The organism is Butyrivibrio sp. TB (assembly GCF_900110805.1).
Classification (GTDB): domain Bacteria; phylum Bacillota; class Clostridia; order Lachnospirales; family Lachnospiraceae; genus Butyrivibrio; species Butyrivibrio fibrisolvens_C.
This window is the reverse complement of sequence record NZ_FOER01000022.1, coordinates 1-57,179: the sequence shown is the minus strand read 5'-3', so window position 1 is coordinate 57,179 and position 57,179 is coordinate 1. Positions and strand designations below refer to the sequence as shown.

General features: G+C 41.4%; 64 protein-coding genes, 5 tRNA genes, 1 rRNA gene, 1 pseudogene and 1 other annotated feature (1 of these 72 running past the window's edge). Of the genes and pseudogenes, 2 read left to right on the top strand and 69 right to left on the bottom strand.

The genetic code is table 11. The features are described 5' to 3' along the window. The 11 genes from BMX21_RS14350 to BMX21_RS14300 all read right to left on the bottom strand — a co-directional run. On the bottom strand, positions 1-40 hold the 5' portion of the coding sequence (locus BMX21_RS14350; RefSeq protein WP_022754341.1) for a hypothetical protein. The gene continues 140 nt to the left of window position 1, outside the view; only the first 40 of its 180 coding nucleotides appear in the window; its start codon is at positions 38-40; its stop codon lies beyond the left edge, outside the window. A 396-nt stretch (positions 41-436) separates the two neighbouring features. Continuing rightward, on the bottom strand, positions 437-880 hold the full coding sequence (locus tag BMX21_RS14345; protein WP_242952932.1) for a GNAT family N-acetyltransferase: 444 nt from the start codon (positions 878-880) through the stop codon (positions 437-439). 15 nt (positions 881-895) lie between these two features. Beyond that, positions 896-1,300, bottom strand: coding sequence for a GNAT family N-acetyltransferase (locus BMX21_RS14340; RefSeq protein ID WP_092045423.1), 405 nt, complete (start codon positions 1,298-1,300; stop codon positions 896-898). A gap of 54 nt (positions 1,301-1,354) precedes the next feature. Continuing rightward, positions 1,355-1,606 (bottom strand): histidine phosphatase family protein, encoded by a 252-nt coding sequence (locus BMX21_RS14335; protein WP_092045421.1) that lies wholly within the window; start codon positions 1,604-1,606, stop codon positions 1,355-1,357. 10 nt (positions 1,607-1,616) lie between these two features. Then, complete coding sequence (locus BMX21_RS14330; RefSeq protein WP_177174052.1) at positions 1,617-2,987, bottom strand: ATP-binding protein; 1,371 nt, start codon at positions 2,985-2,987, stop codon at positions 1,617-1,619. 205 nt (positions 2,988-3,192) lie between these two features. Continuing rightward, entirely contained in the window at positions 3,193-3,591 is a 399-nt protein-coding gene (gene rpsI, locus BMX21_RS14325; RefSeq protein WP_022754345.1) for a 30S ribosomal protein S9, read from the bottom strand. Between the two features lie 28 nt (positions 3,592-3,619). Beyond that, positions 3,620-4,048, bottom strand: coding sequence for a 50S ribosomal protein L13 (gene rplM, locus BMX21_RS14320; protein ID WP_022754346.1), 429 nt, complete (start codon positions 4,046-4,048; stop codon positions 3,620-3,622). A 439-nt stretch (positions 4,049-4,487) separates the two neighbouring features. After that, positions 4,488-5,243 (bottom strand): tRNA pseudouridine(38-40) synthase TruA, encoded by a 756-nt coding sequence (gene truA, locus BMX21_RS14315; protein WP_022754347.1) that lies wholly within the window; start codon positions 5,241-5,243, stop codon positions 4,488-4,490. Positions 5,244-5,384: 141 nt separating this feature from the next. After that, positions 5,385-6,194: an energy-coupling factor transporter transmembrane component T family protein gene (locus BMX21_RS14310; RefSeq protein ID WP_022754348.1), complete on the bottom strand. Its 810-nt coding sequence runs from the start codon at positions 6,192-6,194 to the stop codon at positions 5,385-5,387. 150 nt (positions 6,195-6,344) lie between these two features. Beyond that, the gene (locus tag BMX21_RS14305; protein WP_022754349.1) at positions 6,345-7,190 is read right to left on the bottom strand and encodes an energy-coupling factor transporter ATPase; all 846 of its coding nucleotides are present in this window, start codon (positions 7,188-7,190) and stop codon (positions 6,345-6,347) included. A 179-nt stretch (positions 7,191-7,369) separates the two neighbouring features. After that, complete coding sequence (locus tag BMX21_RS14300) at positions 7,370-8,263, bottom strand: energy-coupling factor transporter ATPase (RefSeq protein ID WP_330367175.1); 894 nt, start codon at positions 8,261-8,263, stop codon at positions 7,370-7,372. 208 nt (positions 8,264-8,471) lie between these two features. Here BMX21_RS14300 and BMX21_RS19425 point away from each other — a divergent pair, with 208 nt between their 5' ends. Beyond that, positions 8,472-8,642 (top strand): hypothetical protein, encoded by a 171-nt coding sequence (locus BMX21_RS19425; protein WP_022754351.1) that lies wholly within the window; start codon positions 8,472-8,474, stop codon positions 8,640-8,642. A gap of 101 nt (positions 8,643-8,743) precedes the next feature. Here BMX21_RS19425 and BMX21_RS14295 read toward each other — a convergent pair whose 3' ends face one another. From BMX21_RS14295 to rpsJ, 31 genes are all read right to left on the bottom strand, one after another. Continuing rightward, positions 8,744-9,301 (bottom strand): bL17 family ribosomal protein, encoded by a 558-nt coding sequence (locus BMX21_RS14295; protein ID WP_022754352.1) that lies wholly within the window; start codon positions 9,299-9,301, stop codon positions 8,744-8,746. Between the two features lie 143 nt (positions 9,302-9,444). Further along, a complete protein-coding gene (locus tag BMX21_RS14290) occupies positions 9,445-10,416 on the bottom strand; it encodes a DNA-directed RNA polymerase subunit alpha (RefSeq protein WP_022754353.1) in 972 nt (323 codons plus the stop codon). A 67-nt stretch (positions 10,417-10,483) separates the two neighbouring features. Beyond that, complete coding sequence (gene rpsD, locus BMX21_RS14285) at positions 10,484-11,077, bottom strand: 30S ribosomal protein S4 (protein ID WP_022754354.1); 594 nt, start codon at positions 11,075-11,077, stop codon at positions 10,484-10,486. A gap of 289 nt (positions 11,078-11,366) precedes the next feature. Next, on the bottom strand, positions 11,367-11,759 hold the full coding sequence (gene rpsK, locus BMX21_RS14280) for a 30S ribosomal protein S11 (protein WP_022754355.1): 393 nt from the start codon (positions 11,757-11,759) through the stop codon (positions 11,367-11,369). Positions 11,760-11,853: 94 nt separating this feature from the next. Beyond that, complete coding sequence (gene rpsM, locus BMX21_RS14275; protein ID WP_022754356.1) at positions 11,854-12,222, bottom strand: 30S ribosomal protein S13; 369 nt, start codon at positions 12,220-12,222, stop codon at positions 11,854-11,856. Between the two features lie 285 nt (positions 12,223-12,507). Further along, on the bottom strand, positions 12,508-12,621 hold the full coding sequence (rpmJ, locus tag BMX21_RS14270) for a 50S ribosomal protein L36 (RefSeq protein ID WP_022754357.1): 114 nt from the start codon (positions 12,619-12,621) through the stop codon (positions 12,508-12,510). 169 nt (positions 12,622-12,790) lie between these two features. After that, the gene (infA, locus tag BMX21_RS14265) at positions 12,791-13,009 is read right to left on the bottom strand and encodes a translation initiation factor IF-1 (protein ID WP_022754358.1); all 219 of its coding nucleotides are present in this window, start codon (positions 13,007-13,009) and stop codon (positions 12,791-12,793) included. Between the two features lie 26 nt (positions 13,010-13,035). Continuing rightward, on the bottom strand, positions 13,036-13,800 hold the full coding sequence (map, locus tag BMX21_RS14260; protein ID WP_022756761.1) for a type I methionyl aminopeptidase: 765 nt from the start codon (positions 13,798-13,800) through the stop codon (positions 13,036-13,038). Positions 13,801-13,813: 13 nt separating this feature from the next. Next, positions 13,814-14,455 carry an adenylate kinase gene (locus BMX21_RS14255; RefSeq protein ID WP_022754360.1) on the bottom strand — a complete coding sequence of 214 codons (642 nt, stop codon included), beginning with the start codon at positions 14,453-14,455 and terminating at the stop codon, positions 13,814-13,816. A 95-nt stretch (positions 14,456-14,550) separates the two neighbouring features. Beyond that, positions 14,551-15,870: a preprotein translocase subunit SecY gene (gene secY / locus BMX21_RS14250; RefSeq protein WP_022754361.1), complete on the bottom strand. Its 1,320-nt coding sequence runs from the start codon at positions 15,868-15,870 to the stop codon at positions 14,551-14,553. After that, positions 15,870-16,310: a 50S ribosomal protein L15 gene (gene rplO, locus BMX21_RS14245; RefSeq protein ID WP_022754362.1), complete on the bottom strand. Its 441-nt coding sequence runs from the start codon at positions 16,308-16,310 to the stop codon at positions 15,870-15,872. The genes secY and rplO overlap by 1 nt, the downstream gene beginning before the upstream one ends. A gap of 153 nt (positions 16,311-16,463) precedes the next feature. Continuing rightward, positions 16,464-16,652 (bottom strand): 50S ribosomal protein L30, encoded by a 189-nt coding sequence (gene rpmD, locus BMX21_RS14235; protein ID WP_022754364.1) that lies wholly within the window; start codon positions 16,650-16,652, stop codon positions 16,464-16,466. 29 nt (positions 16,653-16,681) lie between these two features. Further along, positions 16,682-17,191 (bottom strand): 30S ribosomal protein S5, encoded by a 510-nt coding sequence (gene rpsE / locus BMX21_RS14230; RefSeq protein ID WP_022754365.1) that lies wholly within the window; start codon positions 17,189-17,191, stop codon positions 16,682-16,684. 19 nt (positions 17,192-17,210) lie between these two features. After that, entirely contained in the window at positions 17,211-17,579 is a 369-nt protein-coding gene (rplR, locus tag BMX21_RS14225; RefSeq protein ID WP_022754366.1) for a 50S ribosomal protein L18, read from the bottom strand. Positions 17,580-17,598: 19 nt separating this feature from the next. Then, positions 17,599-18,138: a 50S ribosomal protein L6 gene (gene rplF / locus BMX21_RS14220; protein ID WP_022756763.1), complete on the bottom strand. Its 540-nt coding sequence runs from the start codon at positions 18,136-18,138 to the stop codon at positions 17,599-17,601. A gap of 15 nt (positions 18,139-18,153) precedes the next feature. Continuing rightward, complete coding sequence (gene rpsH / locus BMX21_RS14215) at positions 18,154-18,555, bottom strand: 30S ribosomal protein S8 (RefSeq protein ID WP_022754368.1); 402 nt, start codon at positions 18,553-18,555, stop codon at positions 18,154-18,156. 112 nt (positions 18,556-18,667) lie between these two features. After that, positions 18,668-18,853: a type Z 30S ribosomal protein S14 gene (locus BMX21_RS14210; protein ID WP_022754369.1), complete on the bottom strand. Its 186-nt coding sequence runs from the start codon at positions 18,851-18,853 to the stop codon at positions 18,668-18,670. 21 nt (positions 18,854-18,874) lie between these two features. Then, positions 18,875-19,414 carry a 50S ribosomal protein L5 gene (rplE, locus tag BMX21_RS14205; protein ID WP_022754370.1) on the bottom strand — a complete coding sequence of 180 codons (540 nt, stop codon included), beginning with the start codon at positions 19,412-19,414 and terminating at the stop codon, positions 18,875-18,877. A gap of 20 nt (positions 19,415-19,434) precedes the next feature. After that, complete coding sequence (gene rplX / locus BMX21_RS14200) at positions 19,435-19,797, bottom strand: 50S ribosomal protein L24 (RefSeq protein ID WP_022754371.1); 363 nt, start codon at positions 19,795-19,797, stop codon at positions 19,435-19,437. A gap of 15 nt (positions 19,798-19,812) precedes the next feature. After that, on the bottom strand, positions 19,813-20,181 hold the full coding sequence (gene rplN / locus BMX21_RS14195; RefSeq protein ID WP_022754372.1) for a 50S ribosomal protein L14: 369 nt from the start codon (positions 20,179-20,181) through the stop codon (positions 19,813-19,815). A gap of 64 nt (positions 20,182-20,245) precedes the next feature. Then, positions 20,246-20,500 carry a 30S ribosomal protein S17 gene (gene rpsQ, locus BMX21_RS14190; protein ID WP_022754373.1) on the bottom strand — a complete coding sequence of 85 codons (255 nt, stop codon included), beginning with the start codon at positions 20,498-20,500 and terminating at the stop codon, positions 20,246-20,248. A 33-nt stretch (positions 20,501-20,533) separates the two neighbouring features. Continuing rightward, positions 20,534-20,743, bottom strand: a complete 210-nt coding sequence (gene rpmC, locus BMX21_RS14185) for a 50S ribosomal protein L29 (protein ID WP_022754374.1) — start codon at positions 20,741-20,743, stop codon at positions 20,534-20,536. Next, positions 20,733-21,170, bottom strand: coding sequence for a 50S ribosomal protein L16 (gene rplP, locus BMX21_RS14180; RefSeq protein WP_022754375.1), 438 nt, complete (start codon positions 21,168-21,170; stop codon positions 20,733-20,735). The genes rpmC and rplP overlap by 11 nt, the downstream gene beginning before the upstream one ends. After that, positions 21,170-21,844, bottom strand: a complete 675-nt coding sequence (rpsC, locus tag BMX21_RS14175; protein ID WP_022754376.1) for a 30S ribosomal protein S3 — start codon at positions 21,842-21,844, stop codon at positions 21,170-21,172. Before rpsC ends, rplP begins: the two co-directional genes overlap by 1 nt. Positions 21,845-21,864: 20 nt before the next feature. Then, positions 21,865-22,263, bottom strand: a complete 399-nt coding sequence (rplV, locus tag BMX21_RS14170; protein ID WP_022754377.1) for a 50S ribosomal protein L22 — start codon at positions 22,261-22,263, stop codon at positions 21,865-21,867. A 23-nt stretch (positions 22,264-22,286) separates the two neighbouring features. Next, positions 22,287-22,568, bottom strand: a complete 282-nt coding sequence (rpsS, locus tag BMX21_RS14165; RefSeq protein WP_022754378.1) for a 30S ribosomal protein S19 — start codon at positions 22,566-22,568, stop codon at positions 22,287-22,289. A gap of 16 nt (positions 22,569-22,584) precedes the next feature. Continuing rightward, entirely contained in the window at positions 22,585-23,427 is an 843-nt protein-coding gene (gene rplB, locus BMX21_RS14160; RefSeq protein ID WP_022754379.1) for a 50S ribosomal protein L2, read from the bottom strand. 97 nt (positions 23,428-23,524) lie between these two features. Next, on the bottom strand, positions 23,525-23,824 hold the full coding sequence (gene rplW, locus BMX21_RS14155) for a 50S ribosomal protein L23 (RefSeq protein WP_022754380.1): 300 nt from the start codon (positions 23,822-23,824) through the stop codon (positions 23,525-23,527). Next, positions 23,824-24,447 (bottom strand): 50S ribosomal protein L4, encoded by a 624-nt coding sequence (gene rplD, locus BMX21_RS14150; protein ID WP_022754381.1) that lies wholly within the window; start codon positions 24,445-24,447, stop codon positions 23,824-23,826. The genes rplW and rplD overlap by 1 nt, the downstream gene beginning before the upstream one ends. Before the next feature lie 23 nt (positions 24,448-24,470). Continuing rightward, complete coding sequence (rplC, locus tag BMX21_RS14145) at positions 24,471-25,139, bottom strand: 50S ribosomal protein L3 (protein ID WP_022754382.1); 669 nt, start codon at positions 25,137-25,139, stop codon at positions 24,471-24,473. 145 nt (positions 25,140-25,284) lie between these two features. Then, positions 25,285-25,596: a 30S ribosomal protein S10 gene (rpsJ, locus tag BMX21_RS14140; protein WP_022754383.1), complete on the bottom strand. Its 312-nt coding sequence runs from the start codon at positions 25,594-25,596 to the stop codon at positions 25,285-25,287. A gap of 724 nt (positions 25,597-26,320) precedes the next feature. On the opposite strand from rpsJ, the gene BMX21_RS14135 reads away from it, so the two are divergent. Beyond that, complete coding sequence (locus BMX21_RS14135) at positions 26,321-27,184, top strand: class I SAM-dependent methyltransferase (RefSeq protein ID WP_092045417.1); 864 nt, start codon at positions 26,321-26,323, stop codon at positions 27,182-27,184. 537 nt (positions 27,185-27,721) lie between these two features. Here BMX21_RS14135 and BMX21_RS20210 read toward each other — a convergent pair. From BMX21_RS20210 to BMX21_RS14000, 27 genes and pseudogenes are all read right to left on the bottom strand, one after another. Further along, positions 27,722-28,393 (bottom strand): annotated as a pseudogene (locus tag BMX21_RS20210) (GTP pyrophosphokinase); the annotation flags it as partial. A 404-nt stretch (positions 28,394-28,797) separates the two neighbouring features. After that, complete coding sequence (gene tuf, locus BMX21_RS14125; RefSeq protein ID WP_027218201.1) at positions 28,798-29,988, bottom strand: elongation factor Tu; 1,191 nt, start codon at positions 29,986-29,988, stop codon at positions 28,798-28,800. Between the two features lie 123 nt (positions 29,989-30,111). Further along, on the bottom strand, positions 30,112-32,232 hold the full coding sequence (fusA, locus tag BMX21_RS14120) for an elongation factor G (RefSeq protein WP_022754387.1): 2,121 nt from the start codon (positions 32,230-32,232) through the stop codon (positions 30,112-30,114). A 52-nt stretch (positions 32,233-32,284) separates the two neighbouring features. After that, a complete protein-coding gene (rpsG, locus tag BMX21_RS14115) occupies positions 32,285-32,755 on the bottom strand; it encodes a 30S ribosomal protein S7 (protein WP_022754388.1) in 471 nt (156 codons plus the stop codon). A 260-nt stretch (positions 32,756-33,015) separates the two neighbouring features. Next, positions 33,016-33,435 (bottom strand): 30S ribosomal protein S12, encoded by a 420-nt coding sequence (rpsL, locus tag BMX21_RS14110; RefSeq protein ID WP_022754389.1) that lies wholly within the window; start codon positions 33,433-33,435, stop codon positions 33,016-33,018. A 132-nt stretch (positions 33,436-33,567) separates the two neighbouring features. Beyond that, complete coding sequence (gene rpoC / locus BMX21_RS14105; protein ID WP_051211764.1) at positions 33,568-37,281, bottom strand: DNA-directed RNA polymerase subunit beta'; 3,714 nt, start codon at positions 37,279-37,281, stop codon at positions 33,568-33,570. A gap of 90 nt (positions 37,282-37,371) precedes the next feature. Continuing rightward, positions 37,372-41,241, bottom strand: coding sequence for a DNA-directed RNA polymerase subunit beta (gene rpoB / locus BMX21_RS14100; RefSeq protein ID WP_022754391.1), 3,870 nt, complete (start codon positions 41,239-41,241; stop codon positions 37,372-37,374). 486 nt (positions 41,242-41,727) lie between these two features. Next, positions 41,728-42,102, bottom strand: coding sequence for a 50S ribosomal protein L7/L12 (gene rplL / locus BMX21_RS14095; RefSeq protein ID WP_022754392.1), 375 nt, complete (start codon positions 42,100-42,102; stop codon positions 41,728-41,730). Between the two features lie 121 nt (positions 42,103-42,223). Beyond that, complete coding sequence (rplJ, locus tag BMX21_RS14090) at positions 42,224-42,769, bottom strand: 50S ribosomal protein L10 (RefSeq protein WP_022754393.1); 546 nt, start codon at positions 42,767-42,769, stop codon at positions 42,224-42,226. A 21-nt stretch (positions 42,770-42,790) separates the two neighbouring features. Then, positions 42,791-42,928, bottom strand: a sequence feature (ribosomal protein L10 leader region). A gap of 188 nt (positions 42,929-43,116) precedes the next feature. Beyond that, positions 43,117-44,532, bottom strand: coding sequence for a CapA family protein (locus tag BMX21_RS14085; RefSeq protein WP_092045414.1), 1,416 nt, complete (start codon positions 44,530-44,532; stop codon positions 43,117-43,119). Between the two features lie 388 nt (positions 44,533-44,920). After that, on the bottom strand, positions 44,921-45,610 hold the full coding sequence (rplA, locus tag BMX21_RS14080) for a 50S ribosomal protein L1 (protein ID WP_022754395.1): 690 nt from the start codon (positions 45,608-45,610) through the stop codon (positions 44,921-44,923). A 15-nt stretch (positions 45,611-45,625) separates the two neighbouring features. After that, positions 45,626-46,051, bottom strand: a complete 426-nt coding sequence (gene rplK / locus BMX21_RS14075; RefSeq protein WP_022754396.1) for a 50S ribosomal protein L11 — start codon at positions 46,049-46,051, stop codon at positions 45,626-45,628. 253 nt (positions 46,052-46,304) lie between these two features. Beyond that, the gene (gene nusG, locus BMX21_RS14070) at positions 46,305-46,925 is read right to left on the bottom strand and encodes a transcription termination/antitermination protein NusG (RefSeq protein WP_177174051.1); all 621 of its coding nucleotides are present in this window, start codon (positions 46,923-46,925) and stop codon (positions 46,305-46,307) included. A 54-nt stretch (positions 46,926-46,979) separates the two neighbouring features. Next, a complete protein-coding gene (gene secE, locus BMX21_RS14065) occupies positions 46,980-47,219 on the bottom strand; it encodes a preprotein translocase subunit SecE (RefSeq protein ID WP_022754398.1) in 240 nt (79 codons plus the stop codon). A gap of 27 nt (positions 47,220-47,246) precedes the next feature. Next, positions 47,247-47,396 (bottom strand): 50S ribosomal protein L33, encoded by a 150-nt coding sequence (gene rpmG / locus BMX21_RS14060; protein WP_022754399.1) that lies wholly within the window; start codon positions 47,394-47,396, stop codon positions 47,247-47,249. A gap of 319 nt (positions 47,397-47,715) precedes the next feature. Beyond that, on the bottom strand, positions 47,716-48,915 hold the full coding sequence (locus BMX21_RS14055) for an AAA family ATPase (RefSeq protein WP_092045412.1): 1,200 nt from the start codon (positions 48,913-48,915) through the stop codon (positions 47,716-47,718). A gap of 308 nt (positions 48,916-49,223) precedes the next feature. After that, positions 49,224-50,366 carry a peptide chain release factor 2 gene (gene prfB / locus BMX21_RS14050; protein WP_022754401.1) on the bottom strand — a complete coding sequence of 381 codons (1,143 nt, stop codon included), beginning with the start codon at positions 50,364-50,366 and terminating at the stop codon, positions 49,224-49,226. Positions 50,367-50,382: 16 nt separating this feature from the next. Next, complete coding sequence (gene secA, locus BMX21_RS14045; RefSeq protein ID WP_022754402.1) at positions 50,383-52,959, bottom strand: preprotein translocase subunit SecA; 2,577 nt, start codon at positions 52,957-52,959, stop codon at positions 50,383-50,385. A gap of 294 nt (positions 52,960-53,253) precedes the next feature. Next, a complete protein-coding gene (gene buk / locus BMX21_RS14040; protein ID WP_022754403.1) occupies positions 53,254-54,321 on the bottom strand; it encodes a butyrate kinase in 1,068 nt (355 codons plus the stop codon). A 131-nt stretch (positions 54,322-54,452) separates the two neighbouring features. Beyond that, positions 54,453-55,379, bottom strand: a complete 927-nt coding sequence (ptb, locus tag BMX21_RS14035) for a phosphate butyryltransferase (protein ID WP_022756774.1) — start codon at positions 55,377-55,379, stop codon at positions 54,453-54,455. Between the two features lie 143 nt (positions 55,380-55,522). Then, entirely contained in the window at positions 55,523-56,026 is a 504-nt protein-coding gene (locus tag BMX21_RS14030) for an acyl-CoA thioesterase (protein ID WP_022754405.1), read from the bottom strand. Positions 56,027-56,345: 319 nt separating this feature from the next. Then, positions 56,346-56,431 (bottom strand) — tRNA-Leu (locus BMX21_RS14025). Between the two features lie 25 nt (positions 56,432-56,456). Beyond that, positions 56,457-56,529 (bottom strand) — tRNA-Val (locus tag BMX21_RS14020). A 25-nt stretch (positions 56,530-56,554) separates the two neighbouring features. Further along, positions 56,555-56,628: transfer RNA gene (locus BMX21_RS14015), tRNA-Ile, on the bottom strand. A 38-nt stretch (positions 56,629-56,666) separates the two neighbouring features. After that, positions 56,667-56,738, bottom strand: a tRNA-Glu gene (locus tag BMX21_RS14010). A 55-nt stretch (positions 56,739-56,793) separates the two neighbouring features. Further along, a tRNA-Asn gene (locus tag BMX21_RS14005) sits at positions 56,794-56,866 on the bottom strand. Between the two features lie 58 nt (positions 56,867-56,924). After that, positions 56,925-57,179: ribosomal RNA gene (locus tag BMX21_RS14000) — 23S ribosomal RNA — on the bottom strand; the annotation flags it as partial.

The following is a 57,179-nucleotide window of genomic DNA, read 5'->3' as shown; positions in this document are numbered from 1 at the left end:
TTTCTTTATAGATATCACTATATTTTTTTACATCACACATAGACGTACCTCGTAAATCAATACAATAATTTTAAAAAAGAGAGTTCACGCATGAACTCTCCGGGCTATGGGTATCTCAAGATTCCATAGCGCATCCACTACATAAATCGCTCATTTATAAGGCTGTGCATCACCTATATATGATAGAATAGCCAAGCTCCACGCTCGGCTAGGTCCCAAGTGATATTCACACCTGGCAACTCTGTTATTGATATAATAGCATATTTATAGGCTTTTTCAAGTTATAGCTCCCGCTTTCATAATCAACAGAATTGTAGAATTCTACATTTTTAGCGATTACAAGTTGCTGTTTACCTACTGCGTACGCAAGAAAGCTCAGGGCTACTGTATGCTGCTGGTGGCAACTTTGTTATTTCTTTCAAAAATAATCCTAGTTTCAGTCTCGCTCTAGCATCACGATATATTCAGGTGTGCCTTCTTCTAATTGTCTTTTTCCGTTGAGATTAAAACCATGTGTCTCGTAAAAATGAATGGCTTCTTTGTTCTTCTCCAGAGTCCATAGAAATCTGCAATCATATTTTTCTTTTGCGAACTCTAACAATTGGGCTCCTATGCCTTGGTTCCAAAAGAAGTAATCTACATATAATTCCGAAATTTCTTTTCCCTCCAGATGCATCATTCCCTTAACTATGCCATCATCATATACCCAAACTTTATTGAGAAGTTCAGGATCCTTGAATTCATTGGCGACCTTTACTACCTGCAATTCGTTAAAAGAGTAATCATCATTGTGAAATATTGCTCTGTACTTCATTCTTTTTGTAAACACTAGGATTTCGGCAATTCTAGATATATCTTTTAATTCTGCTTTTCTTATCACGTTTCTGTATCCACCTTAAATCTCAATCATTTTCCTAATGCCATTAGGAATCACTTCGAAGCCAAGTTTCTTGTAAAAGCCCTCTTTACCATTGGCGGAGACTCCCCCAATGGTGGTAAACTTGCCTGTTGATGAATTCTTTACAGCATAGTCAACAAGATGATTAACAATCATGGTTCCTATGCCTTGTCGCTGATACTTAGGAAGAACTACTATTTCCTGAAGATACCAATACATTGCTCCATCACCAACAAGTCTTCCCATTCCTATAAGTTCACCATCTTTAATGGCTGAGACATTTATAAGTCCGTTTTGTAGTGCCTTTCTTGCATGTTCTAAAGGAATATCCGCAAAGCCTGTAGCAGTTCTTAGTCTTACAAAGTCTTCAGGGGTTAGGATATTATCAACCAGCTCTATCATTCTGTTTTTTCTCCATAATCTATTTTTGAGTTTTATCTATGTGACCTACCTCATTTATCTCAATAGCTTTTTTCCTTCAAAAACTATTTCAACAATATTCGGCATCCAATCCATCATTCTAATGAACTCATCATAGCCATATGCGAGAGATAAGTAATCCAATATTGTACTGAATGCTGTACCATGAGTACCTAGAACAATGTTGTGACCATTATACTTATCTAAGACGTCCATGAGAGCTTCAATATTGTGTTTTTTAACATCCCGGATAAATTCTCCCCAGTCATTTATCCTGAACTTATACATTTTAATCCATCTACTTCACCATCCAAGATCCAACTTTTTTGGATCCAACCCTTTCAACAACACCTTCTTCAATGAGTTCTTTCATTATCATCTGAATTGACCTACGTGATTTCCCCATTATCTCTGATAATTCATTCTGTGTAACAGAAGGATTCTCTCTCAATAAAAGCAAAATATACTCTCTATCCGATAAAGCACCTCTTTGCGCTTTAACTTGCGCTTTATTTTGCGCTTTATCATAAGCATAATTCAAATTCCATAACGTAAGAAAGAAATTGTAACCATCAGTATAAAACTCAGGTTTTAAACTATCTGTATATCTTTCTTCAGATTCATAGGCATCAAGTATCTTCTTAAATCCACTTCCTCTTCTCTCCATCAAACGTAAGCGTCCAAAAACATCGGCCAGTATCGGATTTCTAAGCTTAGAAGGGACATGTCTCAAATCTAGTAATTGAACCTCAGAACCATCATACATTCCTCCTGGATTAGTAATAACCATTCGATCATCATAAATATCAATCTGGCTATGAGCTCCTGTCTGCAAATAACTTCTATGAATTAGTGCATTAACTAATCCTTCTTCTACTGCACGTTCTGGATAGTCCGGTAATTCTACTCTTTTATCTTTGTCTTTTCTCCATCCTTTTTTTGAGTTTTTTCTAACAAAATCCATTGCATTATCAAAGAGTGATAATAAACTACCAGTGATTTCCAGATCATCCAGAGCATCTTGAACAGACCCCGCTTTATCTAAGCCATTCCATCTTGTACAAAACATTCTTGAATGATGAATATTCCATTGGTCAGCAAACAAAACACCTGCGTTTGTCATTTGTCCGTCTTCTTGCATTAATCTAAAGCTAATAAGATCTTCTTCAAAATCGTGATTACCAGACAGTACATCAAGATATCTTTTTTTGAACGCTTCAAACGTCAGCTTATCACGAGTTATGTCAGAAACCATAGCATCATATGACGTTCCTGTGCTTTTTATAATGAATTCAGTTAGCTCAAATCCTGTAATCTCCTTCTTTACACTTCCTGTACGATAATAATATCTTCCATGGAGATTTAAAGGTAATCGCGATTTTTTTACCTCAACCTGAATATACTTCTTTTTATCTTTTGACTTGAGATTCACATCACAAGTTATCCCAAATGCTGCAGTAATTTTATTTGGAATATCCTCTAATAGCTTCTTTTGTACCTTTGAATCTAATCCAATAACGTTGCCATTATCATCAACTCCTATGTAGAGAGTCCCACCCTGGGCATTGGCATAGCCACATATCCACTCTAGATACTTATCCTGCCATGACTCTTTCCATTCAACCACCTGATTTTCGTCTTCTTCAATTATTTTGTCTATATCTCGCATAGCCTCGTCCTTAGTTTTTTTATTTAACAATATCATTGTTGCGCTTTAATTTCAACCCTAAAGCGCAAACTATAATATCATTATTGCGCTTTACTAGCCAACTACTTAACAACATGAGGACATAACAAAAACACCCCAAGACAGTTGTCCTGAGGTGTAATAAGTCGTATTTGATTGTCCAAAGACGTAATACGTTGTGAAACGATTATCTCTTTGAGAACTGAGGAGCACGACGTGCCTTCTTGAGACCGGGCTTCTTTCTTTCCTTCATACGAGGATCTCTTGTAAGGAATCCAGCCTTCTTAAGTGTAGGTCTGTACTCATCTGAGTCAGCCTGAAGAAGTGCACGAGAAATGCCGTGACGAATAGCACCAGCCTGACCTGTTGTGCCGCCGCCTCTTACAGTTACAACTACGTCGAACTTCTCAACTGTATCTGTAGCTACGAGTGGCTGACGAACGATAGTCTTAAGTGTCTCAAGACCGAAATACTCGTCAATGTTTCTCTTATTGATTGTGATATTTCCCTTTCCAGGGAGAAGGTATACACGTGCAACAGAACTCTTTCTTCTGCCGGTACCATAATATGTTGCTGCTTTAGCCATTTTGAATTCTCCTTTCAATTACCTGTAATTAAAAATCCAGTACTTCAGGCTTCTGAGCAGCGTGATTGTGCTCTGGTCCTGCGTATACATGAAGCTTTGTGTACATTTCTCTTCCAAGAGAACCCTTAGGGAGCATGCCCTTAACTGCGTGCTCGATAACTCTTTCAGGGTGAGTATTAAGCATCTCACGAAGTGTTGCGCTCTTCTGACCACCAACGTAGTCTGTGTGGTGCCAGTAAATCTTCTGATCAAGCTTCTTACCTGTAACTTTGATCTTCTCAGCGTTTACTACGATTACGAAATCGCCTGTATCAATGTTAGGTGTGTAGATAGCTTTGTTCTTTCCTCTAAGGACGTTAGCTACTTCTGTAGCAAGACGACCAAGTGTCTTATCTGTTGCATCAACAACGTACCATTTCTTCTCTACGTTAGTTGCGCTTGGCATGAATGTTTTCATCGTATTACCTCCATAGTTACTCTGTACTATATATACTATGAAAAGAACTGCCGCCAGCCTTTTCACGTTACAGAAACCCTTCACCTGATTTCTGCCATGATATATACGAAGCTCTAAAGCCCGTGGATAGACTTCTCTGTTTGTGAGGCAGACGCTTCGCGGTGCATATGCACCTATGAAAACTGTACCATGAAGGAACGTTTTCACTGTATCATCGGAAGCTTACCGGGTCTTCCGAATGATATTAACAAATTTAATGTGTGAACAAAATTAATCACACAGCAATATATTTTAGTCTTATTTTAGTAGATTTGTCAAGCGTTTTATTGTGAATCAGGGCATTTTTTAACCTCATGTCGCGAGTGAAACAAGCGACTGCAGTTTCAAACTGATGTTGCAAGCTTCATCAGTTTGAACTTAAAAATGGAACATTTTAAGCTTAAATCACTACTTCTTTGTCCGGAAACTCATATTTCATAAGGCATAATCCATTAGCAGGAGCTGTAGGTCCGGCTGCTGATCTATTTCTTGCTTCTATCATGGCCTGTATGTCCTCAGGGCTTCCTTTGCCTCTACCTATCATAGCCAGTGTCCCTGCCATGATTCTGACCATGTTGTACAGAAAGCCCTTGCCTTTGACTTCTATCACGACTTCCTTGCCTTCTCTAAATACGTTAACACTTATTACAGTTCTCACATGATCCGGTGTCTGTGTTGCTGTATTACAAAAAGAAGTAAAGTCATGGGTGCCTACAAGATATTCTGCCGCTTGCTGCATTTTCTCTATATCAAGATTGAAACTGCAATGCCATGCATAGTATCTTTTTACAGGGAGCATCACATCGTCGTTCCAGATTCTATACTGGTAGGTCTTAACGCTATTACAGTGCCTTGGGTGAAAAGAAGGATCTACTTCCATTGACTTCATGATCCTTATATCATCAGGTAGCATGCTGTTAAGGGCGTAGGAGAATTTATCGGGTGGTATACTTGCTTGCGTATCAAAAACAAACAAATTGCCACAAGCATGAACTCCTGCGTCAGTACGGCTTGCACCTATAAGCTCAGGCTCATGTCCTGTAAGGCCTTTTATGGCTTTTTTTAATACGCCTTCTATTGTGACAGCTTCAGGCTGATATGCTGATCCGTTATAGCCTGTGCCATCATATGCTGTTATCAGCAGTACTCTTGGCATCGTATCTCCATTTCTTTTGTCAAAAAATAATATCGTAAGATAATACTTGCGCTATAGATAATAATACAATCGGTAGATTGCTTGTACCTTTAGTTTTAAGCTGGTGTTAAAGTTCTAAGAAAAACGTATTATCATCGATGCTTAGATCAGTATATCTATTCTGCCAAGTACTACCATAGAAATCATAAATACTGCAACTACAAGATATGCTACAAAATCGTTTTTTTTGTAGATAAGCGGTTTCATTCTGGTTCTTCCGTCTCCGCCGTGATAACATCTGGCTTCCATTGCCATTGCAAGGTCATTGGCTCGTCTGAAAGCGGAGATAAAAAGCGGTACGAGTATTGGCACCAGGCTTTTAGCCTTTTGGATGATTCCGCCTGATTCAAAATCAGCTCCTCTTGCCATCTGTGCTTTCATGATCTTATCGGTCTCTTCCATGAGGATTGGGATGAATCTAAGTGCTATCGCCATCATCATGGCAATCTCATGAACTGGTACGCGAACTTTTTTTAGCGGATTAAGAAGAACTTCAAGACCGTCCGTAAGCTGGTTGGGAGTTGTTGTAAGTGTGAGGATTGAAGATCCTGTTATAAGGAATATAAGCCTTATAGCCATCCTTCCTGCCATAATAAGGCCTTCTTTGGTTATCTTCAGTATCCAGAATGTAAATATCGTCTCTCCCGGTGTCAGAAAAATATTAAATAAAACCGTGATCATAAGCAGCATAAATATTGCTTTCATGCCTCTAAAGATAAATGAAGGCGGCACATGGGAAAGATATATGGTCGTTGCAAGATAAGCTGCTGCAATAATATATCCTGTCATGTTGTTCACAAGAAACAGGAATATGATGAACGCAAGCGTTGCAACTATCTTAACTCTTGGATCAAGGTCATGGACCTTAGATTTAGTTTGATAATACTGACCTATCGTTATGTCTCTAAGCATTGAATTATGTCCTTGTTTATTGTATTTCTAAGTCCGCTGTTACAGGATGTAACTGGGACTTGTCCAGAAATACAGGGATGTATTTCTAAGTCCGCTGTTACAGGACGTAACTTGGACTTGTCCAGAAATACAGGGATGTATTTCTAAGTCCTAAGATAAAGCTCTCATTATCTCATCAGTTGCTTCTTCAATGGTTGTGATATTACCATCAACATCAAAGCCTTTTTCTTTAAGATCATTCATGATATATGTTACTTGAGGCGCTGCAAGTCCCATTTTCTCAAGTTCCTTGTAACTTGCAAAAACTTTCCTTGGTTCGTCATCAAATTGAACCTGCCCGTGATCCATTACAATGATCCTCTCGACATAATTGGCAACATCTTCCATGCTATGTGATACAAGGATTACTGTGATACCTCTTTCTTCATGAAGCTTCTTGAGGAGATCAAGTATCTCCGTCTTTCCTTTTGGGTCAAGCCCGGCTGTGGGTTCATCTAATACCAGTATTTCAGGATTCATGGCAAGGACGCCTGCTATAGCAACGCGCCTTTTCTGTCCACCTGAAAGGTCAAATGGAGACTGCTTATAATATTCATCAGGAAGACCTACCATTCTAAGAGCATCATAAGCTCTTTTTTCAATCTCAGATTTAGAGAGGCCGAGATTTTTGGGGCCAAAGCATACATCTGCAAATACATCTGTTTCAAATAGCTGATGCTCCGGATATTGAAATACAAGTCCGACTTTAGATCTTAGCTTTTTTCTATCATAATCTTTTGCATTTATGTCTTCGCCGTTGTATAGTACTTGGCCGGATGTAGGCTTTACAAGACCGTTTAAATGAGTTACAAGTGTCGATTTACCGGAACCTGTGTGTCCTATAAGTCCGATAAATTGACCATCTTTTATTTCAATTGTCACATCGTTTAGAGCAGTATGAGCCATCTCGGTGTCTGCATCGTATATATAATTTACATGATCTAGTTTTAATGCCATGTTAATCCTCTATCATTTTAGATATCATCAATAATACATGTAGTACACATGTTCATGAACATACTTTTGAAGTAGTCATAAGTTTTATAGTTATTCACTTTTTGGTTATATAATTTTGCAATTATACATTTTAGTACTTATTAGATGTACCAAAATTATGTATTATATCGTGCTTATATTTAATCTTTTGACCGTTTCTTTATTGTGACCAAAGCATCTGTAAGTTCATCTCTGGTAAGAATTCCCTTTGGTATATCAAGTCCTTTTTTTCTAAGGCTATCAGCAAGTAATGTAACCTGAGGTACATCCAGACGCAGCTCTTTGAGTTTATCTACCTGACTAAAGATTTCTCGCGGAGTTCCTGACATCACAACCCTTCCTTTGTCCATTACAAATATTCTGTCAGCGTGTACAACTTCTTCCATGTAGTGAGTTATAAGAATTACAGTGATGCCTTCTACGTCATTTAAAGCTCTTGCGGCTCTTATAACTTCTCTGCGCCCTGAAGGATCCAACATAGCTGTAGGCTCATCCATGATTATGCATTCCGGATGCATAGCTATAACACCAGCAATGGATACGCGCTGCTTCTGACCTCCTGAAAGATGATTAGGAGATGCTTTCCGGTATTCATACATTCCAACTGTCTTTAAGCTTTCATTAACACGTTCCCATATCTCTTCTGTAGGCACTCCCATGTTCTCAGGACCGAATCCCACATCTTCCTCGACTATCTGACCGATTATCTGATTATCAGGGTTCTGAAAGACCATGCCAGCCTTCTGGCGTATATCCCATATTCTGTTATCATCACAGGTGTCCATACCGTCTACCAGAACTGAACCTTTAGTAGGATATAAGAGGGCATTAAAATGTTTGGCAAGAGTAGACTTACCTGAACCATTATGGCCCAGGATAGCAATAAACTCGCCTTTATTTATAGTCATATCTACACCATCTACTGCAGTTACAGTTCCTATCGGGTTGCCTTCTTCGTCATGTTTTGTGTATTCAAAACTAACTCCACCGGCTTGGATCATTGGTTTATTATCTTTTCGTGTATAATCATTCATTTTTTTATATGTGTAATCCTGCGATCATTATTATATTTTAATCTTTTAGATAGGTTTCAAAAGGTCCTTTTAACCTATATTTCATATTATGAGGAATATATGGATTTTATAAATAGAATTAGCCACATTTTTCCTGTATCTTCACGATTATACAAAATTAGCATAAAAGCGTCAATTAGAGTAAACTATACGTATAGGGGAGGTGCGTATGAGAATTAGCAATCTTAGTCTATCCAAAAAGATATTCATATTGATAATCTGTATCGTAATATGCGCAATCGGAGCGAGAATTTTAAACTCAGGAGAAACTCTGTCAGAATATGCAGCAAATCATCCAGAGGAAGCATATGCTTCAACAGCAGAAAGCACTGGTAATTGAGTTCTTTTTGTAAAAAGCTTATATATAATATAATCCTGTTCAAAAAAATCCGCATATACATTTAGTATATGCGGATAATTTTTATGTTATCTTAAACTGAATTAAACGAGCTCAAGAACAACCATCATAGCTGCGTCACCCTTACGCTGACCAATCTTGATGATACGTGTGTAGCCACCCTTACGGCCAGCATACTTCTCAGCGTACTCATCGAAGATCTTGTCTGTAAGATCAACAACCTTTGTGTTCTGCTTACGAAGCTTTCCTTCTGTAGGAACTTCAGTAACCTTGTAGATCTCTTTGTACATCTGACGTCTAGCGTGAAGACGTGAAGGCTTGTCCTTTGTTACTTCCTTCTTCTCGATATCATAATCGTAAACCTTAAGAGTCTTCTTAAGCTTTTCGTTATACTTCTTCTCGAGAACGATGCGCTTTCCGTTTTCGTCCTTCTTGCAGTGCTTAACTTCTACAGTAACAGTCTCAACGTTATCTTTCTCTCTGATTCCAAGTGCGATAAGGTGCTCAGCGATCTGACGTACCTCTTTTGCACGAGCCTCAGTTGTAACGATCTTACCGTTGTAAAGAAGTTCAGTTACCTGGTTTCTAAGAAGAGCCTTTCTAGGCTTGCTTGCTTTGCTAAGCTTTCTGTACATTGCCATGATATAATATTTCCTTTCTCATTACAGAGTTCCCTCTGCGTTGGTGCATTTTACAGCGCTCATTGGTCTTACCCGTAAAATGTTATGTTTACCATGAGATTCGCATCAGTACACTTTGGTTTTACCTTCTGCGAATTAACTCTTTAGTTAAGTTCCTCAGTTATCTCACCTTTTCTAAGCTGCAGACCGAGCTCTTCGAGCTTGGCAAGAACTTCTTCAAGTGACTTACGTCCGAGGTTACGTACCTTCATCATATCATCAGGAGTCTTGTTGCAGAGTTCCTGAACTGTATTGATTCCGGCTCTCTTGAGACAGTTGAATGAACGAACAGAAAGTTCAAGCTCTTCAATTGACATCTCAAGGACTTTACCCTTAACATTGTCTTCTTTATCTGTAATAACATCAGCAGTCTGAGCTACTTCAGAAAGATCAATGAAAAGAGACAGATGCTCTGAAAGTACCTTCGCAGCAAGGCTTACAGCCTCATCAGGCTCAAGTGTACCATTAGTGTGAACATCTAAAGTCAGTTTATCAAAGTCAGTTACCTGACCGACACGAGTGTTCTCAACTGTAACATTTACACGCTCAACAGGAGTGTAAATAGAGTCAATAGCAAGAACTCCGATCGGAAGGTCTCCAGACTTGTTCTTATCTGAGCTGACATATCCTCTGCCGCGTGTGATTGTAAGCTCCATATAAAGCTTAGCATCAGCACCGCAAAGTGTAGCAATAGTCTGATCGGGATTCATGATCTCGATATCCTGATCAACCTGAATATCTGAAGCCTTAACAACGCCATCACCTGTATATTCGATGTAAGCGATCTTAGGCTCATTTGTTTCAGATTTATTCTTGATAGCAAGATTTTTGATGTTCATTATGATTTCAGTAACATCCTCTTTAACTCCAGGGATAGAACTGAATTCATGAAGAACGCCTTCGATCTTGACCTGACTTACTGCAGCACCAGGTAAAGAAGAAAGCATAATCCTTCTGAGGGAATTACCAAGTGTAATACCATAACCTCTCTCAAGAGGTTCTACAACGAATTTACCATACTTCTTGTCATCTGAGATTTCTGCTACTTCAATATTTGGTCTCTCAAAATCAAACACTGATATTTCCTCCTTTTATGCTTAGTCAACAGTTGCATTCTTTATATAATAATTAACTATTTACAAATTACTTGGAATACAGCTCGACGATAAGCATTTCGTCAACAGGAACATCAATCATGTCTCTTGCTGGAAGCTGTGAAATAGTACCCTTCCAATTCTCCTTGTCAGCATCGATCCATGAAGGAACGAGTCTAGCACCAGCGATTTCAGCGATATCCTTGAATCTCTGCATATTCTTAGCAGACTCTTTGATTTCAACTGTATCACCAGCCTTGATCTGGTAAGAAGGAACATTTACAACCTTACCATTAACAAGTACGAACTTATGAAGAACTACCTGACGTGCTTCTCTTCTTGTTCTAGCGAAACCAAGACGGAAGATTACGTTGTCGAGTCTTCTCTCCAGAAGAACCATAAGGTTCTCACCGGACTGTCCTCTCATCTGCTCAGCCTTCTCATAGTAATTTCTGAAAGGCTTCTCAAGTACTCCATAAATGAATTTTGCTTTCTGTTTCTCACGGAGCTGAAGACCATATTCTGAAATCTTACGGCCTGATCTCTGTGGGTTTCTCTTTGACTTCTTGTCATATCCAAGGAATGTAGGATCAAGGTCAAGAGATCTGCATCTTTTAAGTATCGGTGTTCTGTTTACTGCCATTTTGTGTGGCTCCTTTCTTCAGGATAATTGTCCTGCTGTTGTTTACAATCAATATGTGTCCGAAATGGACATGACCTTCTTCCAACTAACTAAATTGCTATTTGTAACTATATATTCTTCCAAACAGAAGAATTGAATTGATCATAATGCAGCTATTACAGCTGCATCACAATCAATATATATCATCTCATAAATGTATCTATATATTTATGACATATATAGAGTCTTTCACGAAGTGACAACAGGCTATAAATACAACCTGCATAACCCAGCTATTACAAACTGAGTCTTATACTCTACGTCTCTTAGGTGGACGGCATCCGTTGTGAGGAACTGGAGTTACATCTGTGATGCTTGTAACTGTGAGTCCATTAGCTGCGAGTGCTCTGATAGCAGCTTCTCTTCCTGAACCCGGTCCCTTTACGAACACATCAACTGTCTTAAGACCATGTATAAGAGCAGCCTTTGTAGCTGTTTCAGCAGCTACCTGTGCAGCATAAGGAGTAGATTTCCTTGAACCCTTAAATCCAAGTCCGCCTGCACTTGCCCAGCTAAGAGCGTTTCCAGCTGCATCTGTCAGTGTAACGATAGTGTTGTTGAAAGATGCCTGGATGTGTGCCTGACCGTGTTCAACGTTTTTCTTAACACGCTTCTTTGAAGCGCTAGCTTTCTGATTTGCCATAGTAAACTAACCTACTTTCTTCCTTTTAGTTTGTATACAGATGACTGAATGCTACATTCCAAAATCATCTGTGTCAACGATTGATTGACTACTATTACTTCTTCTTGTTAGCAATAGTTCTCTTAGGTCCCTTACGTGTTCTAGCATTAGTCTTTGTTCTCTGACCACGGCAAGGAAGACCTTTTCTGTGACGAGTACCGCGATAGCATCCGATCTCAGTCAGTCTCTTGATATTCATTGCTACTTCACGACGAAGATCACCTTCTACAAGGTAATCGTTAGTGATAATCTCACTAAGCTTCTTTACTTCGTCATCTGTAAGATCACGGCAACGAGTATCTGGATTAACACCAGCAGCTGCAATAATCTTATTGGAACTTGTTCTTCCGATTCCATAAATGTAAGTCAAGCCGATTTCTACGCGCTTGTCTCTAGGTAAATCAACACCTGCAATACGAGCCATTTTAATAATTCCTCCATAATAAATTATATGTATGTACGCGAACATAGAGGCGTGGCTTGTTGCCTATATGCTTTTTACTGGCGTCATACGGTTACTTTTGATTGAGGCATCTGAATGTGATATTCATAACTTCGCCTTTGCGAAATTTCTATGCCCAATCGGACAGGATCCGATCTTTCCAACACACAATATTAATATTGGTATCAAAAAGTAATATACGTAGGCTCTACGATATATTAATCGAACAGACATCAGCCGCTAGCAGCGGCGCCCGGACGAATCGAATTATCCCTGTCTCTGCTTGTGCTTAGGGTTCTCGCAGATAACACGAATGACACCCTTTCTCTTAATGACCTTGCACTTCTCGCACATAGGCTTAACAGAAGATCTGACTTTCATCCCGACTCCTTTCCTGTAGTTTCCCACATTCTTTATGTCATACTACCTCTTCACAATAAAATAACGCAAAGAGAGCCTTCTACGCAGAAGACCGTTTTATAGTATAGCGCATATTAAAATAAAATGCAACAAATTTTGCCCAAAAATTTCAGTAATTTTTTTTGAGCAATTATTTGTCTCTCCAAATAATTCTACCCTTTGTAAGATCATATGGTGAAAGTTCCATAGTAACCTTATCTCCGGGAAGGATTCTGATAAAGTTCTGTCTGAGCTTGCCGCTGATATGAGCCAGAACTACATGTCCGTTTTCAAGTTCTACACGGAACATTGTGTTAGGAAGTTTTTCTATTACTTTTCCTTCGATTTCAATTACATCTGCCTTAGACATTATTTCCTCCTTGCTATGTGCAGCATTTATTCCTCACCTTCAAGCATTGTCAGGATTTCGGGTTCATCGTCAGTTATCACGATAGTATTTTCATAATGCGCTGCCGGTGATCCGTCTACTGTCACTACTGTCCAGTCATCATCAAGCCATCCGACATGTCTTTTTCCCATTGTGATCATGGGTTCTACACATATCGTCATGCCTTTTTGAAGTTTTATTCCTCTTCGAATCTGTCTGTAGTTAGGGACATTGGGCTCTTCATGTAGACTTTGACCTATTCCGTGGCCTGTCAATTCATGTACTATTCCATATCCATATTGTGTAACATATTGATCAATGGCTTTGGATATCTCATAAAGTCTGTTACCTGCTCGTGCCTTCGCAATTCCCTCAAAAAAGCTCTGCTTTGTAACTTCTATAAGCTTTCTTTTTTCAGGACTGATCTCGCCAACCCCCCAGGTTCTGGCAGCATCGGAATGCCATCCTTTGTAAATAAGGCCGGTATCAAATGTTACGATATCACCTTCCTGAAGTATTCTGTAAGCACTCGGTATTCCATGAACTACCTCTTCATTAACAGAGATACATATGGAAGCCGGAAAGCCTTCGTAATTCTTACAGTTCGGGATACCACCCATTTTTCTGATCAGTTCTTCTCCTAAAGTATCAATCTCGAGAGTTGACATACCCGGGCGTAATGCCTGATGTAATTCTGCATGCACCTGCGCTAAGAGGTGCCCTGATTGTCTCATAAGATCAATCTGATCCGGTGTTTTGATATAGATCTGCATAACAGGACCTCAATTATCCAAGGATCTTAACAATATCTTCAAAGACATCATTCATATCTTTGGTTCCATCGACAGTTTTAAGGATGTTTTTGCCATTGTAATATGTTATAAGAGGCTGTGTCTGTTCATGATAAACACTGAGACGATTCTGAACTGTTTCCGGTTTATCATCATCTCTTTGTACAAGTTCACTACCACAGCGGTCACATATGCCTTCCTGCTTCGGAGGGATATGCTCGATATGATAAGTAGCTCCGCACTTAAGACAAGCACGTCTTCCTGACATTCTGCGAACAATATTTTCATCAGGAACTTCTACATTTATTGCAAAATCTATCTTGTCAGAAAGCTTTGTAAGCTCTTTGTCAAGTACATCTGCCTGAGGGATAGTTCTTGGGAATCCGTCAAGAACATAACCATCTTTACAATCTTCCTTAGCTACTCTGTCAAGAAGAAGTTCAACAGTCAGTTCATCAGGAACAAGCTGTCCCTTATCCATGTACTCCTTAGCTTTTTTGCCAAGTTCTGTTCCGTTTTTTATATTCGATCTGAAAAGATCTCCTGTTGAAATGTGCGGAATATTGTACTTATCACATATCATCTGTGCCTGTGTACCTTTACCGGCACCAGGTGCTCCCAGCATTATAATCTTCATTCCCCTGTCTCCTCTATTATGTATATAGTCTTATGTCAACGCAAAAGAAGGTCGGGCCATGCAAAACCATGAAACCCGGCCTCTTTGTATTATTCTCAATCGTCTAAAAAGCCTTTGTAATTACGAACAAGCATCTGTGACTCAATCTGCTTAACTGTTTCAAGTATAACACTTACAACGATGATAAGAGAAGTGCCACCAAATGATACATTTGCATTAAAAAGTCCGTTAAATACGATTGGAAGGACCGCAATGATTATCAGGCCACATACACCTATAAGAACGATGTATTTAAGCATGGTCTGCAGATAATCGCTGGTTGGCTTACCAGGTCTGATACCAGGTATAAAACCACCCTGCTTCTTAAGATTATCTGCTATCTCAAGCGGATTAAATGTAATGTCTGTATAGAAATAAGCAAAGAATATCATCAGAAGTATATATACGACAAGACCTATGCTGTATTTCCACTGAGAAGTCTGGAACCAGTTACCTTCATTAAGATATTTGAGAACCTCGCTCCAAATTCCTGTTCCCTTGTATCCCAGAAGCTGAGAAACTATGATCGGGAACTGGAAAAGTGACATTGCAAAAATGATAGGCATAACGCCGGCAGTATTAACCTTGAGTGGAATCTCAGCTCCACTTGAACCTACAAGGCGTCTGCCCTGTAATTTCTTAGCATACTGAACCGGAATCTTACGCTCTGCATCATTGAGCAGGACTACCAGTACTACCATTGCAACAATGATAGTAAGAATGATAAGACCATAAACAACCTTCTGAACCACTGAGTGATTCTCAAGGAACTGCGTATAAAGAGTCTTTAAATCCTGCGGCATTCTGGAGACAATGTTGATTGTAAGGACAATGGAAATACCATTACCTACACCATAATCCGTAATTCTTTCACCAATCCACATAAGGAATGCACTACCTGCAGTAAGCGCTGCAACGATTTCTACACAATATACCCAGTTCTGAGATTTGATAAGAAGACCATTGCGATAGAAACCTACTGCCATAGCAATTGATTCTACGAGCGCAAGTGCTATTGTGATGTAACGAGTCATGTTAGTAAGTTTCTTACGTCCTTCCTCGCCATCATGCTGCCATTCTTCTAACTTCGGAATAGCAATAGTCAGCAGCTGTATAATGATAGAGGATGTAATATAAGGTGTAATATTCAGAGCCAGAATTGACATCTGTTCGAATGAACCACCTGTAAAACGATCCATGAAACCAAAAGTTCCACCTGCTGTAAGATTTTTGAACCAGGCTGAAAACTGATCACCGTATATTCCGGGAACAGTTATTAAAGTACCAAGTCTGATTACTGCAAGCATCAGAAGTGTAAATATTATTTTGCTTCTGATTTCTCTGATTTTGAATGCATTCTTTAGGGTTGTTAGCATCAGATCACCTCAGCTGTTCCACCAAGAGCCTCGATCTTTTCTTTTGCAGATGCACTGAATGCATTTACTTTAACCGTAAGCTTCTTAGTTAATTCTCCGCCACCAAGAATCTTAACACCATCATTTTCCTTCTTGATGATGCCCATTTCCTTAAGTGCGCTGACAGTAACTTCAGCTCCGTTATCAAATGCTTCCAGTCTGTCAACATTGATAGCTACAAAATTCTTAGAATTGATGTTCTTGAAGCCTCTCTTAGGAAGTCTTCTGAACAGTGGCATCTGGCCACCTTCAAATCCTGGTCTTGGAGCTCCTGAACGAGCCTTCTGACCCTTGTGACCCTTACCAGCAGTCTTGCCGTTTCCTGAAGCGTGTCCACGTCCTCTTCTGAAGTTGTCTGACTGAACTGAACCTTCAGCTGGTCTTAAATTTGATAATTCCATGATTTTTCCTCATTTCCCGCTGCGAGATCACTAAGACGCAGACTATGCCTCGCAGCGTGTCTCATAATCTGCTCGCTCATTATATTATATGCACATTTACCGTGCATAGCAAACATGGTTCTGCAAAAAAATTGCAGAACCGTGTTTATATCATTACATTTCTTCAACTTTAACAAGGTGTCTGATCTGCTGGATCTGTCCTCTTGTAGCGGAGTTATCCGGAAGAACAACACTGCTGTTAAGTTTCTTAAATCCCATTGATTTAACGGTTGCTACCTGCTTAGGCACAGCACCGATAGTGGATTTAATCAATGTGATCTTGAGTTTCTTTTCTGCTGCCATTGATTTCTCCTTTCCTTAAGGCTGTTACCTTAAGCTTTAACTTCTTCTAAAGACTTGCCACGCATCTTTGCAACTTCCTCAGGAGTCTTAAGTTTGCTGAGGCCGTTGATTGTAGCGAATACAACGTTCTGCTTGTTGTTGGAACCAAGAGACTTTGTACGAATGTTCTTGATACCAGCAAGTTCACATACGGAACGTGCAGGACCACCTGCGATGATACCTGTACCTTCTGGGCTCTTCTTAAGAAGAACTTCAGCGCTTCCGAACTTACCAACGAAATCATGTGTAATGGAGTTATTCTCATCAAGAGCAACTGTAACAAGTGACTTTGTTGCAGCTTCCTTACCCTTACGAATAGCATCCGGAATTTCTGTAGCCTTACCAAGACCACAACCTACGTGTCCATTACCATCACCTACAACTACGAGAGCTGTAAACTTCATGTTACGGCCACCCTTAACTACCTTGGTAACCCTTTTAATGGTAACGACTTTATCTGTTAACTCAAGCTGACTTGCATCAACGACTGTACGTTTCATTTAATTCTGTTCTCCTCTCTTAGAATTCTAAGCCAGCTTTTCTGGCAGCATCAGCAAGGGCTTCAACCTTACCGTGATAAATGTAACCTGCTCTGTCGAAAACAACAGCCTTGATACCCTTTTCAAGGGCTCTCTTAGCTACTACATCTCCAACATATGCAGCTGCATCAACATCATCGGTGTTCTTGAGCTCAGCTTTGATGTCTTTTTCAAGAGTAGAAGCAGAAACAAGAGTCTTCTGAGCTACGTCATCGATAACCTGAGCGTAGATGTTCTTGTTGCTTCTGAACACTGCAAGTCTTGGTCTCTCAGCAGTGCCGCTGTAGCGTTTACGTTCCTTCAGGTGCTTCTTTTCACGAATTTCCTGTCTGGATTCTTTTCTAACCATTTTACACTCTCCTTATCTCTTACTTCTTACCGGTCTTACCGACTTTACGTCTGATTACTTCATCAACGTACTTGATTCCCTTGCCCTTATATGGTTCAGGAGCTCTCTTCTCGCGGATGATTGCTGCGTACTGGCCAACCTTTTCCTTGTCGATACCCTTAACTGTGATGATCTGACCTTCAACAGTAGATTCAACACCTTCAGGATCTTCAAGTTCTACCGGGTGAGAATATCCAAGAGTAAGTGTGAGAGTTTTGCCTTTCTTTGCAGCTCTGTAACCAACACCTGCAACTTCAAGCTTTTTCTCAAATCCGTCTTTAACACCTGTTACCATGTTGTTCAGGAGAGCTCTTGTAAGGCCGTGGAGAGCCTTTGTTCTCTTCTGATCATCTGGTCTTGATATAACAATCTCGCCGTCTTTCTGCTCGATTGAAAGTTCCTGAGGGAAGTCTCTTGTAAGTTCTCCCTTAGGACCTTTTACAGTCACCTTGTTATTTTCTGCAACGCTGATAGTAACTCCATCAGGGATTGCGATTGGCATTTTACCGATTCGTGACATGCCCGTACCTCCAATTTACCAAATAAATGCAAGAACTTCGCCACCAACCTGGAGCTCTCTTGCTTTCTTATCAGTTACAACACCCTGGTTTGTAGAAATGATAGCGATTCCGAGACCACCAAGTACTCTTGGAAGCTCATCCTTGCCAGCATATACACGAAGACCAGGCTTGGAAATTCTCTTGATGCCTGTGATAACCTTATCGTTACGATCTGCACCATACTTAAGTGTGATGTGAAGATCTTTGAAGCCCTTGTTATCAACGATGTCAAGCTTCTTGATATAACCTTCCTCAAGAAGAATGTTTGCGATTGCAAGCTTCATCTTTGATGAAGGAACATCTACAGTATCATGTTTAGCAGTGTTAGCGTTACGAATTCTTGTAAGCATATCTGCAATAGGATCATTCATTGCCATTTTAAATTTTCCTCCTAATATTCTTGCTTCGCCTTACTCCCCCAAAAAGGGGAGAGACACGAAGCCGCAATAAACAAATCTAACTTTATCACCAAAGTGATTAGTTACATAATTACCAGCTGGCTTTCTTTACGCCAGGGATTTCGCCCTTATAAGCAAGTTCACGGAAGCAGATTCTGCAAATTCCGTATTTTCTAAGAACTGAATGAGGACGACCGCAGATTCTGCAACGTGTATAAGCTCTTGTTGAGAACTTAGGTTTCATCTGCTGTTTTCTTTTCATGGATAATTTAGCCATGTTTTTTCTTTCCTCCTATGATTACTTTGCGAAAGGCATGTTGAACAGTCTGAGAAGCTCACGAGCCTCTTCGTCTGTCTTTGCTGTTGTTGTGAAGATAATGTCCATTCCTCTTGTCTTATCTACCTTATCATACTCGATTTCAGGGAAGATAAGCTGTTCACGAATACCAAGAGCATAGTTGCCTCTTCCGTCAAAGGAATCAGGATTGATGCCGCGGAAGTCACGTACACGAGGCAGTGCCAGGTTTACGAGACGATCCAGGAAATCATACATCTTCTCGCCACGAAGAGTAACCTTGCATCCGATAGCCTGGCCCTCTCTGATCTTAAAGTTAGCGATTGACTTCTTAGCCTTTGTAAGAACGGGCTTCTGACCTGTGATAATTTCCATGTCGCCAGCTGCGTTCTCAAGAACCTTAGCATTTTCTTTAGCTTCGCCAACTGCCATGTTTACAACGATCTTGTCAAGCTTCGGAACTTCCATAACGTTCTTGTAGCCGAACTTCTTTGTCATAGCGTCAACGATTTCGTTTTTATATAAATCTTTATATCTGCTCACGTCTTAGTACCTCCTTCCCGTTAGTTCTTCTTCTGTGCCGGATAGATCACATCGATTTCTTCACCAGTTGCTTTTGCAACACGAGTCTTCTTAACGACCTTGCCGTTCTCATCTCTCTCGACTTTGATGCCGACACGAGTGGTCTTACCGTCAACTACAAGCATAACGTTGGAGATATCGATAGGAGCTTCAACTTCTACGATTCCGCCGTTCTGATTCTGCATAGAAGGCTTCTGGTGCTTTTTAACCTTGTTGATACCTTCTACAACTACTCTGTGATTTTTAGCATCAACGGACAGAACCTTACCTTCATGACCCTTGTCTTCATAGGAGCCAGCGATAACACGAACTGTATCTCCCTTTTTAATTCTACTTGCTGCCATAACCTGGGTTCCTCCTTATAATACTTCAGGTGCCAGAGACAGTATCTTCATGTATTTCTTATCACGAAGCTCTCTTGCAACTGGTCCAAATATACGTGTTCCTTTTGGATTACCGTCATCGTTGATAACTACAGCAGCGTTCTCATCGAACTTGATGTAGGAACCATCTTTACGACGTGTCTCCTTTACTGTACGAACAACAACGGCTTTAACAACGTCACCCTTTTTTACAACACCACCGGGTGTTGCATCTTTAACAGAAGCAACGATTACATCACCGATTCTCGCATATCTTCTTGTAGATCCGCCCATAACACGAATGCAAAGCAGTTCTTTTGCACCAGTATTATCAGCGACATTAAGTCTGCTTTCCTGTTGAATCATGTTAATTCTCCTTCTTTATAATGCGCAGGATACGAGTTAAATTTCAAAGAAATTATACTCAAAATTACTTTGCGCGCTCAATAATAGAAACAAGTCTCCATCTCTTATCTTTTGAAAGTGGTCTTGTCTCCATGACCTTTACTGTATCGCCAACATGACACTCATTGTTCTCATCATGTGCCTTAAGCTTATATGTTTTCTTAACGATCTTCTTGTAAAGAGGATGTTTTACATGGTCTTCAATGGAAACAGTGATGGTCTTGTCCATCTTATCACTTGTAACCTTACCAACACGTGTTTTTCTAAGATTTCTTTCCACGATTCTTTATCCTTTCCCGCAACTTCAGCGAAATTATTCAGCTACTTTAGACTTCTGTGTGATAACTGTCTGGATTCTAGCAATATTCTTACGAACAGTGTTGATTCTAGCAGTATTGTCCAGCTGGTTAGTAGCCTTCTGGAATCTTAAATTGAAAAGTTCCTTCTTTGCAGAAACAAGCTCTTCATTAAGAGCCTTTGCATCCTTCTTATTAAGCTCTTCAACATATGTATTAGTTTTCATCAGATACACCACCTTCCAAATCAGCCTTGGAAACGATCTTGCAGCGGCAAGGAAGCTTGTGCATAGCAAGACGAAGTGCTTCTCTGGCATCATCTTCAGATACACCGCCGATCTCGAACATTACGCGACCTGGCTTTACTACAGATACCCAGTACTCTACAGTACCTTTTCCGGAACCCATTCGAGTTTCAGCAGGTTTTGCTGTAACAGGCTTATCCGGGAAAATTTTGATCCAAACCTGTCCACCACGCTTTGTGAAACGTGTCATAGCTACACGGGCAGCCTCAATCTGGTTGGATCTGATCCAGCAAGGATCAAGGGCAACTATTCCGAACTCACCGTAAGTGATTGTTGTACCGCGAGTAGCTTTGTGAGCCATAGAACCACGGAACTGTTTACGGTGTTTAACTCTCTTTGGCATTAACATTATTTATCGCTCCCTTCCTTGTCAGCATCAGCCTTAGGTCCTTTCTTAGGAAGAACTTCTCCCTTATAGATCCAAACCTTGACACCAACCTTACCATAGGTTGTATCTGCTTCTGCAAAACCATAATCAATATCAGCTCTAAGTGTCTGAAGCGGAATTGTTCCTTCGCTGTAGAACTCTTTACGAGCAATATCAGCACCACCAAGACGTCCACCGCAGCAAGCCTTGATACCAAGAACTCCTGCCTTCATGGATCTTGACATTGAAGACTTCATAGCTCTTCTGAAGGATACACGGTTCTCAAGCTGGCTTGCAATGTTTTCTGCAACAAGCTGAGCATCGCGGTCAGGTCTCTTGATCTCTTTAATATCAACCATGACCTTTTTATCTGTAAGCTTCTGAAGCTCTTTCTTTGTGATCTCGATTTCGTTACCGCCCTTACCGATTACAACGCCGGGCTTAGCTGTGAAAACGATAACCTTAACTCTGTCAGATGCTCTCTCGATCTCGATCTTGGAAACACCTGCAGCATATAACTTTTTCTTAAGGTACTTTCTGATCTTGTAATCTTCAACAAGATTATCAGCAAATGCACCCTCTTCAGCGTACCATCTGGAATCCCAGTCAGCTATAACGCCTACTCTCATGCCATGCGGATTAACTTTCTGTCCCATTTGATTTTAGCTCTCCTTTCTTATCTCTCATCCAGAATGATGCTGAGGTTGCTCATTCTCTTGTTGATTCTGTAAGCTCTACCCTGTGCTCTAGGATGAATTCTCTTCATGATAGGGCCGTTGTTTGCGTAGCACTCAGCAATGTAAAGATTCTCACGGTTCTTACCCTGGAACTCAGCATTTGCTGCAGCACTTGCAAGAAGCTTATAGATAACGCTTGAAGCATATCTTGGATTGTACTGTAAGATAGCAAGAGCTGTTGTTACATCCTTACCACGGATAGCGTCCATAACGAAGCATGCCTTCTGAACAGGAATTCTAGCGTATGTAAGCTTTGCGTGTGGTCTTGTCTCTCTATTTTCTCTATTTCTCTCAACTTTGTATTGAGATCTGGACTTCTTCTTTTCTTCTGTTGCCATAATGAACCTCCTTTCGCTCTACCTTATCTGGCACCTGTCTTTTTCTCGTTGCCTGAGTGGCCGCGGAAAGTTCTGGTCTGAACGAACTCACCAAGTTTATGGCCAACCATATCCTCAGTTACATATACCGGGATGTGCTTTCTACCGTCGTGAACTGCGATCGTGTGCCCTACAAATGAAGGGAAGATCGTTGAACGACGTGACCAGGTCTTGATGATCTGCTTTTCGTTCTGTGCGTTCATAGCATCTATTTTCTTTAAGAGACTTGCGTCAGCGAAAGGTCCCTTTTTAAGTGATCTTGACATTTTATTCTCCCTTCAATTATTTGATGGCTTTACCGTTTCTTCTTCTTACGATGAGCTTGTTAGAAGCCTTCTTGGACTTACGTGTCTTATAACCAAGAGCAGGCTTGCCCCAAGGTGTGCATGGACCCGGACGACCTACCGGAGCCTTACCTTCACCACCACCGTGTGGGTGATCGTTAGGGTTCATAACAGAACCACGAACTGTAGGACGGATACCCATGTGACGAATACGGCCTGCCTTACCATAATTGATAAGGTTATGTTCAATGTTGCCGACCTCACCGATTGTTGCACGGCACTCGATCGGAACCATTCTCATCTCACCTGAAGGAAGACGAAGTGTAGCGTACTTCTCACCCTTAGCCATAAGCTGTGCAGAGTTACCAGCTGAACGAACAAGCTGTCCACCCTTTCCAGGATAAAGCTCAATGTTGTGAACTTCAGTACCTACAGGAATAGCTGAAAGGGGAAGGCAGTTACCAACACGGATTTCTGCGTTAGCACCGTTCATAACTGTCATGCCGTCTGTCAGACCTGCAGGAGCAAGGATGTATGACTTTGTTCCATCTGCATAGCAGATAAGAGCAATGTTTGCTGTACGGTTAGGATCGTACTCGATACCGATAACCTTTGCAGGCATATCATCTTTATTTCTCTTGAAGTCTACGAGTCTGTATTTAACTCTTCCGCCGCAACCTTTGTGTCTAACTGTGATCTTACCCTGGTTATTACGTCCAGCGATGCTGTTCTTTGAAACAAGAAGCTTCTTCTCAGGAGTCTTCTTTGTGATTTCAGCGAAATCAGAACCAGTCATGTTTCTTCTGGATGGGGTATAAGGACCATACTTCTTAATTCCCATGATTCTTTTTCTCCTTATTTTGTCGCATGCGAGGGACTAGCCCTTGGCCCCCGGACTCTTTAAATGGGCCTTGCACGCATAATTATTATTATCTAAATTAGAGTCCCTGGAAAATCTCGATGTCTTTAGAATCTGCTGTCAGAGTTACTACAGCCTTCTTTGTCTTAGCTGTGAAACCTACTGCCTGACCTCTTCTTCTCTTTGTACCATCAGCGTTAAGTGTGTTAACCTTAGCAACCTTAGTACCTTCGAACATCTTCTCTACAGCTTCCTTGATCTGACTCTTGTTAGCCTGAGGATTTACAAGGAATGTGTATTTCTTATCGCCCATAAGGTTCATTGACTTCTCAGTCAGAACGGGCTTCAGGATAATGTCATAATATTCGAGTGCTGCCATTATGCGTACACCTCCTCGATCTTGCTTACTGCGTCCTTAGTAAGAACCAGTGTCTTTGCATTTACGATATCGTAAACGTTAAGTGTAGTAGCCTGCATTGTCTTAGCCTGAGCGAAGTTACGAGCTGAAAGAACTACGTTCTGATCGTTATCAGCAAGAACAACAAGTGCCTTACGGTCTACATTGATGTTAGCCATAACTTCAGCAAACTTCTTTGTCTTGATCTCATCGAACTTAAGCTCGTCAAGAACAACTACATTGCCGCTTTCAACCTTATCTGTAAGAGCGGACTTAAGGGCTGCCTGCTTCTCCTTCTTGTTCATCTTGAAGGAATAATCTCTTGGAACTGGTGCGAATACAACACCGCCGCCTGTCCACTGAGGAGATCTTGTTGAACCCTGTCTAGCATGACCTGTTCCCTTCTGTCTCCATGGCTTTCTGCCACCTCCGGAAACTTCGGAACGAGTCTTTGCTTTCTGTGTACCCTGACGATTGTTAGCAAGATACTGAACAACTGCAAGGTGTACAAGGTGCTCGTTGACATCAACTCCGAATACAGCATCGTTTAAGTCGATCTTGCCAACTTCTTTACCTTCCATATTTAAAACAGATACGTTAGCCATCTGAATGGTCCTCCTTTCCTTCGTTATGCCTCAACTCTTGTTGTTTCTTTGATAGTAACAAGGCCCTTCTTAGGTCCTGGTACAGCGCCTTTAACAAGAATGAGATTCTTCTCAGCGTCTACCTTTACAACTTCAAGGTTCTGAACTGTAACTCTTACAGCGCCCATGTGACCTGGCATACCTTTGCCCTTGAATACACGGCTAGGATCAGAACTCGAACCGTTAGAACCCTGATGACGATGGAACTTTGAACCGTGAGCCATAGGTCCTCTGTGCTGACCATTCTTCTTGATGGCGCCCTGGAAACCTTTACCCTTTGAGATAGCTGTTGCATCGATCTTGTCTCCATCTGCGAAGATGTCTGCCTTGATCTCTGCACCAAGCTGATAATCAGCTGCATTCTCAAGTTTAAGCTCTCTGACGTATCTCTTGGATGTAACACCGGCCTTCTTGAAGTGACCAGCCTCAGCCTTGTTTACGCCATGTCTGTGCCATACCTGGCCTGCTTCGTAGTTCTTTTCTTTCTTATCTACGAAACCAACCTGAACAGCAGAATAACCGTCGTTTTCCTGTGTCTTGATCTGTGTTACTACGCACGGTCCAGCCTGAAGTACTGTTACAGGAACAAGTGAACCGTCTTCTTTGAAGATCTGGGTCATTCCGACCTTAGTAGCTAAAATAGCCTTCTTCATGTTTTACCTCCTGATTCATCTACAGCGGATGCTTAAATCGTTCGCAATGTCGTTTTATTACTTAATGTAAGTAATTTCCAGTGTCGCGGCATCATGCGTCTTGCATCATACTAGTAGAGGTTAGATTTTAGTAGTTTCTGATGAATTATTTCATCTTGATGTTGATGTATACACCTGCAGGCATCTCGAGTCTCTGCAGAGCATCAACTGTTTTAGGTGTAGGTGTGATGATATCGATCAGTCTCTTATGAGTTCTCTGTTCGAACTGCTCTCTAGAATCCTTGTACTTGTGTACAGCACGAAGAATTGTTACTACTTCCTTCTTAGTAGGAAGCGGAACCGGTCCTGAAACCTGAGATCCGTTCTTCTTGACTGTCTCGATGATCTTCTTAGCAGATGCATCAACTAACTGATGATCATATGCTTTAAGAGTAATCCTCATTACCTGATTTGCCATAAAAAAAGTCGCCTCCTTTTCGCACTTTTGTTTAAGTACGACAAGCGGTGACTGTACATTCTCCCGTGTGTGTCCTGATTCGCAACCCAAATTACAACTCAGATTTTCACTTCACGTCGTTTCTGCCCATCAATCCCTTTGGGATTTGCAGCAGACATCATTTGCTTGTACAGTGACTTGTCGTCATGATTTTGTGGCCGCTATGCAGCCTACTGACATTCGCTCCACGGAAAACCCACATCACTGGATAATGTGGCAACCTCACGCTTCAACGCTATCATGTCACAGCAATAGCTACTATATTACTTTTTTTTCTGTTTTGCAAGCCTTTTATATGATTTTTCGTCAAAATAAAGCAAAGAGGATTGTTAATATCATTTTTGTTGATATATATTAATCTCTAATTGTGTTTATTTATCATATTTCGATTAATAACTCTCATAAAGCCCGAATTTTCAATACATATAGCTGTTTTTATGTTTGTCACAGATTATATATTATAGGTCGCCTTTACTCATTTTTTATCAATTATCTCTGTTATTAATCACTGTTGATAGTCTGAACTGATTCTTGCAATTAATCACTTATTCTCTGGGTGCTTTCCTATTACTTTACAATAACTATTTCAATATATTCTTTTTTGTAATATAATCAGATTCGCTATATTATATTAGTAAATATCAAATCCACTGTTGTAAAACAAAGCTATTGAAATGGAGTAATTATGTGGCTTGCTGAAAATTGGAAAGATTATGAAGTTTTAGATACATCTAATGGAGAGAAGCTTGAAAGATGGGGTAAGTACCAGCTTGTACGTCCTGATCCTCAGGTCATTTGGAATACAGATAAAAAGCTCCCTGGATGGAGAAAACCTAATGGACATTATCACAGAAGTAATAAAGGCGGCGGCGAATGGGAGTTTCATTCTCTTCCCGAAGAATGGACTATAAGTTATAATTCGCTGACATTCCATCTTAAGCCCTTTAGTTTCAAGCATACGGGTCTGTTTCCTGAACAGGCTGCTAACTGGGACTGGTTCTCCAAACTCATTCGCGAATCCGGTCGTGAAATCAAAGTTCTGAATCTCTTCGCCTATACAGGTGGAGCAACTGTTTCTGCAGCTGCTGCCGGCGCATCCGTAACTCACGTGGATGCAAGTAAAGGAATGGTTACCTGGGCTAAAGAAAATGCAGTTTCATCCGGACTTGCAGATGCCCGTATCAGATGGCTTGTTGACGACTGTGTTAAATTTGTACAGCGCGAGATTCGCCGTGGCAACAAGTATGATGCGATCATTATGGATCCTCCTTCATATGGAAGAGGTCCTAAGGGTGAGATCTGGAAGATTGAGGAAAGTATCTATCCTTTCATAGAGCTTTGTTCACAGATTCTTTCGGACAATCCTCTTTTCTTCCTGATCAACTCATATACAACCGGTCTGCAGCCTGCAGTTCTTTCATATATGCTTCACACAGTCCTTGATCCTATTCATAAAGGCAAGATTGAAGCTGATGAAGTCGGTCTTCCGGTTTCTTCTAATGGTCTGGTTCTTCCTTGCGGTGCAAGCGGAAGATGGACAGCACTATAAAATCTGATAATAAACGAACAAAAAACTTAGTGGCTTATTACACCACTAAGTTTTTTGCATATTATCATAACAACCAAGCTATATTTTAATCAGAATTATTCTCTGGATTATTTCTGATTCTTCCCTTAGCCTTCACCTAAGACTTGACTCAACAGCCTTGGCACTATTCTTTTTAGATGAACTCTGTGCATTGGCCGAAGCTATAAAAATAGGATCAGATTGCTCAATCTCTATTACTTTCTTTTTTGATTTTTTCCTATTTTCAATTTCAGTTCTTGATTCTATATCCTGTAAATCATGCCTATCAAAGTCATCTGATGATGTGCTGTTTTCTTTTGCACCATTATCACTCATCTGACTGATCTGCTTCTTGGCTGCATCCAGAACTGCTCCTATTGAATTCTCAGGACTTTTTTGTTCAGCAGGTGATTTTACATTCTTTTCAATATTGCTGCTATCATCTGATAATTCTTCAATTTCTTTTTTCAGATTGCTAAAATCAATCCTTGGACCTTCCGTATCCTCTTTGGCTCTTCCAGCATCGATCCTTTCTCTTATCTGTTGCATCCTTCTGTCTATCTGATTGATCATATCTGCAGAAAAGCACAGATCCTCTGTTATCATCTCTGCATCCTGTATATCTTTTTTGTACTTCATCTTATGCTCAAGACTTGCCCAGAAATCCATAGCTATCGTCCTAAACTGAACTTCAACAGTCATGTATTCCTTGTCATGAGTCAGGAATATCGGAATTTCCAATATAAGGTGAAGACTTCGATAACCACTTGGCTTAGGATTCTCAATATAATCCTTGATCTCAACAAGTCTGACATCATCCTGCTCTTTTAAACAATCAGCCAGCATATAGATATCATCTATAAAAGAGCAGATAACCCTGATTCCGGCAACATCGCTTATATTATCCTTAATATTGTCTACTGTAAATGGAAGCCCTTTTCTCTGCATCTTCTCAAAAAGACTTATAGGTGCTTTGATCCTGGTCTTGATAGATTCAAAAGGATTACGATTGTTGCGAAGAGACAGCTCTTTGTTAAGAACATCAAGCTTTGTCTTGATCTCATACATTGCACACTCATATTTCATCATGAGTTCCTGAAAGTCCTGTATCTGATCAGTTATCCTTAATAGCTGCTCTATATCTTCCTGTGATATTGATTTTAAATCTGATAAAGAAATATTACCGAGCATTCTTTCCGCCGGTATTTTATCTCGTTCCATTAATTGCTCCCCATATCCGTATTATTTTTATAGCGAAACCGCAATGTTTTATTATATATCCTTGAAAGATTATTTCAAGCATCAATAGCTGTTAGATTATACTCCTTTTCATGTATTTATGAAAAGATTTTATTACCTAACATCAAATTAAGGTCTAAGCTATCCTCTTAGACCTTAATCTATATTATACATTTATTATTTGATAAAAATATGAAATATATCTGAAAGATTATAAAGAAGACAAAACCAAATAAACTGAATTGACCAATACTAAAAAACCAAATCGACCAATACTAAAAAACTGAATCGACCAATACTAAAAAACGGCTTTCGGAGAAAACTCCGAAAGCCGTATAAATTCAGGTTATATACAATTACTCGATGATTGTAGCAACACGGCCTGAACCTACTGTACGTCCGCCTTCACGAATAGCGAATGTAAGACCCTGCTCCATAGCGATAGGGTGAATAAGTTCGATAGTCATTGTTACGTGGTCACCAGGCATGCACATCTCTGTACCTTCAGGAAGGTTACATACACCTGTTACGTCTGTTGTTCTGAAGTAGAACTGAGGACGATAGTTGTTGAAGAAAGGAGTATGACGTCCACCTTCATCCTTTGTAAGAACGTAAACCTCAGCTGTGAACTTCTTGTGGCAAGTAACTGTTCCAGGAACAGCTACAACCTGTCCTCTTTCGATCTCTGTACGATCTACACCACGAAGAAGGATACCTACGTTATCACCAGCTTCAGCGTAGTCAAGAGTCTTACGGAACATCTCGATACCTGTAACAACTGACTTCTTTGTCTCTTCCTTGATACCAACGATTTCGATTTCGTCGTTAAGGTGGAGCTGACCTCTCTCAACACGGCCTGTAGCAACTGTACCACGACCTGTGATTGTGAATACGTCCTCAACAGGCATAAGGAAAGGCTTGTCGACCTCACGAGCAGGATCAGGGATATAAGAATCAACTGTATCCATAAGCTCAACGATCTTGTCACCCCATTCGGACTTAGGATCCTCAAGAGCCTTAAGAGCTGAACCACGGATGATAGGTGTATCATCGCCAGGGAACTCGTACTCGTTAAGAAGGTCTCTGATCTCCATCTCAACAAGGTCAAGAAGTTCAGGATCATCAACCATATCGCACTTGTTCATGAATACAACGATGTAAGGAACGCCTACCTGACGAGCAAGAAGAACGTGCTCCTTTGTCTGAGCCATAACACCGTCTGTAGCAGCAACAACGAGGATAGCGCCATCCATCTGAGCTGCACCAGTGATCATGTTCTTTACATAATCAGCGTGGCCAGGGCAGTCAACGTGTGCATAGTGTCTGTTGTTTGTCTCATACTCGATATGAGCAGATGAAATTGTTATTCCACGTGCCTTTTCTTCAGGTGCCTTATCGATCTGATCGAAAGCTACTGCTTCGCCACCCTGTCTGTCAGCAAGAACTGCTGTGATAGCAGCTGTAAGAGTTGTCTTACCGTGGTCAACGTGTCCGATTGTACCAATGTTACAATGCGGCTTTGTTCTGTCAAAATGTGCCTTTGCCATTTTTTAAGTCCTCCTTAAATGAATGTGTAACAACATTATCATTATTGTTATTGAATATTTTGAGCACCGACTATAAACGATTATATTCGATAATCGGCGCAAATTCAAGCTTTTTTGCTTAATTTAGGCCTGCTTGTACTGTGAGATAACCTTGTCAGCAACGTTCTTCGGTACTGGCTCATACTTCTCAAAGAACATTGAGTAGTTACCACGACCCTGTGTCTTAGAACGAAGGTCTGTTGCATAACCGAACATCTCAGCAAGAGGAACGTATGCACGAACAATCTTACCATTGCCCATGTCATCCATACCTTCTACACGGCCACGACGGGAGTTGATATCACCGATAACATCACCCATGTATTCCTCAGGCATTGTAACCTCAACCTTCATGATAGGCTCAAGAAGTGCAGGTGATGCCTTAGCCATAGCATCCTTGAATGCCATAGATCCGGCAATGTGGAATGCCATTTCAGATGAATCGACTTCATGATATGATCCGTCGTATACAGTTGCGTGGATACCAACAACAGGGAATCCAGCAATACTACCGGCTTTCATAGCCTCTTCGATACCATCAGAAATAGGCTGGATGAATTCCTTAGGAATAGCACCGCCGACAACTTCGTTATCGAACTTGTAAAGCTCTTCACCGTTAGCATCCATAGGCTCGAATCTAACTTTACAGTGACCATACTGACCACGACCACCGGACTGCTTAGCATACTTAGACTCGATATCTACAGCCTTTGTGAATGCTTCCTTATATGCAACCTGAGGTGCACCTACGTTAGCCTCAACCTTGAACTCACGAAGGAGACGGTCAACGATAACTTCCAGCTGAACTTCACCCATACCAGCGATGATAGTCTGACCTGTCTCGTGGTTAGTGTGTACCTGGAATGTAGGATCTTCTTCAGAAAGCTTACCAAGAGCTTCACCAAGCTTAGCCTGGCCTGCTTTTGTCTTAGGCTCGATAGCGAGCTCGATAACAGGATCAGGGAACTCGATAGACTCGAGGATAACAGGATTGTTCTCATCACAGATTGTATCACCTGTAGTTGTATCCTTGAAACCAACTGCTGCAGCGATATCACCAGCAAATGCTTCCTGGATCTCTGTACGCTTATCAGCATGGATCTGCATGATACGACCTACACGTTCCTTCTTATCCTTTGTTGAGTTGAGTACATAAGATCCTGACTTGAGGATACCTCTGTAAACACGGATAAATGCAAGCTTACCTACGAAAGGATCAGATACGATCTTGAATGCAAGAGCTGCAAGAGGGCCATCCTCTGTAGACTTACATGTGATCTCATTTCCTTCCATATCTGTACCTTCAACGTCCGGTACATCTGTAGGAGCAGGAAGATACTCGATAACTGCATCAAGAAGCTTCTGAACACCCTTGTTTCTGTAAGCTGTTCCGTTACATACAGGAACTGCCTCAGAAGCGATTGTTCCCTTACGAAGAGCTGCTTTGAGCTCTGCTGTAGTAACTTCTTCACCTTCAAGGTATTTCTCCATAAGGTTCTCATCAAGCTCTACGATCTGCTCAACCATCTTGTTGTGCCACTCTTCAGCCTGATCCTTGAGTTCCTCAGGGATTTCTTCACAATCTTCATCAGCACCCTTCTCACCCTTGAAATAATAAGCTTTCATTTCGAAGAGATCGATAAGTCCTTCATAAGTATCTTCAGCACCGATCGGGATATTGATAGCGATCGGGTTCTTACCAAGACGATCACGGATCATATCCAGATCGTGGTAGAAGTTTGCACCAACGATATCCATCTTGTTGATGAATGCGATACGTGGTACGCCGTATGTGTCAGCCTGACGCCATACGTTCTCAGACTGTGGCTCAACGCCGTTCTTAGCATCAAAGATACCAACTGCACCATCAAGTACACGAAGTGAACGCTCAACTTCTGCTGTGAAGTCTACGTGACCAGGAGTATCGATAATGTTAAGACGATACTCAGGAGCACCAGCGATCTTTTTGCCGTATTCCTGTGGAGTCCAGTGGCATGTTGTAGCTGCAGACTGAATTGTGATTCCACGCTCTCTCTCCTGTTCCATGAAGTCCATGGTAGAAGCGCCGTCGTGTGTCTCACCAATCTTGTAGTTAACACCAGTATAATAGAGGATACGCTCTGTACATGTTGTTTTACCAGCATCGATATGAGCAATGATACCTATATTTCTGGTTCTCTCCAATGGATATTCTCTTTTAGCCAATGGTTCTTCCTCCTAAATGATTGCAAACAACGTTCTATAACAGAATATATAATTAGAATCTGTAGTGTGAGAAAGCCTTGTTTGCATCTGCCATCTTGTGCATGTCTTCCTTACGCTTTACAGCTGCTCCTGTATTGTTAGAAGCATCCATAATCTCGCCAGCGAGACGATCAATCATAGTCTTCTCGCCTCTCTTACGTGAAAACAGTACAAGCCAGCGAAGAGCCAGGGCCTGACGTCTGTCCGGTCTAACCTCGATCGGAACCTGGTATGTAGCACCACCAATACGTCTAGCTTTTACTTCGAGTGCAGGCATGATATTATTCATAGCTGTCTCAAATACTTCGAGAGCTGGCTTTCCAGACTTCTCTTCAACCTGTGCGAAAGCTCCGTATACAATCTTCTGTGCAACACCTTTCTTGCCATCCAGCATAACCTGGTTTACAAGCTTTGTTACAACCTTGCTGTTGTACATTGGATCTTCCAGTACATCACGTTTTACAATATGTCCTTTACGCGGCACGGTTCTTCCCTCCTTATTAGTTAATAAATCATAGGTACTCACTTGCGGGGCTTTCTACGGCAACTTGTGCACAAGTGCCTCGCATGCATTAAGTGTTCGTGCGGTTTTCCTAAAACTTACTAATATAACTGATAAAGCCTCTACTGCTGTATTACTTTGACTGCCGTATGTTCAGTCCGAGTTTAACTGCAAGCTCGTTTGATCATTTATATTACTATATGTTCAAAGAACCCAACACTTAATATTTTTTTGTTACTAAATTACTTTGAGGCCTTAGGTCTCTTAGCGCCATACTTGGAACGAGCCTGCTTACGATCTGCAACACCGGCTGTATCAAGTGTACCACGGATAATGTGATATCTTGTACCAGGCAGATCCTTAACTCTTCCACCACGGATAAGAACAACGCTATGCTCCTGAAGGTTGTGACCTTCACCAGGAATATAGGATGTTACCTCGATGCCGTTTGAAAGACGCACTCTGGCGATCTTACGAAGAGCTGAGTTAGGCTTTTTAGGTGTTGCTGTCTTAACAGCTGTGCAGACACCACGCTTCTGAGGAGAAGCTGTAGCTATGTCCTTCTTGTGAAGAGAGTTAAAACCCTTCTGAAGAGCAGGAGCAGTAGACTTCTTTACAGATGTCTGACGACCTTTTCTGACTAACTGGTTAAATGTTGGCATTCTTTTTACCTCCTGTTGAAATGTGTATATCAACGTGCGAACACGGAAAGAGGACATACGTTCCCCTTTCCGTATTTTCACACAATTCGATATTATAATATTTTAATGCAATATTGTCAATACAGAACTGATTTATTCGTCATCATCCATTACAGTAACAGTTTCTTCGATAGCGATATTGTCATCAATATCACTTTCAGCTTCGAAGGCAGCTCTGCTTACTGAAGGCTGTTTACGAAGGATCATTCTTGCAGGATCCTTGAAGTGTTCGTCTGTATTAAGACCAACGTCACGATATCTCTTAAGACCTGTACCAGCAGGAATAAGTTTACCGATGATAACGTTCTCTTTAAGACCAAGAAGCGGATCAACCTTACCGCGGATAGCTGCATCTGTCAGAACCTTAGTTGTTTCCTGGAAGGAAGCGGCTGACAGGAAGGAATCTGTTGCAAGTGCTGACTTGGTGATACCAAGGATTACCTGCTTACCTACTGCAGGTCTCTTACCTTCTGAGATGAGTCTTTCATTGTCATCCTCGAAGTCAAGAACGTTTACAAGTGTTCCAGGAAGGTAGTTAGTATCTCCACTTTCATCGATCATAACCTTATTGAGCATCTGGCGTACGATAACTTCGATATGCTTATCGCAGATATCAACACCCTGAAGACGATATACTCTCTGTACCTCTCTAAGAAGGTAATCCTGTACTGCACGGATACCCTTGATCTTGAGAAGATCGTGAGGATTTACAGAACCTTCTGTAAGTTCATCACCGGCTTCAATTGTCTGCTTATCCTGAACTTTGATACGTGAACCATAAGGGATAAGATATGCCTTTGATTCACCTGTCTCGTCATTAGTAACGACAACTTCACGCTTCTTCTTAGTGTCACGGATCTCTACCTGACCATCAAGCTCTGAGATGATAGCAAGTCCCTTAGGTTTACGTGCTTCGAACAATTCTTCTACACGAGGAAGACCCTGTGTGATATCTCCACCGGCAACACCACCGGTATGGAATGTTCTCATAGTAAGCTGTGTACCAGGCTCACCGATTGACTGAGCAGCGATGATACCAACTGCTTCACCAACCTGTACTGCTTCACCTGTTGCCATGTTAGCACCATAACACTTAGCACAGATACCAACGTGGCTGCGGCATGTAAGGATTGTACGGATCTTTACTGCCTCGATCGGACCACCCTTAGCATTTACACCTACAGAGAGGATCTTCTCTGCACGGCTTGGTGTGATCATATGATTCTTCTTAACAAGTACATTTCCTTCTGCGTCCTTGATAGTCTCGCATGAGAAACGTCCTGTGATACGATCTGACAATGGCTCGATAGTTTCTTTTCCATCCATGAAAGCACGTACTGTCATTCCAGGAATCTCTTCCTTGCCTGCAGAACAGTCAACTTCACGAATAATAAGTTCCTGTGATACATCAACCATTCGACGTGTAAGGTAACCTGAATCGGCTGTACGAAGAGCTGTATCAGAAAGGCCCTTACGAGCACCATGAGCTGACATGAAATACTCCAGAACGTCAAGACCTTCACGGAAGTTTGACTTGATAGGAAGTTCGATTGTACGACCTGTTGTATCAGCCATAAGTCCACGCATACCAGCCAGCTGCTTGATCTGCTGGTTAGAACCACGGGCACCGGAGTCAGCCATCATGAATATGTTGTTGTATTTATCAAGACCTTCAAGAAGGCACTTAGTAAGCTCTTTATCGGTCTGCATCCATGTATCGATTACTGCACGATAACGCTCTTCGTCTGTAATAAGACCACGGCGGTAGTTAGCAGCGATACGGTCAACAGTCTTCTGAGCTTCATCAAGCATCTCCTGCTTCTGCGGAGGTACTGTCATATCAGAAATTGAAACTGTCATGGCAGCTCTTGTAGAGAGGTGATAACCTGTTGCCTTGATGTAGTCAAGAACTTCAGCAGTCTTGAATGTACCATGCACGTTGATACACTTTGTGATGATCTGCTTGAGCTGCTTCTTACCAACCATGAAGTCAACTTCTGGCTTAAGAAGGTTTTCAGGCTTTGATCTGTCTACAAATCCAAGATCCTGAGGAAGCATCTCATTGAACATGAAACGTCCTACAGTGCTCTGTACTATGCCGGAAGCTACTGTTCCGTCAGCAAGAGTCTTGGATACACGAACGTATACCTTAGACTGAAGAGTTACTACATCGTTCTCATATGCAAGAACAGCTTCATCTACTGACTTGAAGAACTTGCCTTCTCCCTTTGCACCAGGACGCTCCTGTGTAAGGTAGTAAAGACCAAGTACCATATCCTGTGTAGGAACGTTAACAGGGCCACCATCTGCAGGCTTCAACAGGTTGTTAGGAAGCAGCATAAGGAAGCGACACTCTGCCTGAGCTTCTACTGAAAGTGGAAGGTGAACAGCCATCTGGTCACCATCAAAGTCAGCATTGAAAGGTGTACATGCAAGAGGATGAAGCTTAATAGCTTTACCTTCTACAAGGATAGGCTCAAATGCCTGGATACCAAGTCTGTGAAGTGTGGGAGCACGGTTAAGCATAACAGGATGCTCTTTGATAACATCTTCAAGTACATCCCAAACCTGCTCATCAAGACGCTCAACAAGCTTCTTGGCATTCTTTATATTCTGTGAGATTCCACGGGATACAAGCTCTTTCATAACGAAAGGTTTGAACAGCTCGATAGCCATTTCCTTAGGAAGACCACACTGATAAATCTTAAGTTCAGGACCAACTACGATAACGGAACGGCCGGAATAGTCGACACGCTTACCAAGAAGGTTCTGTCTGAAACGACCTGACTTACCTTTCAGAAGGTCTGAAAGTGACTTGAGTGCACGGTTACCAGGACCTGTAACAGGACGTCCACGACGACCGTTATCAATAAGAGCATCTACTGCTTCCTGAAGCATTCTCTTCTCGTTACGAACGATGATATCAGGAGCACCGAGCTCAAGAAGTCTCTTAAGACGGTTGTTTCTGTTAATAATACGACGATACAGATCGTTAAGATCGGATGTTGCAAAACGTCCACCATCGAGCTGTACCATAGGACGAAGATCCGGAGGAATAACCGGGATACAATCCATGATCATCCAGCTTGGATCATTGCCTGACTCACGGAAAGCTTCTACTGCATCAAGTCTCTTGATGACACGAGCTCTCTTCTGTCCGCTTGATGTCTCAACTTCTTCCTTGAGCTCTGCATAATCTTTCTCAAGGTCGATATCGATAAGGAGCTCTTTGATAGCTTCAGCACCCATTCCTGCACGGAACTTATTGCCGAACTCTTCTCTGGCATCCTGATATTCTTTCTCAGAGAGAACCTGCTTGTACTCAAGAGTTGTTTCTCCCGGATTAAGAACTATGTATGAAGCAAAATAGAGGACTTTCTCAAGTACTCTTGGTGATATATCAAGAAGAAGACCCATACGGCTAGGGATTCCCTTGAAATACCAAATGTGGGAAACAGGAGCTGCAAGCTCGATGTGACCCATGCGCTCACGACGAACTGAAGACTTAGTTACTTCAACTCCGCAGCGATCACAAACAACGCCCTTATATCTAATCTTCTTATATTTTCCGCAGTGACATTCCCAGTCCTTTGTAGGTCCGAAAATTCTTTCGCAGAAAAGGCCATCACGTTCCGGCTTTAAGGTTCTGTAGTTAATGGTCTCAGGCTTTGTAACTTCGCCATGTGACCACTCACGAATCTTCTCCGGAGAAGCAAGACCAATCTTAATTGCATCAAATGTCATCGGCTGATACTGCTGCGTAAGAGTAGATCTTCCGCTGGAAGCCTCATTGATTGCTTTATTCATTGTTGAATCTGACATGCTTATATTCTCCTTGTCCGATGCCCGCCCCAAAAGGCGGGCATGCCTTCAACTTATCAACTGTAGTTACCTGGATTATTCGTTGTCACCATCTGTTGCCTGTGCATCGATAGCAGCATCAAAATCATCGAATCCTTCTGCAAAGTCATCTTCGTCTGCTACAAGCTCACCGCTCTCTTCATCGAATCTCTGCTTTGAGAATCCATTAGCTTCGAGAGACTCATCCTCGAAGTTTCTGCGGTTCTCGCCTTCAATCTCGAATCTAAGATCAGAATCGCTGTAATCAATAGACTCCATGATCTCAACTTCCGTATTATCTTCACGCATAACACGGATATCCAGGCCAAGTGCCTGAAGCTCTTTGAGAAGAACCTTGAATGATTCCGGAACACCAGGTTCAGGAATGTTATCACCCTTGATGATAGCTTCATAAGTCTTTACACGACCTACTACATCATCGGACTTAACTGTAAGGATCTCCTGAAGAGTATATGCAGCACCGTAAGCTTCCAGTGCCCAAACTTCCATTTCTCCGAAACGCTGTCCACCAAACTGAGCTTTACCACCCAGAGGCTGCTGTGTAACAAGAGAGTAAGGACCAGTTGAACGAGCATGGATCTTATCATCTACAAGGTGGTGGAGCTTGAGGTAGTGCATGTGTCCGATTGTTGTCTTACCATCGAACTTCTGACCTGTACGTCCATCACGAAGCTGTACTTTACCGTCTGTAGTGATCGGAACACCCTTCCAGAGTTCTCTGTGATCACGGTGATCATACAGATACTTCATGATCTCAGGCATTACTACATCCTTATATGCAGCTTCAAAATCTTCCCATGTCATGTTGACATAGTCATTAGCCATCTGGAGCATATCCTGGATATCTTTCTCGTTAGCACCATCGAAAATAGGTGTTGCTACATTAAAGCCGAGAGCTCTTGCAGCAAGTGAAAGGTGAATCTCTAGCACCTGTCCGATATTCATACGTGAAGGAACGCCCAGAGGGTTCAACACGATGTCAAGCGGACGTCCGTTAGGAAGATATGGCATATCTTCAATAGGAAGTACACGGGAAACGACACCCTTGTTACCGTGACGGCCAGCCATCTTATCACCTACAGAGATCTTTCTCTTCTGAGCGATATAGATGCGGACTGATTTATTAACACCAGGTGAAAGCTCATCACCATTTTCTCTTGTAAATACCTTAGCATCTACGATGATACCGTACTCACCGTGAGGAACCTTAAGGGAAGTATCACGAACTTCTCTTGCCTTCTCACCAAAGATCGCACGAAGGAGTCTCTCCTCAGCTGTAAGCTCTGTCTCTCCCTTAGGAGTAACCTTACCTACAAGGATATCACCTGCACGAACCTCTGCACCGATACGGATTACACCATTCTCATCAAGGTCTTTTAATGCTTCGTCACCAACGCCGGGAACATCACGAGTGATTTCTTCCGGTCCAAGCTTAGTCTCACGTGCCTCTGCTTCATACTCTTCAATATGAACTGAAGTGAATACATCATCACGTACAAGACGCTCTGAAAGAAGAACAGCATCTTCGTAGTTGTAACCTTCCCATGTCATGAATCCGATAAGAGGGTTCTTACCAAGACCAAGTTCACCATGGAATGTTGAAGGACCATCCGCGATAACCTGTCCTGCTTCTACATGCTCGCCCTTATCAACGATAGGTCTCTGGTTATAGCATGTAGACTGGTTGGTTCTCATAAACTTAATGAGGTGATACTCTTCCTTCTCACCATCATCATAAGTCATACGTATGATTTTGGAATCAACAAAATCAATTGTACCTGCCTTACGGGCAACAACGCTGTCACCTGAGTCAACTGCAGCCTTCTGCTCCATACCTGTACCAACTGCAGGAGCATCTGTTGTAAGAAGCGGTACTGCCTGACGCTGCATGTTTGATCCCATGAGCGCACGGTTAGCATCATCGTTCTCAAGGAAAGGAATAAGGGCTGTAGCAACTGAGAATACCATTCTCGGTGATACGTCCATATAATCAATAAGATTCTTCTGATATTCAGAAGTCTCTTCTTTATAACGACCTGAAACGCTATTACGGATGAAGTGACCTTCAGCATCAAGAGGAGTATTAGCCTGAGCTACATGATAATTATCTTCCTCATCTGCTGTCATGTATGTGATCTCATCTGTAACAACAGGATTCTCTGCATCTGTATGGTCTACACGACGATAAGGTGCCTCAACGAATCCGTACTCATTAACTCTTGCATATGATGCCAGAGAGTTGATAAGACCGATGTTAGGACCTTCAGGTGTCTCGATAGGACACATACGACCATAGTGAGTATAGTGTACGTCTCGAACCTCGAATCCGGCACGATCTCTTGAAAGACCACCAGGTCCAAGTGCAGAAAGACGTCTCTTGTGAGTCAGCTCAGAAAGAGGGTTGTTCTGATCCATGAACTGAGACAACTGTGATGATCCAAAGAACTCCTTAACAGCAGCCTGTACAGGCTTAATGTTAATAAGAGTCTGAGGGGAAATCTCCTCTGCATCACGAGTAGTCATACGCTCACGAACAACACGCTCAAGTCTTGAAAGACCGATTCTGTACTGGTTCTGCAAGAGCTCACCAACGCAGCGGATACGACGATTACCAAGGTGATCGATATCATCACTGTGGCCGATGCCGTACTCTACGTGCATATTGTAGTTGATGGATGCAATGATATCTTCCTTAGTGATGTGCTTAGGAATAAGATCATTCTTACGTGCCAGAATAGTCTCAGCAAGACCTTCGGCATCATCCTTGGTTGCATACTCATCAAGAATCTCTTTAAGTACAGGATAGTAAACATCCTCATTGATGCCGAGCTGCTCAAGATCGCAGTCAACATAGTGAGTAAGATCTACCATCATATTGGAAAGAACCTTGATGTTGCGCTCTTCAGTCTGGATCCATACATAAGGTATAGCTGCATCCTGAATCTCTTTAGCAAGAGCTCTGTCAACCTTAGTTCCGGCTGAAGCAAGCATCTCGCCTGTTGTCTCATCAACAACATCTTCAGCAAGGATCTGTCCACCTATACGATTCTTAAGGTGTAATTTCTTATTGAACTTATAACGGCCAACCTTAGCAAGATCATATCTTCTTGCATCGAAGAACATAGCGTTGATAAGTGACTCTGCACTATCAACAGAAAGAGGCTCGCCGGGACGGATCTTCTTGTAAAGTTCAAGAAGACCTGACTGATAGTCTGTAGAAGGATCCTTGGAGAAGGAACCCTGGAGCTTAGGCTCATCACCGAACAGATCGATGATCTCTTCGTTAGAACCTATACCAAGAGCACGTATAAGTACTGTTACAGGTACCTTACGTGTACGATCTACACGAACATAGAATATATCATTAGAGTCTGTCTCATACTCAAGCCATGCACCACGGTTAGGAATAACTGTGCATGCGATAAGCTTCTTACCAAGCTTATCATATGTAATATCATAATAAATACCAGGTGAACGAACGAGCTGTGATACAATAACACGCTCTGCACCGTTGATAACAAAAGTTCCGGTAGCAGTCATCAAAGGAAGATCGCCCATGAAGATCTCATGTTCTGTGATCTCGTCCTTTTCTTTATTGTGAAGACGTACCTTAACCTTAAGAGGAGCTGCATATGTAGCATCTCTCTCCTTACATTTCTCGATAGAATACTTAACTTCATCTTCGCAGAGTTTGAAGTCTACAAATTCAAGACTCAGTTTACCACTGTAGTCTTCAATTGGAGAGATATCATCGAAGGCTTCCTTGAGACCCTCATCCAGGAACCACTGATAGGAGTTCTTCTGGACCTCAATGAGGTTGGGCATCTCGAGGGTGTCCTTCTGGCGCTGAAAACTCATGCGGACATTTTTGTCTGAACCAGTAGGATGTATTCTGTACTTTTCCATTGACATTCACCCCGTTCTTTGGATTTAATGAAAAGAGCTTCCGGCCTGCATCTATACCATTTTTACAAAAGGGCATAATAAGGCCTTTCACTCCACAATAAGTGCATTTTCCATCATAATGCAAATCTATACAAATGTCAAATGATTTTTTTGGTAAAAGAGCTGAAGAATAATTTTTGACAACAGAAATATCCAAACAAAAGATAAAAAATATAAGAATATAATATTAGATTTAAATTCAAGAATGAAATATAAGAAATAAATCCAATGATAAAATATAAGAAATAAATCCAAGAATAAAATACAAGAAATAAGTCCAAGAATAAAATACAAGAAATAAGTCCAAGAATAAAATACAAGAAATAAATTCAAGAATAAAATACAAGAAATAAATTCAAGAATAAAATACAAGAAATAAATTCAAGAATAAAAAAGCGGAGAAGATTTCTCTTCTCCGCCAGGTAAAAACATTTTGAAAGGTTTAAATTACTTAAGAGTAACCTTAGCGCCTTCAGCTTCGATCTTAGCCTTGATATCTTCAGCTTCTGCCTTCTCAACGCCTTCCTTGATCATCTTAGGAGCGCCATCTACGAGATCCTTAGCTTCCTTGAGTCCAAGACCTGTAAGCTCACGAACAACCTTGATAACCTTAACCTTGTTAGGACCAACTTCTGTAAGCTCTACGTTGAACTCAGACTGCTCTTCTGCAGCACCTGCGCCAGCGCCTGCTGCTGCTACAACAACACCAGCTGCTGCTGATACACCGAACTCTTCCTCGCAAGCCTTTACGAGATCGTTAAGCTCAAGAACTGAAAGCTCTTTAATAGCGTCAATGATTTCCTGTGTGGATAACTTTGCCATGATAATTTACCTCCATATAATTTGGTATAATTCTTTGTTTTAGTTCGCCTGACTATTCAGGCCTTACTTGATATTCATATATCAAAATGTCATCTTAAAGACGACTTATGCGGCAGAATGATTACTCTGCTGCAGGTGCTTCTGCAGGAGCTTCCTCTGTTGCAGGTGCCTCTGCTGCTGCCTCAGGCTGCTTCTCTGCGATCTGCTTGATAACGCGAGCGAAGTTTGCCATAGGAGACTGCATAGAACCAAGCAAACGGGAAAGGAGCTGATCCCTTGGAGGGATAGAAGCGATCTCCTTGATTGTGTTCTCGTCGAAGAATTTGCCTTCGCAAACACCACCCTTGATCTCAAGCTGTGGGTTCTTCTTAGCAAACTCTGCAAGAATACGAGCAGGTGCTGCAGGATCTGTCTCAGAAATAGCTGCTGCACTTGGTCCGTCGAGCATACCATCGAGCTGAGCAAAATCTGTTCCCTCGAATGCACGCTTCATCATTGTGTTCTTGTAAACCTTGTAAGATACACCCTCTGCACGAAGAGCTTTACGAAGCTCTGTGTCCTGAGCAACTGTAAGTCCGCGGTAATCTACAAGAACAACTGCCTGTGCATTTTTGATCTTCTCAGAGATCTCGTTTACTACAGGCTGCTTAATTTCAACCTTTGCCATGTTTTTTACCTCCTTATAGAATTGGCCGAATAAAAAACCTCCCAAAGACATTGGGAGGATAAAGTCATAATAATATACTTTACATTCCTCGGCGGGCATTGCTTTCGCAAATTTACGGTTTTCACCACCTGCTGTCTTCGGCTTAGGTCTGACGACCTTGAATAATATATAACATGTAAATGTATTTTGTCAATACTTTTTTACTATAATTTCGATTTTTTATCTATGAGGCAAAACGACCAGCCAAGAACAATTAATAATTCAAACTTCGCACTTGCCAAACATACGCCACCCTCTGAGGCAGAGCCGATGCGGCCCGGCATCACCCAAGCAGGAAATTTTAGTTATTAGTTATTGGGATAGATATACCCATCTCCATCTATTACTACACGAGGCGATATTGACTGCATAAAATTTATGATCCTAGACTTCTCATCACCATATGCCATCCTGACCGTTGAATTCGACTGAATACCGGGAATAAATCTCCAGCTTATAAGTCCATCAGTACCAATCTTTGCTTCTATAAGGCCAGTATCAAGTGTTTTTGAGTTAAAAAGATAATTACCCATGCTGTAGATAACAGGAACCCCATTTACATAATCAAGATTTTGAAGTATGTGTGGATGATCGCCTATGATAAGATCAGCTCCGGCATTTGCAAGATCCGCAGACTGATTTTTTTGTAGATAGTTAAGTTCCAAGGTGTTCTCAAGGCCCCAATGCATATATACAACTACAAAAGCACCTGATGCCTTGGCTTCCATTACTCTCTGACATAAAAGCTCATCCTGCCTGACTCTAAATACTCCGCTTTGAGTATCAGTCGCTCCTCTGGTAAAAGGCGGATCGCTACCCTCTATATCACATCCACTTATAAATGCAATACGAATTCCGCTGGCCGAATTAAAATATACCGTTCTCGATGCTTCTTCAAGATTGCGTCCGGCTCCAACATATGGCATGGACACTGATTCAAGTGTTGTTAGAGTATTAGAAAGGCCGATTGCACCGTAATCAAAAATATGATTATTACCAATGCTAACGATATCGACTCCCATATCAAAAAGATAATGTACCGAAGATGGGTTAGCATGAAAAGTCCAGGTCTTACCTTCAAGAGGAGCACCTTCCAAGGTGTATGGAAATTCATTGTTGACCATACAAATGTCTGCTTCTCTCATACAATCAAGGAGTCCTTGATCTATAACGCCTTCTATCGTTCCACCATTTCTGGCAATACTATATATGATCGCATATCCTTCCGAAAAAAGAACATCTCCGCCAAATACTACTGTGGCAGTATCACCTCCGTCTTTAATATCAAATGAATATTCATTTGGCAAAAGAGCTACCGGTGAATCAGAAGATGGAATCTCCTCATCAGATATTTCCATAGAACTGTCAGATGCCGCATTGCCATCAGAACTTCCGATACCATCACCATCCGCAGCATTATCATTAGCATTGCTCCCATTTGATCCTACATCTAAAGATCCGTTACTATCGCCGCTTATCTCATCCTGAGTCATAGGAACACCAACAGCACCTGTAAGATATTCAGTTCCCATATCATTGTCACTTATCGCATTACCGGTTTCATCAATAGAAATAGCGGATGCACCCAATAAACTTCTGTTTTCATTAGCCTGACATCCCGTAATGCAAAAAGAAAGAACTAATGCCGGAAACAAACAGTTAAAAATTTTTCTTCCAAAGCAGTTTAGATGTCTTATATACACCTTACGTTCCCTTATTTGCATACATCCTCCCAAAGATCTTAATTGTAATAAGAAAATCAGAACATAATATCTTAATAACAGAACAATCTAATTTACTGGCAATATTCTAGTGTTAACTAACATATCGATATAACATACATTTTGAAATTTAAGAAGTCATACTCTATAAAAAGCCAAAAGAATTGCTGCCTATTCTCTAATAATTATATTTAGATTGTCAATAATAAAATAAGGCAACATAAGATGTTATCCATACTTTAATGTTAACAACATAACTTTCATTCATCAATAGAAGGATTTAAACATATTAACTCCATTAAGTACGACACAACAATGCGCACACCAAAAAAGCAGTCACCATCAATGATGGTGACTGCTTGCGATAGCTTATTAAGTTACCGGCCGTTAATTAATAACGGTTAGCTACGATCTTAACGCCAGGTCCCATTGTTGTTGCAAGGGAGATAGACTTAAGATACTGACCCTTAACTGAGCTTGGCTTAGCCTTTGAAATAGCTTCCATAATTGCATTGTAGTTCTCTGTGAGCTGCTGCTCTGAGAAAGAAGCCTTTCCGATCGGAACGTGTACAATGTTAGCCTTGTCAAGACGGTACTCAATCTTACCAGCCTTGATATCAGCGATTGCCTTAGCAACATCCATTGTTACTGTACCAGCCTTAGGGTTAGGCATAAGTCCCTTAGGACCAAGTACCTTACCAAGACGTCCTACAACGCCCATCATATCAGGTGTAGCTACTACAACGTCGAAATCAAGCCATCCTTCGTTCTGGATCTTCGGGATGAGCTCATCTCCGCCAACATAATCAGCGCCAGCTGCCTGTGCCTCGTCAAGTTTTGTACCCTTAGCGAATACAAGAACTTTAACTGTCTTACCAGTTCCGTTAGGGAGTACTACTGCTCCACGGATCTGCTGATCAGCGTGACGTGAATCACAACCAGTTCTGATGTGCAGTTCTACAGTTTCATCAAATTTTGCAGAAGCAGACTTCTTGACAAGAGCAATTGCTTCGTCAGCTTCATACAGCTTTGCTTTTTCGATCAGCTTTGCAGCTTCAACATATTTCTTTCCGTGCTTCATGATCTGCTCTCCTCCTTAGTCTACTACTTCTATACCCATACTGCGTGCTGTACCGGCAACCATGCTCATAGCTGCTTCGATAGTGTTAGCATTCAGATCAGGCATCTTCATTTCAGCGATCTCGCGGATCTTGTCCTTAGAAACCTTAGCAACCTTGTTCTTGTTCGGAACACCGGATGCCTTCTGCAGGTTACAAGCCTTCTTGAGAAGAACTGCTGCAGGGGGAGTCTTTGTGATGAATGTGAAGCTTCTGTCTGTATAAACAGTGATTACAACAGGGATGATAAGATCACCCTTATCTGCTGTCTTAGCGTTGAACTGCTTTGTGAATTCAACGATGTTAACGCCGTGCTGACCAAGAGCTGGTCCAACTGGCGGTGCCGGAGTTGCTTTGCCGGCCTGGATCTGTAACTTAATGTATCCTTCGACTTTCTTTGCCATTTTGGCTTCCTCCTAAGAAAATATGTGGTTGAGCGCAAAAGAATCAGGCAATCTGACAAGTCAGAAAACCGCTCTATGAGCAAATGTCCTTCTGCTCCCACTCCATAGGTGAATATATCTATATAAAGCAAAGTGCTCTATATCATAATAGGAATGCTTATGCATACGCATAAGACATTTATATACAAGTATCTTCTCAACATTCCATTAAAACAAATAGCAAGAGCATGATACATTGCATTCAAAACACAGATCAGCTATCGATTCTGCGTACTTCCGCAAAACTGATCTCAACAGGAGTCTCACGACCAAACAGTTCTACATTGATTGTAGCTGTCTGCTTGCTGTAATCCATACGCTGAACGATACCTGCAGTATCTTTCCAAACGCCTGCAACAACAGCAATCTCGTCTCCAACTTCAAAATCAACTGTCACATTCTGAGTCTTAATACCAAGAGGCTTGATCTCAGCATCTGACAACGGAACAGGCTTAGATCCCGGACCTACGAAACCTGTAACACCCCTGGTATTACGTACTACATACCATGTGTCATCATTCATGATCATATGAACAAGGACATAACCGGGGAACATCTTACGTTGAACAGTCTTCTTGGCACCGTTCTTAACTTCAACTACGTCCTGAAGCGGAACACGTACCTCAAGAATCTGATCTTCCAGATGACGATTTTCAATTGTCTTATCAAGATTGGCTTTTACCTTATTCTCATATCCTGAATAAGTATGAGCAACATACCATTTTGCTTCAGAAGTCTTATCTTCCGGAGCGAGGGCATCCTGACTTTCAGCTACGTTCTCAGCATCAACTGATTCTGCAGCTTCGCTCATGTTGTTCTTTTCTTCTTCTGCCATTTGCATCTCCTCATCAAATTCCTGCACACTGCGAAAACTATCAAACATCTCAGATTACAGGCTCTGAATGAAATTTAAGCCAAGTCCGAAAACATAATCAAGAACAGCAATAAGAGCAGCCATAACCGCGCAGATAATAGTTACTGCTACTGTCTGCTTACCAACTGTCTCTCTAGAAGGCCAAGTAATCTTAGCAAACTCAGATTTAAGTCCTTCCCAGAAAGAACTGATTGTGTTCTTTTTAGGCTCTTTCTTTTCAGAAGCTTTAACTTCTGTCTTATCTGATTCTCCCATTGTATCGGTCTCCCTTCTGTCGCAGGATTACTTTGTCTCCTTGTGGATTGTGTGTCTTCTGCAGAAAGGACAGTACTTCTTGATCTCCATACGATCAGGGTGAGTCTTCTTATCCTTTGTAGTATCATAGTTACGGTTCTTGCACTCTGTGCAAGCAAGTGTAATTCTTGTACGCATCTCTCTACCTCCGCGCGCTTTCTATCTTTTTTCTTAAAGGTCAAATTTTATGCATAAAAAAAAGACCTAAAATTTCATGTCGCTGTACTAGAATATCATAGAGCCGAGAATTCGTCAATATTTTTTTGTAATAATTCTACATAACGTTATACAAATTTTCCTTGATATCAAGCTCTTATCCTTACTTTGTGCGTGCTAAGCAGATTATTACTCGCACGGATGCCCTCTGTCATAAATACGTTTATTTGTTCATAATAACAAAAATCAAAGAGCTCAGAACTATTTCTCAGCTCATCGCTATAGGACGTACTATTTTTTATTAATCGTCATCTTTTTCAAGCTTCAGGAATACTTCGTTCCAGTTTATTATATGTCGAATATACGGATCTGCGCCGTATACGCCTTCAAGATATCTTTTTGCATATTTTTTGTCATTGATCCTATCTTCCTCGACTACAAAATCCGCAAGGCTGTAAAGCACAGTCCTTTGATGCTCACTTCTTGCCGCAAACCATATCTCATCGCGGCGAAGGAAGTCTTTGTCCAAAGTGATCATGTCATAGGACGTTAGTATAAGCTGAGCATTCCTCCGGTTGCTGTTCCTATCAAGATAATACCCCAGGATATGTTTCAGAATAGAGGGATGTAGTTCTAACATACCGGAATCAAGCATCACAGCCTGGCCCTTAAGAAGGCTGTTGGCTATTACAGGAAGAAGGTATATGGTTTTTCTGATTCCGGAAGATTCAGCTTCAAGCGGTATCTCATATTCATCATCGCCTATCCTATGTGTAACACTTATCTTACTTCCTACTACCTTGAGATCAACAATATCAAGATCAAGTTCCGCTACCATATTCCTGAACAGATCCCAAACATCCTCCTGAGATAATGCATCCGTAAGTAGAACTTCTGCATTTTGCTCATCCTGCATAAAATCAAGCCCGCTCACAAAAAAGTTCATTACATCACTTATTATTTTATTCTCCGGAAAAAGACGTATAAGCCTTCCAAGAAATGTTTCGCTTGAGCGAACCTTTGTTACTTCAGCAAATTTCTTATCCTCGATTTTTAGAATCTTACGAAGATTGACCTCCTCATCTTTTCTTTCAAAAATACAAGTTCTGCGCCAATTATCAGTTGGTATCCTGTCAAGGCACTCATATGTTATCTGTGCCTGCTTAATATGCAGACGATATCTGTACTCTGCTTTGTCTGAAGCGAAGATAATCTCAAATTTGGTAGGATCGTTTCTGCTTTCTTTAGAAAAATAGAAAGGGATTGCTTCTCCGCCTCCAATCTGCTCCAGAACCATGCCTTTCACAATTTCCATCGCCTTAAGAAGATTGGACTTGCCGCTTCCGTTTGGGCCATAGATGATAGCTATAGGCAGGAATTCATCATCAAGTGCTTCTATGATATGACCGCTGTGTTCCTTGACTGTTGATACTGCCTGAAGATCAAGAGTCACAGTATCCTTTATGCTCTTATAATTATTAACCGTAAACTGTATTAGCATACGACTCCCTTCGTTTATTTAGATGTCACTTATCTATAATCAGACCACTTAGAACATGATCTTATGACGAATAGGTCAAAAGTCATTATAAATAAAAAATCGTTTTCTCATTAATACCTATCGGCATGGCTACAATTTTCTTTATGAAAAGCCTGTATCTGCCACATTCAAAAAATAGTGGCAAAAATAAGGCTATCAGGCTCCGATACTGTGACTTATTCTGTGTTACAACTTGCCGATAATACTTAGCATAAAAAAAGGGACAGCCAACAGGCCGTCCCCGATAATCTATGACATTATCAAAATGATCAATCTTCCTCAACATCGCCTACAGGCTTTCCACCTGTAGCAAGCCACTTAAGGTAAGCATTGATGAATGGATCAAGATCTCCATCAAGTACTCCGTCAGCATTAGAAACCTTCTCGCCTGTTCTTGTATCATTGACCATAGTATATGGCTGAAGGACATAAGAACGAATCTGGCTTCCCCATGCATTATCCTTAACCTCGCCTCTGATACCGGCAAGTTTAGCTTCATTTTCTTCCATCTTGAGCATAAGGAGCTTGGCTTTGAGCATCTGCATAGCCTTATCCTTGTTCTGGAACTGTGAACGCTCATTCTGACAAGTTACAACAATACCTGTTTCAAAGTGAGTGATACGAATAGCAGATGATGTCTTGTTGATATGCTGTCCACCGGCACCACTTGAACGATATGTATCAATTCGGATATCTTCAGGACGAACCTCGATATCAAGATCCTCTTCGATATCAGGCATTACATCGTTGGATACGAATGATGTCTGACGCTTGCCCTGCGCATTGAAAGGGCTGATACGGACAAGACGATGAACACCTCTTTCAGACTTAAGATATCCATATGCATTCATACCGTTGATCTGGAATGTAACTGACTTAATACCGGCTTCATCACCATCAAGAAGATCAAGCACTTCTACAGTAAAGCCATGACGCTCTGCCCATCTTGTATACATACGATAAAGCATAGAACACCAGTCACATGCCTCTGTACCACCAGCACCAGCAGAGAGCTTAAGGATGGCATTGCACTTATCATACTCACCATTCAAGAGATTGGCGATTCTGATCTCTTCAAGAACTGTCTCAAACTCATCAAGATCTGCTCTTATCTCATCAGCCATATCATTATCTTCTGTACCTTCATCATTGCACATATCGATCATATCAATGATGTCACCGTACTGAACATTAAGATGCTCTATCTTCTCGATAAGATCCTGCATGTTCTTGAGCTCTTTGGTCTTCTTGTTGGCCTTCTCAGCATCATCCCAGAAGGTAGGCTCTTCCATCTCACGATTTAACTCTTCGATTCTTTTTTTCTTACTTTCAAGATCCAGTGAAGCTGTAACCTCATCAAGAGTAGGCTTCAAATTCTGAATCTCGATCTTCATGTTATCTAATACTACCATTTTCAACCTCTATAAATTATTCAACACCGCCCTGAGCGCCGTGGCAGTTCTTATACTTCTTGCCGCTACCACATGGGCACAGATCATTAGGTCTTATCTTGACTGCAGCTCTTTTAACAGGACCCTTCTTAACAGAATCATCCTTGTTAGTACCTGTAACCTTGGCAACCTGCTCACGCTCAACCTTCTCCTGTACATGTACATGGAAAAGAAGTCTTACAGTATCTTCCTTGATTCCGGCCATCATCTCATTGAACATATCATAGCCGGCCATCTTGTACTCAACCTTAGGATCACGCTGACCATATGCCTGAAGGCCGATACCCTGACGAAGCTGATCCATATCATCGATATGATCCATCCACTTACGATCGATTACCTTAAGAAGGATAACTCGCTCGATCTCACGGATTGTCTCTGCTTCAGGGAACTCAGTCTCTTTCTCTTCATAAAGAGCAACTGCCTCTTCTTTGAGCTGCTGCTTAAGGCCATCTTTGGACTTCTTAGTGATACGGCCTCTTGTAACAGGCTTAAGAGGAACTGTTGGTAAAAGAAGCTCATTGAGCTCTTTAAGATCCCAGTCATCAATATTCTGACCATCACCGATCACTGTATCAATGCTCTCTTCAACGATATCTGTGATCATCTTGTAGATATTATCACGAAGTGATTCACCATCAAGAACGCGGCGACGCTCTTTGTAGATGATCTCTCTCTGCTCATTGTTAACAGCATCATATTCAAGAAGGTTCTTACGAATACCGAAGTTGTTCTCCTCGATTCTCTTCTGCGCTGACTCAATAGCCTTGGTAAGAGCCTTGTGCTCGATCTCCTGCCCTTCAGGAATTCCAAGTGCATTGAACATACTGATAAGACGCTCTGAACCAAAGAGTCTCATAAGGTCATCTTCAAGTGAGATATAGAACTTGGATTCACCCGGATCACCCTGACGTCCTGAACGACCACGAAGCTGATTATCAATACGTCTTGATTCATGACGCTCTGTACCTATGATCTTAAGACCACCGGCTGCTCTGGCCTCTTCATCAAGCTTAATATCTGTACCACGACCAGCCATGTTGGTTGCGATAGTAACAGCGCCGTGCTTACCGGCCTCTGCAACGATCTCAGCTTCCTGCTCGTGGAACTTGGCATTGAGTACGTTGTGCTGGATGCCTGCCTTAGTAAGCATCTTGGACAGAAGTTCTGAAGTCTCGATGGTAATAGTACCAACAAGAACAGGCTGTCCCTTATCGTGAGCCTTCTTAACAGCTTCTACAACTGCTTCATACTTTTCTTTCTTGGTCTTATATACAGCATCCTGAAGATCCTTACGAACTACAGGCTCATTAGTAGGAATCTCTACAACGTCAAGAGCATAGATATCACGGAACTCCTGTTCTTCTGTAAGAGCTGTACCTGTCATACCGCACTTCTTGTTGAACTTATTGAAGAAGTTCTGGAATGTGATAGTTGCAAGAGTCTTGGACTCACGCTTAACCTTAACATGCTCTTTGGCCTCAATTGCCTGATGAAGACCGTCAGAATAACGACGTCCTGGCATTACACGACCTGTAAACTCATCAACGATGAGAACTTCATCATCACGAACAATATAATCATGGTCTCTCTGCATCAGGTTATTAGCACGGAGTGCAAGAATTATATTGTGCTGGATCTCAAGATTTTCAGGATCTGCAAGGTTAGAAATATGGAAATAGCGTTCAACCTTAGCAACACCCTGCGCTGTAAGGTTTACAAGCTTATCTTTTTCATTGACAATGAAGTCGCCGGTCTCTTCCTGTTCGATACCCATAAGAGCATCCATCTTGGAAAAATCTCCAACGTCTTCACCACGCTGCATCTGCTTGGCAAGCATATCGCAGGCCTCATAAAGCTTAGTTGACTTATCACTCTGACCTGAAATGATAAGAGGTGTTCTTGCTTCATCAATAAGGATAGAGTCAATCTCATCGATGATAGCGAAGTTAAGGCCTCTTAATACGCACTGCTCTTTGTAGATAGCCATGTTATCACGAAGGTAATCAAAACCAAGTTCGTTATTGGTAACATATGTGATATCGCAGTTGTATGCAGCTCTACGCTCATCTGAGTTCATTCCGTTAAGGACTATACCAACTGTAAGTCCAAGGAATTCATGGATTTTGCCCATCCACTCAGCATCACGCTTAGCAAGGTAATCGTTAACTGTAACAACATGACAGCCCTTGCCTTCAAGAGCATCAAGGTATGAAGGAAGTGTAGCAACAAGTGTCTTACCTTCACCTGTTTTCATCTCAGCAATACGACCCTGGTGAAGTATGATACCACCAATAAGCTGTACACGGAAATGTTCCATACCAAGCACTCGCTTACCTGCTTCTCTTACAACAGCATATGCTTCAGGCATTATATCATCTGAAGTCTCGCCATCAGCAAGACGTTTTTTAAATTCATCTGTTTTGGCACGCAGCTCTTCATCTGTAAGAGCCTGCATTGCAGGGCGAAGTGATTCAATCTTATCTACGATAGGAGCGATTCTCTTCAGTTCCCTCTCTGAATGTGTTCCAATAATCTTATCGAGTAAACTCATAACTTTCCAACTTTCCCCACTTAAATGGCGTTAATTAACCCATCTGTGACTATACGCCTTTTGGCTAACTTCATGCCAAAAATCATGCAGATAGTCGCAGTCCGTTTAGCATTATATCAAAAATCTTATGTCTATTCAATTAACAGCTTGTAAATAATGTAAGTTACCGTCTATGAGCTGTATCTTTAGCCATGGATCTATGGTCTTTATGCAATGAAAAAGCCTCCCTGCCACTAGCTTAGCAGCATGGGAAGCCTTTAAATTAACTATTTGAATTACTATATACCTGTAAGATTAGTATACCTTAGCCTTTTCTTCACCGTTCATAACACGGATAGCGCCCTGAGCGAGTGCAAGAAGCTCGTCTTCACCAGGATATACAGTTACAGGAGCTATGAAACCGATTCTTTCCTTCATTGCAGATGTGATCCTGTCATTGTAAGCGATACCACCTGTGATAATGATCTGGTCAACCTTGCCCTTAAGGACAGTTGCCTGAGCACCTATATCTTTACATACCTGATAGATGAATGCATCCATGATAAGTCTTGCCTTCTCATCGCCGGCATCGATCCTTTTCATAACTTCTCTTGCATCATTAGTACCAAGATAAGCATTGAATCCGCCTGCGCCTGTAGCCTTCTTGAGCATCTCTTTTTCAGAGAACTTGCCTGAATAGCAGAGTCTTATAAGAGCGCCTGTAGGAAGACCACCACATCTCTCAGGAGACATAGCACCGTCACCTTCAAATGCAGAATATACATCTACTATACGACCATGATCGTGAGCGCCTACTGATACACCACCACCAAGATGAGCAACAACAAGACGAAGATCCTCATACTTCTTGTCAACAGACTTAGCATAACGTCTTGCTACAGCCTTCTGGTTAAGAGGGTGGAAAATAGATGTTCTCTTAACATCAGGCATACCTGATACACGAGCTACATCACTAAGCTCATCAACAACAACAGGATCTACGATGTAAGCCTTAACACCGATCTGATCTGCGATCTCACGAGCAAGGATACCACCAAGGTTAGATGCATGCTGTCCCTGAACACCGATCTCAAGATCCTTGATAACAGCGTCAGTAACTTCATATGTACCGCCTTCGATAGGCTTTAAGAGTCCGCCACGACCAACGATTACATCGAAAGTCTTAACATCAATATTTTTTTCCTTAAGGAAATCAAGGATGATGTTCTTACGGAAGTCCTTCTGATCAATGATAGAGTCATATTTGGAAATCTCTTCTGTAGAGTGGCGAAGAGTCTCGTCCATTTTAAGTTCTTCATCCTCAAAGATACCGATCTTGGTTGATGTTGAGCCTGGATTGATAATAAGGCTTTTGATTGCCATAATGTTATCTCCTTTTTTACGAAAAAATCAGGAAAAGGTTAAACATACGAGCACCTCGTAAGCTAACTGTATTCTTGATTTTTAATTTATAGTTACAAGATTTTATATTTCCGGAAGTACATTTCTATTGATTAGAAAGTACCGTTCTTCTGATCTTCTGCAACTACAGCAGCAAGTGCGATAGAGTTGAGCTTAACATCTACACTATCAGAACGTGATGTAAGAATAACAGGAGCCTTAGTTCCAAGAAGAATGTTACCATTCTTAACTTTAGCAAGACGAACGATTGTCTTGTATGTAAGGTTACCAGCGTGAATATCAGGGAAAAGAAGGATATCAGCATCACCAACGATCTTACGGCTCTCAGCACCTGGTTTGAACTTAGCAGCTTCAGGATCGATAGCAAGATCCATGGAAAGAGGTCCATCAACTATGCAGTTCTTGATTTCGCCTGCTTCGCAAGCCTTAGTAAGCTCATCAGCTTCTACAGTAACTGGCATCTTAGGATTTACAACTTCTACAGCAGCAAGAGGAGCTACCTTAGGCATATCTACGCCGCAAGCTCTTGCAACATTAACTGTATATTCTATGATCTGCTTTTTATCTTCAAGTGTTGGATAAGGAAGGAATGCAACGTCTGTAAGGAACAGAAGTCTGTCGATACCCGGAATTTCGAAAACGCAAACGTGAGAAAGTGTCTGGCCTGTACGAAGACCAACTTCTTTGTTAAGAACACTCTTAAGGAAAGTCTTGGAATCAAGAGAACCCTTCATGTAAATATCTGCCTTGCCATCATGTACAAGCTTAACAGCACATGTAGCAGCTTCCTGCATATCCTTAACATCAATTACTTCATACTCATCAAGGTTCATGTTAAGAGACTTAGCGATCTCAGCGATCTTCTCAGCATCGCCTACAAGAACTGCGTCAACAATCCCCTTCTGGTGTGCAAGCTCTACAGCCTCCAGCACATGCTCATCCTGTGCATATGCAACAGCAAGCTTCTTCTTGCCTGTTGTCTTGAGCTTAGACAGGATATCATCAAAACTCTTACTCATTTTAAAACTTCTCCTTTCACATATCCGTGCTTTTATGAGTGCTCATGAAATATGACACTCTTTTATTCATGCATTTTGTTAAAATAATAACACACCACATTTTAATTTTCAATACTGCCACCTATATGGCTTATATTTAGTAATTAAAATCCCTCTGCCCTACGCTTCTTGCGCATTGCGATTCTCTTTAGAGCGCCTTCCCATTCTGCTTTCTGGCACTCAGTCTCTATCTTAAGACCATAAGGAATGGTAAGAGGCTTTTCGTCATCATCAAGACACACTTCTGTAAGATAAGCTCTGTTTATGACATGACGAAGACCTGTCTTTCGATCCTCAACATAGGTATCAACTCTGACTTCCATAGAAGTTCTGCCAACATAGGTAAGATATGCTTCAATGACTACTATATCCATAAGAAATGCCGGTTTCTTGAACTGAAGATTATCAACTGCAGCTGTTGTAACAGTATGAGCACAGTGTCTTGTAGCAACAATACCTGCCGCTTCATCTATCATAAGCATCAGGTTGCCACCAAATAAACGTCCATAGCCATTGATATCTTCGTGCATCATTACTTTATATCTTTCGACTTTAGAATCTTCCACTGTTTTATATCCAAGTTCGCGTTCAATCTTATCTTCTACCATAAATACCTCCAAAATAAGAACTTTATCTTTTATGAATTCTATATTAATCCTATCGATACATGTTATGTCAGATCTCTATATAAGAGTTATATCACATACCTCTAAGACACATTATATTTACTTTTGATAATAATATATCTATCTTTGTTGAATATCGTATTTATGTAAGTCATATTATCTATCTTCAAGAGCTATCATATCTATATATTCGACATAATGAAATAAAATAATATATTTGATTTGTGAAAAAAGCAGTGATTATAATCTCTTGTATATAGACAAAATAAAACGACAAGCTATTAACTTGTCGTTTAAAATATGCCGGCAACCGGAATCGAACCGGTACGGGTATTACTACCCATGGGATTTTAAGTCCCAGGCGTCTGCCAGTTCCGCCATGCCGGCGTATTAACATTATTTATAAAGAAAATGGGACCTATAGGGCTCGAACCTATGACCCTCTGCTTGTAAGGCAGATGCTCTCCCAGCTGAGCTAAGATCCCATGTCTTAAACATATTTGAAAAAAGTGGAGCTTCGGGGACTCGAACCCAGGACCGACCGGTTATGAGCCGGTTGCTCTAACCAACTGAGCTAAAGCTCCAAAAAACTACGCTTTCGCGTCATAAGAAAACTTCTTAATGACCCCTAGCAGGTTCGAACTGCTGTTACCGCCGTGAAAGGGCGATGTCTTAACCGCTTGACCAAGGGGCCGCGTTGTCTCGCCTCACAGCGAAATACATAAAATATACAGAAGCTAACTCTGTAGCTCCCCAAGTAGGACTCGAACCTACGACACTTCGGTTAACAGCCGAATGCTCTACCGACTGAGCTATTGAGGAATGTTTTAATTGTTCCTTCAAAACCGAACACTGAATCTCCAAACTTATCTTAACTTCTTTGGTTAAGTCCTCGACCTATTAGTACACATCAGCTGAGAATGTTACCACTCTTACACCTTGTGCCTATCAACCTCGTACTCTCCAAGGGGTCTTACCACTTGCGTGGGGATATCTCATCTTGAGGGGGGCTTCACGCTTAGATGCCTTCAGCGTTTATCCCTGCCAGACTTGGCTACCCTGCCTTATGCGATTGCCTTCGCAGCAGATACACCAGCGGTCCGTCCATCCCGGTCCTCTCGTACTAAGGACAGCT

What these genes read in the sequence shown, in the direction of transcription:
- BMX21_RS14340 (WP_092045423.1), bottom strand. Translation starts at nt 1,300, where the DNA reads ATGATAGAGCTGGTTGATAATATCCTAACCCCTGAAGACTTTGTAAGA.
- BMX21_RS14335 (WP_092045421.1), bottom strand. Translation starts at nt 1,606, where the DNA reads ATGTATAAGTTCAGGATAAATGACTGGGGAGAATTTATCCGGGATGTT.
- BMX21_RS14330 (WP_177174052.1), bottom strand. Translation starts at nt 2,987, where the DNA reads ATGCGAGATATAGACAAAATAATTGAAGAAGACGAAAATCAGGTGGTT.
- rpsI (WP_022754345.1), bottom strand. Translation starts at nt 3,591, where the DNA reads ATGGCTAAAGCAGCAACATATTATGGTACCGGCAGAAGAAAGAGTTCT.
- rplM (WP_022754346.1), bottom strand. Translation starts at nt 4,048, where the DNA reads ATGAAAACATTCATGCCAAGCGCAACTAACGTAGAGAAGAAATGGTAC.
- truA (WP_022754347.1), bottom strand. Translation starts at nt 5,243, where the DNA reads ATGCCAAGAGTACTGCTGATAACAGCATATGATGGCACAGGCTATAAC.
- BMX21_RS14310 (WP_022754348.1), bottom strand. Translation starts at nt 6,194, where the DNA reads ATGCTTAGAGACATAACGATAGGTCAGTATTATCAAACTAAATCTAAG.
- BMX21_RS14305 (WP_022754349.1), bottom strand. Translation starts at nt 7,190, where the DNA reads ATGGCATTAAAACTAGATCATGTAAATTATATATACGATGCAGACACC.
- BMX21_RS14300 (WP_330367175.1), bottom strand. Translation starts at nt 8,263, where the DNA reads ATGAATGATTATACACGAAAAGATAATAAACCAATGATCCAAGCCGGT.
- BMX21_RS19425 (WP_022754351.1), top strand. Translation starts at nt 8,472, where the DNA reads ATGAGAATTAGCAATCTTAGTCTATCCAAAAAGATATTCATATTGATA.
- BMX21_RS14295 (WP_022754352.1), bottom strand. Translation starts at nt 9,301, where the DNA reads ATGGCAATGTACAGAAAGCTTAGCAAAGCAAGCAAGCCTAGAAAGGCT.
- rpsD (WP_022754354.1), bottom strand. Translation starts at nt 11,077, where the DNA reads ATGGCAGTAAACAGAACACCGATACTTAAAAGATGCAGATCTCTTGAC.
- rpsK (WP_022754355.1), bottom strand. Translation starts at nt 11,759, where the DNA reads ATGGCAAATCAGAAAGCTAGCGCTTCAAAGAAGCGTGTTAAGAAAAAC.
- rpsM (WP_022754356.1), bottom strand. Translation starts at nt 12,222, where the DNA reads ATGGCTCGTATTGCAGGTGTTGATTTACCTAGAGACAAGCGCGTAGAA.
- rpmJ (WP_022754357.1), bottom strand. Translation starts at nt 12,621, where the DNA reads ATGAAAGTCAGATCTTCTGTTAAGCCTATGTGCGAGAAGTGCAAGGTC.
- infA (WP_022754358.1), bottom strand. Translation starts at nt 13,009, where the DNA reads ATGTCTAAGGCAGATGTAATTGAAATCGAAGGAAAAGTAATAGAAAAA.
- map (WP_022756761.1), bottom strand. Translation starts at nt 13,800, where the DNA reads ATGCAGATCTATATCAAAACACCGGATCAGATTGATCTTATGAGACAA.
- BMX21_RS14255 (WP_022754360.1), bottom strand. Translation starts at nt 14,455, where the DNA reads ATGAAGATTATAATGCTGGGAGCACCTGGTGCCGGTAAAGGTACACAG.
- secY (WP_022754361.1), bottom strand. Translation starts at nt 15,870, where the DNA reads ATGCTAACAACCCTAAAGAATGCATTCAAAATCAGAGAAATCAGAAGC.
- rplO (WP_022754362.1), bottom strand. Translation starts at nt 16,310, where the DNA reads ATGGAATTATCAAATTTAAGACCAGCTGAAGGTTCAGTTCAGTCAGAC.
- rpmD (WP_022754364.1), bottom strand. Translation starts at nt 16,652, where the DNA reads ATGGCAGCAGAAAAGAAACTCAAGATCACATTGATTAAATCCACTATC.
- rpsE (WP_022754365.1), bottom strand. Translation starts at nt 17,191, where the DNA reads ATGAAACGTACAGTCGTTGATGCAAGTCAGCTTGAGTTAACAGATAAA.
- rplR (WP_022754366.1), bottom strand. Translation starts at nt 17,579, where the DNA reads ATGGTTAGAAAAGAATCCAGACAGGAAATTCGTGAAAAGAAGCACCTG.
- rplF (WP_022756763.1), bottom strand. Translation starts at nt 18,138, where the DNA reads ATGTCACGAATCGGTAAAATGCCAATCGCAATCCCTGATGGAGTTACT.
- rpsH (WP_022754368.1), bottom strand. Translation starts at nt 18,555, where the DNA reads ATGGCAATGAATGATCCTATTGCAGATATGCTTACAAGAATTCGTAAC.
- BMX21_RS14210 (WP_022754369.1), bottom strand. Translation starts at nt 18,853, where the DNA reads ATGGCTAAATTATCCATGAAAAGAAAACAGCAGATGAAACCTAAGTTC.
- rplX (WP_022754371.1), bottom strand. Translation starts at nt 19,797, where the DNA reads ATGGCAGCAAGTAGAATTAAAAAGGGAGATACAGTTCGTGTTATCGCT.
- rplN (WP_022754372.1), bottom strand. Translation starts at nt 20,181, where the DNA reads ATGATTCAACAGGAAAGCAGACTTAATGTCGCTGATAATACTGGTGCA.
- rpmC (WP_022754374.1), bottom strand. Translation starts at nt 20,743, where the DNA reads ATGAAAACTAATACATATGTTGAAGAGCTTAATAAGAAGGATGCAAAG.
- rplP (WP_022754375.1), bottom strand. Translation starts at nt 21,170, where the DNA reads ATGTTAATGCCAAAGAGAGTTAAACACCGTAAACAGTTCCGTGGTTCT.
- rpsC (WP_022754376.1), bottom strand. Translation starts at nt 21,844, where the DNA reads ATGGGACAGAAAGTTAATCCGCATGGCATGAGAGTAGGCGTTATAGCT.
- rplV (WP_022754377.1), bottom strand. Translation starts at nt 22,263, where the DNA reads ATGGCAACAGAAGAAAAGAAGAAGTCCAGATCTCAATACAAAGTTGAG.
- rpsS (WP_022754378.1), bottom strand. Translation starts at nt 22,568, where the DNA reads ATGTCAAGATCACTTAAAAAGGGACCTTTCGCTGACGCAAGTCTCTTA.
- rplB (WP_022754379.1), bottom strand. Translation starts at nt 23,427, where the DNA reads ATGGGAATTAAGAAGTATGGTCCTTATACCCCATCCAGAAGAAACATG.
- rplW (WP_022754380.1), bottom strand. Translation starts at nt 23,824, where the DNA reads ATGGCAGCACTCGAATATTATGACATTATCCTGAAGCCCGTTCTGACT.
- rplD (WP_022754381.1), bottom strand. Translation starts at nt 24,447, where the DNA reads ATGGCTAACGTATCTGTTTTAAATATGGAAGGTAAAGAAGTTGGCAAG.
- rplC (WP_022754382.1), bottom strand. Translation starts at nt 25,139, where the DNA reads ATGAAGAAGGCTATTTTAGCTACTAAGGTCGGAATGACCCAGATCTTC.
- rpsJ (WP_022754383.1), bottom strand. Translation starts at nt 25,596, where the DNA reads ATGGCAAATCAGGTAATGAGGATTACTCTTAAAGCATATGATCATCAG.
- BMX21_RS14135 (WP_092045417.1), top strand. Translation starts at nt 26,321, where the DNA reads ATGTGGCTTGCTGAAAATTGGAAAGATTATGAAGTTTTAGATACATCT.
- tuf (WP_027218201.1), bottom strand. Translation starts at nt 29,988, where the DNA reads ATGGCAAAGGCACATTTTGACAGAACAAAGCCGCATTGTAACATTGGT.
- rpsL (WP_022754389.1), bottom strand. Translation starts at nt 33,435, where the DNA reads ATGCCAACATTTAACCAGTTAGTCAGAAAAGGTCGTCAGACATCTGTA.
- rpoC (WP_051211764.1), bottom strand. Translation starts at nt 37,281, where the DNA reads ATGAATAAAGCAATCAATGAGGCTTCCAGCGGAAGATCTACTCTTACG.
- rpoB (WP_022754391.1), bottom strand. Translation starts at nt 41,241, where the DNA reads ATGGAAAAGTACAGAATACATCCTACTGGTTCAGACAAAAATGTCCGC.
- rplL (WP_022754392.1), bottom strand. Translation starts at nt 42,102, where the DNA reads ATGGCAAAGTTATCCACACAGGAAATCATTGACGCTATTAAAGAGCTT.
- rplJ (WP_022754393.1), bottom strand. Translation starts at nt 42,769, where the DNA reads ATGGCAAAGGTTGAAATTAAGCAGCCTGTAGTAAACGAGATCTCTGAG.
- BMX21_RS14085 (WP_092045414.1), bottom strand. Translation starts at nt 44,532, where the DNA reads ATGCAAATAAGGGAACGTAAGGTGTATATAAGACATCTAAACTGCTTT.
- rplA (WP_022754395.1), bottom strand. Translation starts at nt 45,610, where the DNA reads ATGAAGCACGGAAAGAAATATGTTGAAGCTGCAAAGCTGATCGAAAAA.
- rplK (WP_022754396.1), bottom strand. Translation starts at nt 46,051, where the DNA reads ATGGCAAAGAAAGTCGAAGGATACATTAAGTTACAGATCCAGGCCGGC.
- nusG (WP_177174051.1), bottom strand. Translation starts at nt 46,925, where the DNA reads ATGGCAGAAGAAGAAAAGAACAACATGAGCGAAGCTGCAGAATCAGTT.
- secE (WP_022754398.1), bottom strand. Translation starts at nt 47,219, where the DNA reads ATGGGAGAATCAGATAAGACAGAAGTTAAAGCTTCTGAAAAGAAAGAG.
- rpmG (WP_022754399.1), bottom strand. Translation starts at nt 47,396, where the DNA reads ATGCGTACAAGAATTACACTTGCTTGCACAGAGTGCAAGAACCGTAAC.
- BMX21_RS14055 (WP_092045412.1), bottom strand. Translation starts at nt 48,915, where the DNA reads ATGCTAATACAGTTTACGGTTAATAATTATAAGAGCATAAAGGATACT.
- prfB (WP_022754401.1), bottom strand. Translation starts at nt 50,366, where the DNA reads ATGGTAGTATTAGATAACATGAAGATCGAGATTCAGAATTTGAAGCCT.
- secA (WP_022754402.1), bottom strand. Translation starts at nt 52,959, where the DNA reads ATGAGTTTACTCGATAAGATTATTGGAACACATTCAGAGAGGGAACTG.
- buk (WP_022754403.1), bottom strand. Translation starts at nt 54,321, where the DNA reads ATGGCAATCAAAAGCCTTATTATCAATCCAGGCTCAACATCAACCAAG.
- ptb (WP_022756774.1), bottom strand. Translation starts at nt 55,379, where the DNA reads ATGAGTAAGAGTTTTGATGATATCCTGTCTAAGCTCAAGACAACAGGC.
- BMX21_RS14030 (WP_022754405.1), bottom strand. Translation starts at nt 56,026, where the DNA reads ATGGTAGAAGATAAGATTGAACGCGAACTTGGATATAAAACAGTGGAA.